Source organism: Pseudomonas sp. Pc102 (genome assembly GCF_018408275.1).
Lineage (GTDB): Bacteria > Pseudomonadota > Gammaproteobacteria > Pseudomonadales > Pseudomonadaceae > Metapseudomonas > Metapseudomonas tohonis.
On the sequence record NZ_AP021905.1, the window covers coordinates 1,121,545 to 1,177,022 of the forward strand.

A 55,478-nucleotide genomic window follows, 5' to 3' on the forward strand; every position below is an offset into this window, starting at 1 on the left:
GGCGAGCGCGACGAGTCTGTGATGCTCAACACCTGGTACCAGGGCCTGAGCGAGCTGCCGGAAGGTTTCGAGATGAGCAATGCCTTCTGGGAAGACGTGGTCGCGGTCAAGGCATCGGTGAACAAGGAGCTTGAGAACCTGCGCACCGCCAAGGCCATTGGCGGCAGCCTGCAGGCCGAGGTTACCGTCTTCGCCGAGGAGTCCCTGGCTGCCAAGCTGGCCAAGCTGGGCAACGAACTGCGCTTCGTGCTGATCACCTCCACCGCCGACGTGCAGCCGCTGGCCGCAGCGCCGGCCGATGCGGTGGAAACCGAGGTGCCGGGCCTGAAGCTGAAGATCCTCAAGTCCGTACACGCCAAGTGCGGCCGTTGCTGGCACCACCGCGCCGATGTCGGCGTGAACGCCGCGCATCCCGAGCTGTGCGGCCGCTGCGTCGAGAACATCGAAGGCGCCGGCGAGGTCCGCCACTATGCCTGAGGCCCGTTTTGGCCGTCTCGGCTGGTTGCTGCTGAGCGTGCTGGTGTTCCTGCTGGACCAGGCGTCCAAATGGGTGGTGTTGGAGTCGATCCCGTTCCGTGAGCGGATCACCGTCATCCCCGGCTGGTTCGACTGGATCCATGTGTACAACACCGGCGCCGCCTTCAGCTTCCTCGCCGACAGCTCCGGCTGGCAGCGCTGGTTCTTCGCCCTGATCGCCCTCGTGGTCAGCGGCGTGCTGGTGGTCTGGCTCAAGCGCCTGAAGGCCGACGAAACCTGGCTGGCCATCGCGCTGGCCATGGTGCTCGGCGGCGCGCTGGGCAATCTCTACGACCGCGTGGTGCTCGGCCACGTGGTCGATTTCATCCTGGTGCATTGGCAGGATCGCTGGTACTTCCCGGCGTTCAACCTGGCCGACAGTGCCATCACCCTGGGCGCCATCATGCTGGCGCTGGATATGTTCAAGTCGAAGAAGTCCGGAGAACCCGCTCATGACTGAGTCTCTCGCCAGCGTCTCGCGTATCGGCCCGGACACGGAAGTCACCCTGCATTTCGCCATCAGGCTGGAGAACGACGATGTCGTCGACAGCACCTTCGGCAAGCAACCGGCTACCTTCAAGGTCGGCGACGGCAACCTGCTGCCCGGTTTCGAGGGCGCCCTGTTCGGCCTCAAGGCCGGTGACAAGCGCGTGCTGCCGATCGACCCGGAGCAGGGCTTCGGTCAGCCCAATTCGCAGAACGTGCAGGTGATGCCGCGCAGCCAGTTCCAGGACATGGAGCTTTCCGAGGGGCTGCTGATCATCTTCAACGACGCCGCCAACACCGAACTGCCCGGCGTGGTCAAAGCCTTCGACGACAGCCACGTGACCATCGACTTCAACCACCCGCTGTCCGGCAAGTCGCTGCGCTTCGAGGTGGAGATCCTGGCGGTCAAGCCGGCCTGATTTCATCTCCCGCAGGGGAGGGCGGCCGCAAGGCCCAGAGGTAGACAGCATGCAAATCAAACTCGCCAACCCCCGCGGCTTCTGTGCCGGCGTCGATCGCGCCATCGAGATCGTCAACCGCGCACTGGAAGTCTTCGGCCCGCCGATCTACGTGCGTCACGAAGTCGTGCACAACAAGTTCGTGGTCGAGGACCTGCGCGCCCGCGGCGCCGTCTTCGTCGAGGAGCTGGACCAGGTGCCGGACAACGTCATCGTCATCTTCAGTGCCCACGGCGTTTCCCAGGCCGTGCGCCAGGAAGCCGACCGCCGTGGCCTGAAGGTCTTCGACGCCACCTGCCCGCTGGTGACCAAGGTGCACATGGAAGTCGCGCGCTATAGCCGCGACGGCCGCGAGTGCGTGCTCATCGGCCATGCCGGGCACCCGGAGGTGGAAGGCACCATGGGCCAGTACGACGCCAGCAATGGCGGCGCCATCTACCTGGTGGAGAACGAGGCCGACGTCGAGCGCCTGGTGGTACGCAACCCCGAGGCGCTGTCCTTCGTCACCCAGACCACCCTCTCCATGGACGACACCAGCCGCGTCATCGACGCCCTGCGCAGCAAGTTCCCCAGCATCGGTGGCCCGCGCAAGGACGACATCTGCTACGCCACCCAGAACCGCCAGGACGCGGTCAAGCAGCTCGCTGACGAGAGCGATGTGGTCCTGGTGGTCGGCAGCCCCAACAGCTCCAACTCCAACCGCCTGCGCGAACTCGCCGAACGCATCGGCACCCCGGCCTACCTCATCGACGGCGCCGAGGACATGCAGCAGGCATGGTTCGAAGGCGTCGCCCGCGTCGGCATCACCGCCGGCGCCTCGGCACCGGAAGTACTGGTGCAGGGAGTGATCGAGCAACTCCGCGCCTGGGGCGCTGAGGTTGCTATGGAGCTGGATGGCCGGCCGGAGAATGTGACGTTCTCGATGCCGAAGGAGTTGCGGTTGAAGGTGGTGTGATTGCTGCTGAAATGAGAAAGGGCCCGAATGGGCCCTTTTTGTTTCAGTTGGATGGGCAGCGGGCCCAGGCTGTGGATAACGAGCCGCCGCCACTGCGAGCGCCATTTGAACTGATGGTCAGTGTGTTGGAAGCACCACTCCATAGGCGGCCGGTGATCGCGCTGGCCTGGATGGTGTATCCGGTTGCCGACACCGCCGTAATGGATAAGTTGAATTGTTTAGTGGAGCCATCGATGGGGCTCTGGCTCGGGTAGATGGTTGGAGTGGTGCCACTCGCTGCCCCCACATAGGTACCCCGCTGGGCTCGGTAGCGTTCCATGGCGCTGGACAGGCCTACCAGTGCGCCTTTGGCGTCCTCGCACGCGGTGCGGCGAACATAGTTCTGATAAGAGGGGTAGGCAATTGCAGAAAGTACTGCAATTACCGCAACCACTATCATCAGTTCGATCAGTGTGAAGCCATTTTGCTTGTCCATGTGTTTTCCATAAATGCAGAGATGGCGCCTCTTGTGAGGCGCCATCTTTCGGATCAGTTGAAGGTCGTGTTGTCCATCCAGTAGGTCTTGCCCAGCGGTGCAGACGGTACCTCATCTGGCGGAAGAGATGGGTCCTTCAGTACGTGGCACTCGTTGCCTTGGCAGACCAATTGCGGGTCTCCGGAGATGCCACCGCTGTTGCTGGTCTGGAAGCGGTCGGCATAGGTCCCCGATCCATTGGCAGGGACGGAGGCCGGCGTGCCATCCAGCAGGCGTACCTTGTAAGACCTGTTGACGCCGACGGCGGCGCTACAAGCGGCTGCACTGGCGCTGGGTTCGTATGTGTTGAAGTACAGATAGCCGCCTGCTACCAGAGCTCGGGACAGAACCTTTTCCCCCAGCTCACGCAACGTGATGTACCAGCCACCATCGGTCCGAGCAAATGCCGACGCCGCGGCCGTTTTTTGAGCAGTTGTGCCTTGTTGCACAAGGTTGGCCGAGGCGTCATAGAGGTCCGATTCAGTCAGCGTTGTCTGCGGGTTCGGACTGAACAGCGCAGAAGTCCGGAAAGAATAGAACCTGTCAGTGATGAATGTATTCAAGGGGTGACCGCGATAACCACTGCCGATGTTCACGGTCAGTGAGCGGTTGCCATTTACGTTCAGCAGGGCTACGTCCGGCTCATGGTAGAAGCGTCTGGCATTGGCTGTGGTGTTTCCACCAACGCTGGCGAACACTCCGCTGCCATTGCTGCCTCCAGCAGTGACCAGGCTGTTACCTGTGCTGCCGTTGTTGATATAGAAGCGCCAGACTTGACCGCCCATGTCGCCAACGAAGAACTGGTCCGCCAACTGGTTGGGGTCTAGTACAAGGGCACCGTTACTCTCCTGGATATCAATCACACGGACAGCGCTGGGGATACTGTAGGTCATGTTGCTCAGTGTCAGTGATCCAGTGCCACTCTGTGTAGACGCACTGTTGCTAGCGGACCAAATCAGGGCACCGGTGCGGGCATTGACGATATAAATGGCATTGCCAACGTTATCGGCGGTTCTTACGTCTGTGCCTTGGTTCAGGTTGTCCTGCGCTGGATTGTAACCACCACCGAAGATCAGTACATCGGTAATCACGGTTCCGATCTTGATCTTGGTTTTCACGGGGGCTGACCAGGTCTGGCTGAGCTTTTCAAACCCGGCCGTGGTGCCACCCACTATCTGCCACATCAATTTCGGTGCGGTACGGTCAGTGATATCCAATGCATAGATGTTACGGCCACCGCGCCCCATCGTTGCATAGGCGTAGACAAACTCACCCGTGTTCAGGGTCCCCGATGTTGTGGTCGGTGGAGTTGCTTTGGGATCGCCATAGATCACGCCGTTACCATTGGCATCATTGACCCAGAGGGTGACCGTATTGTCCATGCCGTAGGCTTTGGGCTTGATCGAGGTGCTCTGGGTGTTGTCCTTCAACTGCTTGATATTGTCCAGCAACTCTTCAGGCATGAAACCGAACTGCTCTTCACCGGTATTGGTGTCGAACATTTGGATGAAGCCTTCATTGGTGCCGAGTATCGCGCTTTGGTCGTCGCGCGTGCAGACCCCGCTGGTATATTCAGCGCAGCCATAAGTTACCAGGCGAGGCGCCGAATGGATTGGGTCACCAAGTGCCTTTCGCTCTGTGGTTCCGTTGGTGTCCAAGCCACGGATGAAGTTGAAAACAGCGTCGCGCTCCGTAGTGCTGTTTACTCCAGAACCTAGCATTGCATTGGTGATGTTCGTGTTGCTGGATTTCAGGTGATATGCCGTGCCATTCAGTGCTACTGCGCTGCTAGGGGAGCTGCCGTAATAAGTGAACAGGTTGCGACGGCTTGGGGCGGGTAGTTGAAGTGCCGCCCCGCCTTTTGTTACATCGTCACCGTCGCGAACCGTATCCCAGAAACTACGTGCGTTACTTTTGAAGAAGCCAGTAAGTGGATCGATAGCCGCGGCGTCGTCCAGGTCGACAATCGCGGTCACATTATTGACTTCCCCAAGGCGATAGCGTTTGAGGTTGCCAGACCAGCGGTCATTGGCAGATGGTTTGAACAGAGCGAAGTAGAGCTCGTCCTTATTGTCTTGACGGTTGAAGCTGTTCACCGGAGCGGTGGCGTTTACGAAAGTAGTGTTGGTGGCCAGTGCACGTTGAACGATGTCGTTGAATGCCGAGGCGAGGTCGCCGGCGTTCTCCGCCTGATAGGCGCTGCCGCCCCCGACGGACGCGAGGTCGTTCAGGAAGCGAGTGGCTTGAGCGTTGTTACTGGTGTTGAAGCCGATAGTGTGCGTGACGACAGTATTCAGACCGTCGAAGTCGCTTTGGTCAGCGCTACCCATCCAGCGAACCAATGTACGTCCACATTTTTCATCGTTGTCATTGGAATCAGTGCTGCCCCCGCAAGAGGTTCCGGTCATGTTTGCAATATTGGTTTGGGAAGCAGTGGTGTATCCGTTCGCTTCGCCGTCAGTGAGCAAGACCATATAGGTGGCCTGACAGGAGCTAGTAATGGGGCTGGCGTAAGGGGCGCTATGCTTCGAACTTAGCTGGGTCAGATAACTACCCGCCTCACTCAGCGTTGGAACAAGTGGGGTGCCACCGCCGGCTGCAAGGCTCTGAACAAGGTCATTGGTGTAATTTCGAATCGTGTAGTCATTACTACCTTTGCCGCCGCTGCGAAGTTTCACACGGAGCTTGATAGCGTTGCCGGGACTGCTTTCATATGTCTTGAGGCTGAGGTTCGAACTGGAGTTCGGCGTCAGTACAAGAGAAAGGGAGTTGCCGTCCGCCCAGCTACCATTAGCAAAAATGGATTGGAGGTCGGCAGCCAGCGTACCTCCCGAGCAGACAACCGGAAACCCCGCAGTAAGTCCTGTAAGGTTGCAGGTTGTGCCGCCGCTTGTAAGTGACCTTTTTCCGATGTTGTTGGCGTCACTTGAGAATGCCGCTGAGTTACCTGAGTCCTCGAAACGCAATTTGAGAGAGGCGTCCTCGGTGCTATTAGGTGTAATGATCACCTGGGCGTCCAGGACTTGGGCGTTGCGCAGTGCAGGCACTTTCTGGAACCGAGCGGCAATATAGGTCTGCGCGTAACTGTTGCCATTAAGGGATTGGCTGCTTTCCGTCAGGTTCATGCGTTGTGGATTGCTGCTGTTTAGCCGGTACTGCCGGGCATCGTCCTTAGGATCCAGTAGTGAAAGATCCATTATCGGGTTCAAGCACCCACTGTCCCCGCCGGTATAGCTGACGTTGAGTACCGGCTGGAGGTTCTGGTTGGCGTCGACGGCCTGGGCAACACGATTGCCATTTCCGCTGGTCGGCGTGAAGAAGAACGCCATGGAGTTGTTGCCGCACCAACTGGTGTTGTTCACGACACGTTGTACAAGGGAGGTGACATCCGGGCCGGCAACATGAACAGAAGGTGACGCTGTGCGCCATTCGGAAGGTGACCAACTGATAGCCGGTGTCTTGCTGCGCCCGGTAAAGTCCTCGCTTGCGGTGAATGCACTCGCATCACCAGCGTCTTGGGCCGAAACATCAAAAACTACGCTGCGATCATCGGAGCCTGCGGGTACAAAGTCGATGCGGGCAGAGGTAATGCGTGCGCCTTGAGGGATGGAAACCGTTTGGAAGCGCAAGCCAGCAGTACGCGCGTTGTTTTCAGAGCCGCTGTAGGTGATTTCCAATCTTGGGCTGTTGGTGTCACCGTCGCCAAGATAGTAGGAGTAACTGGTGGATGTCGCTCCCCTTAGACGAATAGTTGCATCGCTGACAGGGTTGGTCGTTGGCGCGATGGCTTGCAATGCTTGGAACTGGCTGGTGATGTCCAAGGCTATTTCACCGCTTGCTGCCGTAGGCTGCAGGCTGGTGTTGTTAAGCGCTGCCACGCTGAAATCGCGAGCCGCGACGCTTTCGTTGTCGTTGTAAGCTCCGGGTGTCTTGCTGTTTTCCAGCTTGACGGAGAATCTCGGGATGGACGTGGAAGTTGTGGGCTTCAGATAGAGCCTTGCAGAGCTGATTGTGACCCCTTTGGGAACGTTCAGGTTGCGGAAAAGCAAGATGCTGTCGTTTCCGGAGGTACCGCTGCTGGAGTTGATGGAGAGCACGGCGCCTGCTGGGCAGTTGCTACGAGCTGTAATGATCTTGGCGGAGCAGGATATGTCGCTGCGCACGTAATAGGTCGAATTTTCGTTCGAGTACGAGGAGCTGCTGCCAAGGGACCTCACGGTACTGGTCAGTGAACTGCCGCTATTGTCTGTATTTTTTACGTAACCCATTACCAATGTTGGATCGACGATATTGGTAACCGTAGTGCCTGTGGTCTGGCGCGTAGCGTCATCTCCACTATCCGCTAGAGTGGGGCTGGCCAGCTTCACGTTCAGGGATTCGTTTATATTTCGTACCGGGGACAGTATTCGGCTGCCCCCGCTAGTGGTGTTTAGTGCCATCACACCCACGTTGATGCTGCCTGCATTGGAGATAATCGTGTTGAAGGCGCTCTTCAGTCCCGCCATCCGGGTGCCTTGCATGGAGCCCGAGTCATCGAGAATGAACAGAACGTTGGGGCGGATACCGGAATCGATTGCAGCACCACCGAAGAAAATCTCCGTATCGTCTGCCAGAGTGACGCTGCTATGCAGCACCATGGTTGAGAGTAATGAAGAGGCCAGGAGGGTATTCAGGGAACGTGGGTATTTCATGCTTGTCTCCGTATCCGGCTCAGTAGCGAACCAGATGGCCTTGAAGGTGCTTGGCACGGGCAGGGTTGTTGGCATCGACACAACCCGAATCGGGGCAGGACTTGCCAGTGCTTTCGATGTTGTAGCAGGCGTACTGGAAGGTGGTGTTGTTTTCCGAAGCATCCATCGAGTAAGAGGGAATCACGCTCCAGCAGTTGCCGGGGAGGCCGGCGCTTGCGGCGAAGCTAACCGTGCTTATGAGTGTGGCGCTGGTCCCGCTCGTTAATGTTCCACTGGTACTGATGCTATTAAGCGCAGGAGATGGGGTGGCTTCGTAGGTGGCGATCCACTGCCGTATCCCCGTCTCTGCTGCCTGGAAGGCAGTTGTCTGCTGCTGGCTGTTTGCTGCCATGCGTGTTTGCAGTGAGGACATGTTTGCAGCGGTAATTGCGATTACTGTGAGCAGCAGCAGCAGCACCAAGCTGATTAGCAAGGCCATGCCATTCTGTTTGTTATTCATCAGAGTCGATTCCTCAGCTCGTAGGTACCCGAGTAGGTGCGCTGTACTTCGTTGCGTGAGTCGCTGACTGACAAATTCACTCGAATGGATCGAACCTTCCCCAGCTCGGCAGAAGTGATGGCACTGCCGTTCTTCCAGGTGGTGGTGCCGCCCGAGACGATCCCGTACTGGATGCTGTTGATAGCAGCGTTATCCAGAATGGGATCGGGAGTTCCAGAGTTCACTGTCATGCAGATTCGAGGTGTTCCACCACTGGCGCAGTTCGTGTAGGCGACCTCGTTCAGATAGAGGGAGTTATCTGCGCAGTCTTTTTTAGTGGAGAACAATGTTCCGCTGGTAGCCGAAGCCGCATAACGGAACATCACACCGGTGCCGCTGGTGCCAGCAGTATCGATTGCTGCCGCTGGAAAGGTCAGGCTTCCGACAGTGGTGGTGTTATAGGCGGAACTGCAGCCTTGATAGCCTGCTCGGCGGGCATCTCCGCCGATGATCTCCAAAGCAAGACGGCCACTTTCTTGAGCCCTGGCTAACGCCGAACTGGTCTTGTCGGCAGAAGAGGTGCTACTGAAGAGTTGCACAACTCCCAATAGCAGCAGTGAGCTTATGAGCACGGCGATCATCAGCTCGACGATTGAGAAGCCCTTCTGGTTCATAGGTCTACTCTCATTGTGTAGCTGAGGCTTTCTGCCGAATTCTGCTGAGTGATTCCTCGATTCAATGCAGAAGACTCCTGCCAGGAAATGGTGATGGTGTATTGGTTATTGGTTCGTGAGATGACAGCCGTCGCGCCTGGAATACTGTTGGCGAGATCAGCACGCCATTGGCTGAGATCCAGTTGGGCTTGTTGGGACGCGATGCAGCCACTCGCGGCACATCCCGGATCCGAGGTGGCTGCTGCAGAGGCAGTCAAGACATAAGAGTTGGTAGTGGTGGCCTCTGTCCAGTTCGCACGCATGCGCTCCACGATATCGAAGCTCAGCAGGCTGGCCTGGCTGCGAAGATAAGCACCCTGGTTGGACTGAAGGCTGGTCATGGTCAGGCTAGCCATGCCCAGCAAGCCGATGGCGAGCACCAAAATGGCGATCAGCACTTCGATGAGAGTAAAGCCTCGGGACGAGTTGACCTTTTTCATGAGCAACCGCTCCCACTGCAGGCTTGGCCAAGGGTATTGACCTTGATCTGTTTACTGGAGGGACGAGTGTCGGAAACCGAAATGGTTGCAGAGGTGGCAGTGCCGTTGGCGTTGTAGGTGATCTCGTTACGAGAGCTGGTCACTGTTACACCGGTATTGCTGGAGGGAATAACTCGCAATACGGTAGTGCCTCGCACCATCAGAGTGCCGCTGCTCCAGTTCGTGGAAGCAGTGCAGGCCGTACCTCCCGCATTGGTAGGGCAAATCTTGATCGCGTCTCGCAGCGTTACGGCCTCGCTGCGAGCCATTTGCATGGCCCCAACGAGCGTATTGGTTGAACTGGTGAGTCGGTTATCCAGGATGAGGCTCCTGAAGCTCGGTAATCCGATCGAGACAAGGATGGCGAGTATGAGTAGCGCCACCAACAGTTCGATGAGGGTGAATCCTTTGCCTGAGTACATGGTGTAGTCCCGGAAAATCCCAAGACAAAGTTAACCCAGGCGGCCTGTCTCTCCAGTAATGTAGGGATGAGCGAGCTAATCGAGCGATGAAATGCAGTTCAGGTGCAGTGAGCATTCCTGCTTGGTGATTCAGATCTCGCTCGGCCTGAGAGGCTGATCACTATCGAGTGCACAGGGTGTTCATCGAAGCAAAGCAGCAAGGTGCCGTTCAGTGCTCGTGTCGTTCCGTTGGCGTTGAACTGTAGGTAGGGTTGGCGACGAAATGATTTCCAGTGCCAGGCATAGCCTTGGGGTATTTCATTCTTGAAGTCGGCGACTTGTTTGGGGGCCAATTGGCCCATGGCGTCGTGATCCGTGAAAACCATGATATGTGCTCTCCAGATACTTCCTGACTCGCACTGAACGACTCCCGAACAGACTGCGACGATGCGTCGCTCGTTAACGGCTTTGCTCCGTGCATAATGCAGCGCCCCCATCATCTGGTTGACCAATTGAACCCTCTCCTGATGCTCAATGAGTTTGAAATAGCTCGGCAAGGCAGCGGTAACCAGTATCGCCATGATTGCTAACACCATGATCAGTTCGACCAGTGACACTCCTCGGGGGCGTCTCATTGCGGTTCCTCGCAGACTGAATAGCGAGCTCGAACATAGGACAGGTTGATTCGATGCCAAATGACGTAGGAATACGGGTTACCGTCATCGGCGGGGGGGCTCTCGGTCTGTTGAGTGCTCTCGAGCTGGCTGTTTCTGGATGCTCGGTGCAGTTGATAGAGCGCTCCGCGACAGGAAGGGAGGCTTCCTGGGCTGGGGGGGGAATCGTTTCTCCGCTTTATCCGTGGCGCTATTCCCTTGCAGTCACGGCTCTTGCCCACTGGTCTCAGGACTTCTATCCGGCTCTATCTAGGCAGTTGCTGGAGCGGACCGGGACCGACCCTCAGGTCCATGTCACCGGTTTGTATTGGCTGGATCTGGAAGATCAAACCGAGGCGTTGGAATGGGCAGGGCGGCAACGTCGGCCACTGAGTCGCGTACCGCTGGACGAGGTCTATGTCCGTGTTCCGCCACTTAGAAGGGGCTATTCAACCGCCATCCACATGGCCGATGTCGCCAACGTCCGCAACCCGCGCCTCACCCGTGCGCTGCGCGAGGCCCTGCTTCAATTGCCCAATGTCACCCTCCGGGAAGATTGCGCCGTGGATGGTTTCATCCAGGAAGGCGGGCGTGTCGTCGGGGTTCGCACCTCGCAGGAAGAGGTCCGTGCGGATCGCGTGGTGCTCTGTGCCGGCGCCTGGAGCGGGGAGTTGCTCGCGACGCTGGGGCTCGACTTGCCCGTGGAGCCGGTGAAGGGACAGATGATCCTGTTCAAATGCGCCGAGGATTTCCTGCCGAGCATGGTGCTGGCCAAGGGGCGCTATGCGATCCCGCGGCGCGACGGCCACATCCTGGTGGGGAGTACCCTGGAGCATGAAGGCTTCGACAAGACGCCGACCGAGGCCGCACTGGAAAGCCTGAGGGCGTCGGCCATCGAGATGCTGCCGGCGCTGGCGGAGGCCGAGGTGGTCGGCCATTGGGCCGGATTGCGGCCGGGGTCTCCCGACGGCATTCCTTTCATCGGGCCTGTGCCCGGTTTCGATGGGCTCTGGCTGAACTGCGGTCATTACCGCAATGGGCTGGTGCTGGCGCCCGCGTCCTGCCGGCTGCTCACCGACCTGATGCTGGGGCGCGAGCCCATCGTCGATCCCGCGCCCTATGCCCCGGGAGCGCGCCTGAAGCCGCTGGCCTGACGCCGCCGGGGATCAGTCGATCCCCAGTTTCTTCAGCCGGTAGCGCATCGAGCGGAAGGTCAGGCCCAGGCGCTGGGCTGCGGCGGTGCGGTTCCAGCGAGTTTCTTCCAGGGCCTGCATGATGAGCTTGCGCTCGATCTCTTCCAGGTAATCCTCGAGGTTGCTGACCTGCGCAAGGTCGGCCTCGCCGCTTTCCGACGGGGAGGGCGCGTCGGCCAGGCGCAGGTCCTCGGGCTGGATCTGGTCGTTGTCGCAGAGCGTGTAGGCCCGCTCGAGCATGTTTTCCAGCTCGCGGACGTTGCCGGGGAAGCGATAGCTCTTGAGCTTTTCCATGGCGTCGCGGGTGATGCTGGCCGCGGCGCTGTCCGCAGCCAGGCGCTTGAGCATCACATCGGCCAGTTGCGGGATGTCCTCGCGGCGCTCGCGCAGCGGGGGGACGCTGAGTTCGATGACGTTCAGGCGGTAGTAGAGGTCCTGGCGGAAGCGTCCGGCCGCCACTTCGGCAGCCAGGTCCTTGTGGGTGGCGCTGAGAATGCGTACGTCCACCACCACTTCCTGCTGGCCACCTATGGTGCGAATGGCCTTTTCCTGGATGGCACGCAGCAGTTTCACCTGCATGGGCAGGGGCAGGTCTGCCACTTCGTCCAGGAACAGGGTGCCGCCATGGGCCGCCTGGAACAGGCCGATCTTGTCTTCGATGGCGCCGGTGAAGCTGCCCTTCTTGTGGCCGAAGAATTCGCTTTCCATCAGTTCCGAGGGGATGGCGCCGCAGTTGACCGGTACGAAGGGGTCTTCGTGGCGCGGGCCCTGCTCGTGGATCATGCGTGCCACCAGTTCCTTGCCGCTGCCGGACTCGCCGCTGATGTAGACGGGGGCCTGGCTGCGCGCGAGCTTCTGGATCTGGTTGCGCAGCGCCTTCATCGGCGGCGAGTCGCCGAGCAGGCGGTTGTCCATCGGCGTGTCGCCGCTGCCGCTGGTGCGCAGGCGCAGGGCCGCAGCGACCAGCTCGCGAAGCCGGCCGAGGTCCACAGGCTTGGTGAGGAAGTCGAAGGCGCCGGCCTTCAGTGCGTTGACGGCGGTGTCCAGGCTGCCGTAGGCGGTGATCATCGCCACCGGGACCTGCGGATGGCGCTGCTGGATGTGCTGCACGAGGTCGAGGCCGGTGCCGTCCGGCAGGCGCATGTCGGTCAGGCACAGGTCGAAGGGTTCGGCGGCGAGGAGTTCACGGGCTTCCTTGACGTTGCGGGCGCTGCGGGTATCCAGCTTCATCCGGCCGAGGGTGATCTCCAGCAGCTCGCGGATATCGGGCTCGTCGTCGACGATGAGTGCTCTCTGTCTGGTCATGGTCAGCTCAATTTGCGCGGGTGGGCAAAGGTAATGCGAAAACAGCTGCCGCCGGTTTCGCGTGGGCGGTAGTCGAGGCGGGCCTGGTTGCTCTCGCACAGCTCGCGCGAGATATACAGGCCGAGCCCGGTACCCTTGCTTTCAGTCGTGTAGAAGGGTTCGAAGATGTGCTGCACCTGCTCGGGCGGCACGCCGGCTCCATCATCCATGATCTCCAGGATGGGCAGGTCGCTTTCCGGATCACGGAATAGGCGAAGCCAGACCTGTCCGACCTTGTTCTTCTGAAAACTGTAGCGCAGACCGTTCTGTACCAGGTTGGTCAGTACCTGGGTCAGCTGGTGCGGGTCCATACGGGTCTGGATCGTGCCGCTGTTGGTCTCGATGTGCAGTGTCTGGCCGGGGCCGGAAGCATTGCGGAATTCGCTGGCGAAGCGGTGCAGCCAGTACTTCAGGTCGAGCAGCTGGGGCTCTGACTGGCGGCGGCGTGACAGCTGCAGGACGTTCTCGATCACCAGGTTCATGCGTCGCGACTGGTCCTGGATGATCTGCGCCAGCCGTCGGTCCGGGCCGGTCAGCTCTTCCGACTCCTGCAGAAGCTGCGCGGCATGGCTGATGGCGCCCAGGGGGTTGCGTATCTCATGGGCGATGCCGGCGGTCAGGCGGCCGAGGGAGGCGAGCTTGAGCTGTTGCGCCTGCTGGGCGATCTGCGAGATGTCTTCGAGGAAGATCAGGGTGTCGCGCTGCTCGCCCCGTTGCAGCGGTACGAAGCTGGGTTGCAGCACCGGGCCTTCGGGCATGGCCTGCAGGCTCTGCGGGCGCAGGGCGGGGTTGTCCATCCACTGCTGGAGGCGCTTGACCAGTTCCGGGCTCTGCGGGTCGATGATGCGCCCGGCGAGGTCATCGCGGCCCAGCAGGGTCTGGGCGCCCTGGTTGGCCAGGAGCACGCGGTGTTGCGCGTCGAGCACCAGGATGCCGGTGCGCATCCGTTGCAGGATCAGGGCGTTGAGTGCCTCGAGGTTGGCGACGTCGGCGGCGCGCTTTTCCGCCAGGGTCTCGCTCAGTTGCAGGCGTTTGCTGATGCCCTGGACGAAGAGTGCGGCCGCAAAACAGAGGGCGCCGAGCGCACCGGCCTGTACGTACTGGTTGGCGACTTCCGGGCGGCTGAGGCTGAGGTAGAAGGTCAGGTAGATCATGCCGATGGTGGCGACGGCGGCAATCAGCAGGCCGACCCGGCCCCGCAGCAGGATGTTGGCGATGGCCACCGCGACTATCACCAGGTTGCCGATGCCGCTGGGCGTACCGCCGGCCGCGTAGAACAGGCAGGACAACAGGATCACGTCCACGAGTGCCAGGCTGAACACCTGCAGCATGTGCTTCGGATGGCGGACCATCAAGGCGATCAGGATGTTCAGCAGCAGGTAGAACCAGGAGGCGTTGCGGAACAGTTGCGCGCGGGCGAGGTCGAGCAATTCGCTGTCCAGCTCGCTGGAGATCAGCCCGACCAGCGCGAGGCCGATGATCAGCCGGTAGAGGTTGTAGAGGCGGAAGATGCGCCGCGCCGGCTGCCCGCCCAGGACCGTCGACTCACCGCTCACCGCTGGTGGTGTCCTGTTCCAGGTGGGCGCGGCTGCAGTACCAGCGCTCGCCATTGGCCAGCGCATGGGCCTGCGGCACATGCACGCCGCACTGGCTGCATCGCACCATCGGGCTGGCAGCCTCCTCCGCGGGTTTCTGCGGGCGCGGGGCTGGTGGTGCCTTCATCCGGCGCCAGACCCAGACAGCGGCGAAGATCACAACAATCCAGAACAGCAGGCGGATCATCCCGGCGAGCTCACTTGTCATTGAAAGGAGCGCAGTTTAGCCAAGCCGGTGGTCCGCGCACAGCGGGGAGGCTGCGAGCTGTGCGTCAGGTCCCCTGGCATTGCCCGGAGCGGGAGGGGCGCTTTCGTCGGGACAAAAAAAGAGGCCCGCAGGCCTCTTCTTCGATCACGTTGGGCGTTCTCAGTCGAAAACGCCGAAGGTCATGTAGCTGAACCAGGAGCGGTCGCCGCTGCTGTTGGCTTCCGCTTCGTGCTGCTCTTCCTGCACTTCCTGCTGGTTCTCGGGCTTCAGCTCGTCCGGGATTTCTTCCTGGGCGTCTTCGTACTGCTTGATCACGTCCTGGTTGGCGCGGGTCTCGCCCGGGGGCAGCGGCGGCTCGCTCTCGATCAGGCCGAGGGTCGCCTTGGCCAGCCAGGAGCGGTTGTCGGCCTCTTCCTCGCGCGGCACGAACTGGCCATCGACCAGGTTCGGGTGGTCGGGGTAGTTGAGCTTCAGGGTTTCCAGGCTGGTCGCGGCCAGGTCGTTCAGGTTCAGGCGCTGGTAGGCCTCGACCATCACGGCCAGGCCGTCACCGACGGACGGGGTTTCCTGGAAGTTCTCCACCACGTAGCGACCACGGTTGGCGGCGGCGACGTAGGCCTGGCGGGTCAGGTAGTAGTGGGCGACATGGATTTCATAGGCGGCCAGCAGGTTGCGAAGGTAGATCATGCGCTGCTTGGCATCTGGCGCGTAGCGGCTGTGCGGGTAGCGGGTGGTCAGCTGGGCGAACTCGTTGTAGGAGTCGCGGGCCGCACCCGGGTCGCGCTTGGTCATGTCCAGCGGCAGGAAGCGGGCGAGCAGGCCACGGTCCTGGTCGAAGGAGGCCAGGCCCTTCAGGTAATAGGCGTAGTCGACGTTGGCGTGTTGCGGATGCAGGCGGATGAAACGTTCGGCGGCGGACTTGGCGGCCTCGGGCTCGACGTTCTTGTAGTAGGCGTAGATCAGTTCCAGCTGGGCTTGCTCGGCATAACGACCGAACGGATAGCGGGACTCGAGGGCCTTGAGCTTGGATACGGCGCTGGTATAGCTCTTGTTGTCCAGGTCGGCCTGAGCCTGCTGGTACAGCTCGGACTCGCTCAGGTTCTCGTCCACCACTTCTTTGGAGGAGCAGGCGGCGGTTAGGGCGAGAATGGCGATCAGCAGCAGGTGTTTCACTTGCATAGCGGCTTGCGTCCCTGTGACGGCTGGCTGTCTTGGGCGGAGCCGTCCTGTTATGATGGGCGCCCTGGGCTCCCCCAGGACAAAGACGCCGTATTTAACCACAAGCGCGTGGCCGAAACCAAAGGCTGCGCCCCCGCCGTTTTCGAGCATGTCCCCAATCATCAAGCAGGCTATTCAACTCAGCGCCGAGGTGCCGTCCGAACTGGGCGGGCAACGCCTTGATCAGGTCGCTGCCCAACTCTTCGACGAGCATTCGCGTTCGCGCCTGTCCGCCTGGATCAAGGACGGGCTGCTCACGGTCGACGGCCAGGTGCTGCGCCCGCGCGACACCGTCCATGGCGGTTCCCTGCTGGAGCTCAATGCCGAGCAGGAATCCCAGGGCGAGTGGGTGGCCCAGGACATCGCGCTGAACATCGTCTTCGAAGACGACCAACTGCTGGTGCTGGACAAGCCTGCCGGGCTGGTTGTCCACCCCGCCGCGGGGCATGCCGATGGCACCTTGCTGAATGCCCTGCTGCACCATGTCCCGGACCTGGCCAACGTGCCGCGTGCCGGCATCGTGCACCGCCTGGACAAGGACACCACCGGCCTGATGGTCGTGGCCAAGACCCTGGAAGCGCACACCAAGCTGGTGGCGCAGCTCCAGGCCCGCACTGTCAGCCGCATCTACGAGGCCATCGTGGTCGGCGTGATCACCGCCGGCGGCAAGGTCGACGCCCCCATCGGTCGCAGCTCGCAGCAGCGCCAGCGCATGGGCGTGGTGGCCGGCGGCAAGCCTGCGGTCAGCCACTATCGCGTGCTGGAGCGGTTCCGCTCGCACACCCATGCCCGGGTCAAGCTGGAGACCGGCCGCACGCACCAGATCCGCGTGCACATGTCCTACGTGAACTTCCCGCTGGTGGGCGACCCTGTCTACGGGGGGCGCTTCCGCATCCCGCCCGCAGCCAGCCCCACGCTGGTCCAGACCCTCAAGGACTTCCCCCGCCAGGCCCTGCATGCCCGCTTCCTCGAACTGGATCATCCGGTGACCGGCGCGCGCATGAAGTGGGAATCGCCGCTGCCCGACGACATGGTCTGGCTGCTGACCCTGTTGCGCCAGGACCACGAGTCCTTCACCTGATGGATGACTGGCTGACGCCCGACTGGCCCGCCCCCGCGCGGGTCCGTGCCCGCGTCACCACTCGTGCCGGCGGGTGCAGCCAGGCACCCTTCGACAGTTTCAATCTCGGCGATCACGTCGACGACGATCCCGCCGCTGTGGCGCACAACCGCGCCCGACTGGTCAGCGCCCTCGGCTGCCACCCCGCCTGGCTCAGCCAGGTGCACGGCGTGCGCGTGGTCGAGGCCGACCCTTCGCGTGTCGAGGTGGCCGACGCCAGCTGGAGCTCGACGCCCGGCATCGCGAGCCTGGTGATGACCGCCGATTGCCTGCCCGCCCTGTTCTGCGACCGCGCCGGCACCCGTGTCGCCGCCGCCCATGCCGGCTGGCGCGGGCTGGCCAACGGCGTGCTCGAAGCGACCCTCGATGCCCTCGACCGCCCGGCGGAGCAGGTACTGGTCTGGCTTGGCCCGGCCATCGGCGTCGACGCCTTCGAGGTCGGCCCGGAAGTACGCGACACCTTCGTCGCCCAGCATCCAAAGGCCGCAGCCGCTTTCCGCCCCAGCCACAATGAAGGCCGGCTGATCGCCGACATCTATGCCCTGGCGCGCATCCGCCTTGCCGCGCGCGGTGTGACCGCCGTCTACGGTGGTGGCCTGTGCACCGTCAGCGACCCGCGTTTCTTCTCCTACCGCCGCGCCTCCCGCACCGGCCGTTTCGCCAGCCTCGTCTGGCTCGCCGACTGATCCCCACCGGCGTTTCTACCCGCCGCCGGCTGTCGCGGACTGACCCGAGTCAAGGTCCGCTGGCTTGAATCGCCCAGAATCGTCCTTATCTAGACTGCATCTCGGCGGGCTTCTCGTATTCGGGGCCTTCATCGCTCCAGCCCGCTCCTTAAAGGAAGGACTGCCCTCATGCGAATCGACCGTTTGACCAGCAAGCTGCAACTGGCGCTCTCCGACGCCCAGTCACAGGCCGTGGGCCACGACCACCCGGCCATCGAACCTTTTCACCTGATACTCGCCCTGCTCGACCAGCAGGGGGGCTCCATCAAGCCCCTGCTCATGCAGGTGGGCTTCGACATCGCTGCCCTGCGAAGCGCCCTGACCAAGGAGCTGGACGGGTTGCCGAAGATTCAGAACCCCACCGGCGACGTGAACCTGTCCCAGGACCTGGCGCGCCTGCTCAACCAGGCCGACCGCCTGTCCCAGCAGAAGGGCGACCAGTTCATCTCCAGCGAGCTGGTGCTGCTCGCCGCCATGGACGAGAACACCCGGCTCGGCAAGCTGTTGCTTAGCCAGGGCGTGACCCGCAAGGCGCTGGAGAACGCCATCGCCAACCTGCGCGGCGGCCAGGCGGTCAACGACCCCAATGTCGAGGAATCCCGCCAGGCGCTGGACAAGTACACCGTCGACCTGACCAAGCGCGCCGAGGACGGCAAGCTCGATCCGGTGATCGGCCGTGACGACGAGATCCGTCGCACCATCCAGGTCCTGCAGCGCCGCACCAAGAACAACCCCGTGCTGATCGGCGAGCCCGGCGTCGGCAAGACCGCCATCGCCGAGGGCCTGGCCCAGCGCATCGTCAACGGCGAAGTGCCCGATGGTCTCAAGGACAAGCGCCTGCTGTCCCTGGACATGGGCGCGCTGATCGCCGGCGCCAAGTTCCGCGGCGAGTTCGAGGAGCGCCTCAAGGCAGTGCTCAACGAGCTGTCCAAGCAGGAAGGCCGCATCATCCTGTTCATCGACGAGCTGCACACCATGGTCGGCGCCGGCAAGGCCGAGGGCGCGATGGACGCCGGCAACATGCTCAAGCCCGCGCTGTCCCGTGGTGAACTGCACTGCGTCGGTGCCACCACCCTGGACGAATACCGCCAGTACATCGAGAAGGACGCGGCCCTCGAGCGCCGCTTCCAGAAGGTCCTGGTGGACGAGCCCAGCGAGGAAGACACCATCGCCATCCTCCGTGGCCTCAAGGAGCGCTACGAGGTGCACCACGGCGTGACAATCACCGACGGCGCCATCGTCGCCGCCGCCAAGCTGTCGCACCGCTACATCACCGACCGCCAGCTCCCGGACAAGGCCATCGACCTGATCGACGAGGCCGCCAGCCGCATCCGCATGGAGATCGACTCCAAGCCCGAAGCGCTGGACCGCCTGGAGCGCCGCCTGATCCAGCTGAAGATCGAGCAGGAGGCCCTGAAGAAGGAGGACGACGACGCCGCCCTCAAGCGCCTCGAAAAGCTCAAGGACGATATCGCCCGCCTGGAGCGCGAGTACGCCGACCTGGAGGAGATCTGGAAGTCCGAGAAGGCCGAGGTGCAGGGCTCGGCGCAGATCCAGCAGAAGATCGAACAGGCCCGTCTGGACATGGAGGCCGCCCGTCGCAAGGGGGACCTGCAGCGCATGGCCGAATTGCAGTACGGCATCATCCCCGACCTCGAGCGCAGCCTGCAGATGGTCGACCAGCACGGCAAGACCGAGAACCAGTTGCTGCGCAACAAGGTCACCGACGAGGAGATCGCCGAGGTCGTCTCCAAGTGGACCGGCATCCCCGTGTCGAAGATGCTCGAAGGCGAGCGCGAGAAGCTGCTGAAGATGGAATCCGTGCTGCACCAGCGCCTGATCGGCCAGGACGAGGCGGTCGTCGCCGTATCCAATGCCGTGCGCCGCTCGCGTGCGGGGCTGTCCGATCCGAACCGGCCCAGCGGCTCCTTCCTCTTCCTCGGCCCGACCGGCGTCGGCAAGACCGAGCTGTGCAAGGCCCTGGCCGAGTTCCTCTTCGACACCGAGGAAGCGCTGGTGCGCATCGACATGTCCGAGTTCATGGAGAAGCACTCCGTGGCCCGGCTTATCGGCGCGCCGCCCGGCTACGTCGGCTATGAGGAGGGCGGCTACCTGACCGAGGCCGTGCGTCGCAAGCCCTATTCGGTGGTGCTGCTGGACGAAGTGGAGAAGGCCCATCCGGACGTCTTCAACATCCTCCTGCAAGTACTGGAAGACGGTCGCCTCACCGACAGCCACGGACGTACCGTGGACTTCCGCAATACCGTGGTGGTGATGACCTCCAACCTCGGCTCCGCGCAGATCCAGGAACTGGTGGGGGATCGCGAGGCCCAGCGCGCGGCGGTGATGGATGCGGTGAGCAACCACTTCCGTCCCGAGTTCATCAACCGCATCGACGAGGTGGTGGTGTTCGAGCCGCTCGCCCGTGAGCAGATCGCCGGCATCGCCGAGATCCAGCTGCAGCGCCTGCGCAAGCGCCTGGCCGAGCGGGAGCTGAACCTGGAACTGTCCAGCGAGGCGATGGACAAGCTGATCGCCGTCGGCTACGACCCGGTCTATGGTGCCCGCCCGCTCAAGCGCGCCATCCAGCGCTGGATCGAGAACCCCCTGGCGCAGCTGATCCTGGCCGGCAGGTTCGCCCCGGGCATCGCCATCAACGCCAAGGTGGAGGGCGAGGAGATCGTCTTCGACTGACCCCGGAGCCGGTAAGGAAAAGCCCCGCATCGCGGGGCTTTTTCATGGGAGCGGATATCAGATGTGCCGCAGCAGAATCTCCAGGGCGGCCGCCTGGTCTTCAGCCAGGTCGATGATGTGGAAGCCGGCCCAGCTGTGCTGTCCATCGGCACCGGGGCGGCTCCACAGGCAGTCGGCGCCCAGGCGCACCTCGGTGACCCCTTCCACCGGCGTGACCGAGACGATGCGGCATTCCCATACCGAGTCGCTGGCCAGCGGCGATTCGCAGAACAGCATGAAACCGTCCGCGGAAAGGTCCACCACCCGGCCCAGGCGGTTGCCGGTATGCAGGTCATAGACCTCCAACTGGAGCTCCGTGGCGTGGCGGCTGTGATGTCGGCGGTCTTCCATGGGGACTCCTTAGCTCGGCTCGGCACTGCGGCCGGTGAAGCGCTGCAGGACGCGGTAGATGGCGCCCAGCGCACGGTCCACCAGCGGTGCGTTGTGTTCCGGGGCGATGATGCGGGCCAGCCCCTCTTCCATCTCGCTGGCCAGCAGCGTGATGGGCTTGATGGCGACTCGCTGGCCGCTGTGGTCGACGAACATGTAGTTGCGCGTGGTCGGGCTGTACCAGGAGAGCTTGAGCTTGCGCCCCTGGCCCTCCTCGACGAATTCGAACCAGGTGTTGAACTCCAGGCTCTCCAGCTCCTTGACCAGCGCCTGCGCGCGCGTCGAAAGACCCGACGGGCGAGCCGGGGCCAGCAGGCCTGCGTCCTCGCCGAGCATCTCGCTGAGCGGGCTCTTGGGCAGGTCCGGGTTGATCTGGGCCGCAAGTTGCGGCTGCTGGCCCTGCACGGCGTGCTGGCACGCCACCAGGTCCTGCAGCAGGCGGCGGATGCCGTCCTCGTGGTAGCCACCGAGCAGCTCCAGGCCCTTGCGCAGGTCCTCCAGCAGCGCCACGCGCAGGCCCTGCAGGCGGTCGCGGCCCTTGGCATCCAGCGGCGTGCCGCTCCAGGCCAGTTGCTCGGCCACTTCCCGCGAACGCTGCCATTCCGCGCCACGGTCGCCGTGGCGCAGGAGGACGAAGACCAGCACGTCGCTCCAGGTCTGTTCGAGGAAGTTGCGGATGATGCTCGGCGGCTCGCGCCCGGCCAGCACCCGGGCGATGGCGTCGACCGCCTGCTGGCGCGCGCTGAGCAGCTTGTCGCGACCCTTGGCCGCTTCCACCGCGCGGCGCTCGCGCAGCTCCACCTTGTGGCGCAGGGTGGCGACGTATTCGTTGAACTCCTCCAGCAGGCTGTCGAACAGCTGCAGGTCGCCGATGAAGCCGTGGATGATCCGCTCGACCACCCACTGCATCTTCGCCAGCAGCCCGCGCTCCTCGCCTTCGCCGCCATAGAGCACGCCGGCCTGGGCCATGGTGTTGAGCAGGCGTCGGGCGGGGTGGTGGTGCTGGGTGAACAGCGCCTTGTCCTGCAGCGCCACCTTCAGGTAGGGCGTGTGCAGGTGGGAAAGGGCGGTCTTGCAGCTGTCCGGCAGGTTGTCGTCGTCGAGGATGAAGTCGAAGAGCATGCCCACCAGGTCGATGACATCCGCTTCCTGGTCCGAGAGCTTCTGCTGCCCCGGGAGGCTGCTGTGGGTTTCCAGTTGCTGTTGCAGGTCGGCCTTCAGCCCGTCGACCCGCTGCGGCTGCTGCAGGCGCGAGGCGAGTTCGTGGGCCGATTGCTGCTGCAGGCGGTTGAGCGCTTCCAGCAATTCCGCCGCGCTGTAGGTGCGCGTGGCACCCCGTGGCGCGTAGCTGGCGATGCTGGGGGTGCCGCCGAGCAGCGGCGTATCGAGGTTGCGCTGGCGGTGCTCCTCCAGCAGTACGGCCAGGCCACTGAACAGGGCGCCCGGGTCCAGGGGCGGCGGTGCACCGAGGTCGGCCGGCGGGGGTGGCAGCGGCGCTGTCGGTGCGCTCTGGCTGCTGCGGGTGCCCGCGCTCTGGCCGTCCACGGGTGCGCTGCGGGTGACGCCCTGGGCGCGTTGGGCGCTGTACTTGAGATTGGGCAGCACGCCCGCTTCTATGAGGCGCTTGTTGAGCGCGTCATAAAGCGTGTCCAGGCTCTGCATCACATGCTGGTCGAAGAGCATGTAGAGGATGGTCTTGATCCGCAGCGGGAAAGGCGTGGGCTCCAGGGCATCGCGAAACGCCTGGGCGATCGCCTGCGGGCCGAAGGGGTTGCTGTCCTCGCCGAGCTTCTTGCCGTTGTTGAGCAGGCCCAGGCGCTGGTCGAGGGCGAACAGCGACTGCGCGCAGCGGGCCTTGACCCGGCTGACCATGTTGGTGACCAGCAGGCTTTCTTCGTAGACCTCGTTCTGCACCAGCTCCAGGTGCTCGGCGTCCAGCTCGGCAGCTGCCTCGGGCTTGAAGGTGCCGTCGAGGAACTCGGCGAACCGCTGGGCGATCCGCTGGTGGTAGGCGCGTTCGATCTGCGGACGCTGCTTGCGCACGTCGCGCATGCTGTCGAAGAACAGCGTCTGGACCTGGTTGTTCTCGGCCTTCTCGGCACATTCGAACAGGGTGTCGTCGACCTGGGCGAAAACGCCGGTCAGGTGTTCCGCCAGGCGATTCATCACCAGCTTGCGGCAGCTCTGCACCAGTTCGCCGAAACGCGGCTGGATGCCACGGCTGGCGAGAGTGGCTGGAGGGCGGGGTGGAGGAGGGGTGTCCTGGGTGCTCATGGACTGTCCTGCCGGGGCCGTTCGGCCGGCGGGTCCTGTAAGTGATCTGGGAAAGGCAGATATAGCAGCCGGCCCGGCAACTGCAAAGCATTGTATAAATTCGCTTTTCAGGGGTTGACAGCTCGTTCTGGAAACGTAAAATGGCGCGCCTCAGATGCAGCGAACCACGGTTTGCAGCGGATGAGATTGGAAAGCTTGAAGTTCCGCGATAGCTCAGTCGGTAGAGCAAATGACTGTTAATCATTGGGTCCCTGGTTCGAGTCCAGGTCGCGGAGCCAACTTCCAAACGGGGTATAGCGCAGTCCGGTAGCGCGCCTGCTTTGGGAGCAGGATGTCGGGAGTTCGAATCTCTCTACCCCGACCACTCCTTACATATGGGTCGTTAGCTCAGTCGGTAGAGCAGTTGGCTTTTAACCAATTGGTCGTAGGTTCGAATCCTACACGACCCACCATATTCAGGAATGCGCGGTAGCCGGCAGGCCACCCGCTTCCACGAGAAGCCCACCCATCGCGGTGGGCTTTTTCGTTTCCGCCCCCCCCATTTCTACCTGTGCGCACTGGCTCCAGACCTCATGGGTCCCGAGGTCGTGCGCCTCGCTCGCTACTGCGGCGTGATGTCGCAGTTCCGTGCATTCTTTTTGGGTCTGGCGTTCGACCCCACGGGACTGGCTGCCCGCCCGTCCCGCACTCCGTTTCCCGGTTTTCCGCCCGTCCAGGCCGGGTCTGCGGACGGACCTCCTGCGTCTGCCTGCGCCCCATCCCCCTCCGCGAATACCCCATCGCCCACATGGTCTTTCCTCGCCACTGCCCCTGGGAAAGACTCCGCTCCACGCAAAAGCAGGCGGTTACGAACCGTTCGTCCCCGCCGGCTTTCCGCACGGTTACCCAGACGCACTACCGCGCCGGGTGCACGAGAAGGGCTCCAGCGGGAGAGGACCTCCCGACCCTGGTTGTGCGATGCAGGTGCCTTGCGTCGCGGGTTTCTGGATGCCTCTACATGACCAACCTGAATGGAATGGCTCGCAGCCTGGAGAGAACATGAGCAACGCAAGCGCAGGGGTGAAAGGCAAGGAGGTCCCGGTGATCCGCGAGGACGCCGCCGACCAGGCCTTCGAGACCCCCGAAACGGTATCCAAGCGAACGTCGGTGCGTCTCGCCAACATCAGAAGCAACGGCGAGAACAAGCGCACCGCCAACGACAGCCAACTGGTCTGGTTCGACAGCGCCCAACTGGCCAAGCGCCGCCCCGACGACGGCATCTTCGTCCGTGTCATCAACTCCCTCTACACCGGCATCGTCCTATACATGGACAACCTAGCCGAGCTGCTCCCCGCCGTCCCCTCGCGCATGCATGCAGTTCTGCGCCTGCGCAACGCGGCCGAGATCAAGGCCTTCCGCGAAAGCCCGCAGTTCGAGGACTTCAAGAAGGGCGCCGCCGCCCGCAACCGCTCCGTCGCCTACAACGACGCCGACGTCCTGGCCGACCTGGGCCGCGGCGGCCTGCTCACCTGCTTCACCAGCTACGTCGACGACCGCGACAGCCTGCTGGCCTCCATCGACCAGGGGTTGCGCTTCAACTACCTGTGGATCCTCTTCCGCGACCCGACCAACATCCCCCTGGAGCTGGTCATCGCCTCGCTGCAATCCACCTCCACCGTGCTGATGAAGGAGATCAAGGCGCCGACCGACGTCGACGACGCCATCGTCTCCTACGGGGTGATGGAATACGGCGCCGAAGGGGTGATCTTCTCCCCGCGCGATCACGGCGTGATGAGCGAGTTCCTCGCCCGCATGTCCCAGGCGCAGAGCTACGCCAACCTCGACATCCAGGTCGGCACCGTGATCGAAAGCCGCCCGGTGGGCATGGGCTACCGCGCCTGCATCGACGCCTCCACCCTGTTCGAGCCCGACGAGGGCATGCTGGTCGGCAGCACCTCCCAGGGCGGCGTGCTGTGCTGCCCCGAGGTCTACTTCCTGCCCTACATGGAGCTGCGCCCGTTCCGCGTCAACGCCGGCGCCGTGCACTCCTACGTGTTCAACACCGACAACCGCACCGACTACATGAGCGAGCTGAAGGCCGGCTCGCCGATCATGATCGTCAACTCCAAGGGCCGCGTGCGCCGCGCCGCCGTGGGCCGGATGAAGATCGAGCAGCGCCCGCTGCGCCTGATCGAGGTCGAGTTCCCCGGCAAGGAGCGGGTCAACGTCCTCATGCAGGACGACTGGCACGTGCGCATCTTCTCCGACTCCGCCAAGCCGCTGAACATCTCCGAGCTCAAGCCCGGCGACAAGGTCCTCGGCTACGTCACCGAGCCCGGCCGCCACGTCGGCATCAAGATCAACGAATCGATCATCGAGAAATAGGGGCGCGCCATGAGCTACGTCAGCAGAGTACTGAGGGAGCGGCGCCTGCTGTTCCCGTCCTCGCGGCGCGGATTGATCGTGCCCATCGACCACGGCCTGACCCTCGGGCCCATCGCCGGCATGACCCAGACCGCCGATTTCGAGAAATGGATCGCCAGCGACCACATCAGCGCGGTCATCGGCCACAAGGGCCTGATCGAGCGGCTGATCCTGCGCGACATGCTGCACCCCTCCACCGGGGTGATCCTGCACCTCAACGGCATGGCCAGCATCGCCCCCGAGCCCGACACCAAGATCATGGTGTCGAGCATCGACACGGCGCTGGAACTCGGCGCCGACGCGGTGTCGATCCAGATCAACTTCACCGAGGACAACTTCCAGCACAACGTCGCCCTGCTCGGCGCCATGACCGACGCTGCCCACGGCGCCGGCTTCCCCATCCTCACCATGCTCTACGACAAGGCGCGGGGCCTTTCCGCCGCGGATCGGCAGAAGCGCCTCAGCCACCTGGTGCGGGTGGTGGCCGAGCTCGGATCGGACGCGGTGAAACTGGCCATGCCCGAATCCGCCAGCGACTGCACCGAACTGGTGGAGACCCACTGCCGCGACATCCGCATCTTCTTCGCCGGTGGCGAGCGCACCGAAGACGAACGCCTGCTGGGGCTGACCCGCTCCATCCTCGCCAGCGGCGCCGCCGGCCTGTGCGTCGGGCGCAACGTCTTCCAGCACCCGCGCCCCCTCGAACTGCTGAGGCGCCTGGCGGACTGCATCAAGGGCGAGACGGAATACCTCAGTCGCGCCGTGTGAACGGAACTCAACTCCACGCGACCGCCACAAGCGGTCAACCCAGGGTGACAGGTCAATGGATTACCTCGACGACAACGCGGCGCCCACCGGTGCCCGCAACGAATACGTGCTCTCGCCGCTGTGGAAGGACCTCTTCCCCGAAGGGCTGCTGAGCCGGCTCAACGCCAACCCCTTCCTCGTGGCCTGCCGCAACGGCGCGGTCAGCCTCGACCAGTTGCGCCACTTCCTCATCCAGCACCACTACTACTCGCAGTACTTCACCCGCTACCTCTGCGCGCTGATGGGCAGCATCGCCGACCAGGGCGAGTTCAAGTCGCTGTCCTGCAACCTCACCGAGGAGCTGTCCGGTGGCGACAGCGTCGACATCTCCCACGCCGAGCTGTACCGCCGCTCCATGGACCTGATGTCGGCCCCGCCGCGCAGCCGCCCCCTGCTGCCCGGCACCCGCCAGCTCATCGACGGCATGTTCCGCCACTGCCGCAGCAGCGACCCGATCGACGGCCTGGCTGCCCTGTGCCTCGGTGCCGAAGCCATAGTCCCGCTGATCTACGGCCCGGTGCTCGACGCCCTGCGCAGCCACAACGCCCCGCGTGAGGCCGAGCACTTCTTCGTGCTGCACATCGAGGAGGACGAGGACCACGCCATCGTCATGCGCGAGATCATCGACCGCATGCTCGTCGAGCGCCCCTACCTGCGCGCCCGTGTCGTCGCCATCGGCGAGGAGATGGTGCACCTGCGCATGGCCATGCTCACCGAACTGGCCCAAGGCCCCAGCGCCCAGCCCCTCGGCGCCGCCAGCACCCTGATGAGCGCCGAGGCCCTGCAGACGCTGCGCGCCGATGCCTCCCTCGGCAGCGGCAACTTCCTCGACCGCTGCCTGGCACTGAGCACCACGCCCGACGAGCCCTTCCTGTTCCTCGACAAGCCGCTGACCCTGCTGCGCGGCACACCGATCAGCGCCCTCGCGCTCAACGACCTGCAGCACCACCGCATGGCCCTGGCCGCCTGGTACCTGGAGCAGGGCGTGAAGCCCGGCGACGTCGTCGCGGTCACGGTCGAGGATGGCCTCTCCCCGCTGCTGCACTACCTGGCGCTGACCAGCCTGGGCGCGGCGATCTCGCTGATGAACCCGGCGATGCCGGCTGAGTTCGGCATCGCCTACATGGACGAGAACGGCTTCGAGCGCCTCGTGACCGACACCGCCACCCTGGTCGCCAGCGACTTCGCCCGCCAGTGGCGCGACGCCGGCCGCCCGGTGCTCGACGTCACCCGCGCAGCCCTCGATGCGGCGCCGCGCATGCCCGCCTGGTGGCCGCTGGAGCCGGAGGACTCCACCCTGGTGATGCTCAGCCACACCTCTGGCACCACCGGCCTGCCCAAGGCGGTGCGCTTCGAACACCGGCAGTTCTTCATGGGCAAGCGCGCCCGCATCGGACGCTTCGCCGAGGGCCCGGACGAGCGCTTCCTCAGCGCCCTGCCACAATCCCACTCGGCGGCCATCAGCCACCTGGAAACCGCCATCCTCCACGGCATTCCCACCTTCGTCCTCGGCACCCAGCAGGGCCAGGCGCTGCGCGACGCCATCCAGCGTTTCGCACCCACCACGGTCGCCGCGTTCCCGCGCAGCTACGTGCTGCTGGTCGAGGGCGGCATCGCCCATGACGAGTTCCCCACCGTGCGCCGCTGGTTCGCCATGGGCGATGCCTCGCACCAGAGCCACATCCGCCGGATCCTCGAAGGCGCGCCGCAGTCGCGCTTCATCGACGCCTTCGGCAGCTCAGAACTGGGCATGGCGCTGTTCCGCAGCGAATCGAGCCTCGGTGCCATCGCCGCCCAGCGCTGCATTGGCCGCCCGGTGGACATCGCCGTGGCCAAGGTGCTCGACCCGCTCAGCGGCGACGAGGTGCAGCCGGGCGAGGTCGGCCTGCTCGCCGTGCGCTCGCCCACCGTCACCTCCGGCTACTGGAAGCAGCCGCAGAAGACCGTCGACGCCTGGCGCGGTGGCTACTTCCTCACCGGCGATATCGCGTTCTGCAAGGACGGCGAGTTCTACCAGATCGACCGCGCGGTGGATGTCATCGACTCGCCCGCCGGTGCCCTGCACACCCTCCAGCTGGAAGAAGCGGCGCAGCAGGTGGACGGCGTATGCGACGTCACCGTGGTCGGTGTCGACCCGGCCCGCAGCGGTGGCGTCGGCCTGCTCGCCCTGGTCCTGCCGGAGCGCGGCGCGACCGACGCATCGGCCATCGCCGCCCGGGTGCTGCGCACCCTGCACGAGGCCGCAGCGTCGCGTGGCGCACTGGTGGCGGAAGGCTTCATCGCCGTCGCCGTGGTCAGCGACCTGGCGTTCCTGCCCGTCGGCGCCACCGGCAAGGTGCTCAAGCGCCACCTGCGCAGCGTCGCCCAGGCCCTGCTGGCCGGGGAAGGCGGGCAGCAGGTGCAGCACCTGCTGCGCCCCGCCCATCGCCAGCTCGCCACCGCCGGACACGGGCTCTGAGCTGCAGGCCGGCCACCACACAAGGAATCCCAGCATGACCCAAGCAACCTACGAGACCGGCGCACTGGCGTCGGTCCGCCAGCGCCTCGCCGCCGCCGAAGCCGACGGGCAGACGGAGTACGAATGCATGGGCCGCAGTTTCGCGGTGCATGACGGCGTATTCCCGCCGACCCACTTCCAGTCCACCGGCATCTTCACCCGCCACCTGCCCTACCCCCGGGGCGGGCGCCTGCTGGAGATCGGCTGCGGCGCCGGCGTCACCGCCGTCACCGCCGCCCTTGAAGGCTGCCGCGAAGTGGTGGCCAGCGACATCAGCGAGGCGGCCGTGCGCAACACCCGTGCCAATGCCGCGCGCCATGGCGTGACCGGGAAGATGTCGATCCGCCAGGGCGACCTGTTCGAGGTACTGGAGCCGGGCGAGCGTTTCGACGTCATCTTCTGGAACTCCAACTTCGTCTTCGTCGAGGCCGAACACGTCTTCGACAAGGCCATCATGCTCGCCTTCTGCGACCCGGGTTACGCCGCCCACAAGCGCTTCCTCGACGAGGCCCCCGAGCATCTGGCCGACGGCGGCATGCTGCTCATGGGCTTCAGCAGCCAGGGCGATGGCGGTGCACTGGAGGCGATGCTCGCCGAGCACGGCTACGGCTCGCGCCGGGTCGCCTCGGTGACCGGCCAGGGCGCGGGCGCACCGCGCTACGACATCCTCCAGCTCCTGCCGGGTGCGCACGCACCCGCAGGCGCCTGACCGGCAGCGACGGAGCCTCATCGTGAGCACAGGCCAGAAGACCCAGCACGCCGCCGTGGCCATCGTCGGCGGCGGCCCCGTGGGGATGATGCTCGCGCTGTTCCTGGACCACCACGGCGTGCCCGTGGTGCTGTTCAACAGCGAGCGCAACACCCGCTGGCACCCCAAGGGCAACACCCATAACTCGCGCACCATGGAGCACTACCGGCGCCTGGGCCTGGCGGAGGCCATCCGCCGCCTCGGCCTGCCCGAGGACCACCCGCGCGATGTCGCCTACTTCACCCGCCTCAACGCCTGGGAGCTGGCGCGCCTGGACATGCCCTCCGAGCGCGAGCGCATGGCGGCGGCCCGCGCCGCCGAGGACACCGACCAGGTGCCCGAGCCGCTGCTGCGGGCCAACCAGATGTACGTCGAGCGCTTCCTCCTCGAACACATCCGCACCCGGCCCAACATCCAGCTGCGTTTCGGCTGGCGGGTCAGCGGCTTCGAGCAGGACGCCGACGGCGTGCGCCTGATGGCCGTGGAGAGCGCCAGCGGCGAAGCCCTGGAGCACTGGCGCGCCGACTACCTGGTGGGGTGCGACGGCGGGCAGAGTTTCGTCCGCCGCACCCTCGGCATCGGCTACCTGGGGCCGGACGGCTCCAGCGGCGGCTTCCTCAGCGGGCGCATGTTCTCCAGCCACGTGCGTGTACCTGCGCTGCACCGCGACATCCTCCCCGACCGCAAGGCCTGGATGTACAACGTGGTGGCGCCCGACGCGCGCATGCTGCTGATCAGCCTGGATGGCGAGGACGAGTTCCTGCTCATGACCCAGGCACGCTCCCACGACGAGATGCCCCAGGACGACCGGGTGATCGCCGCCATCCGCCAGGGCGTCGGTGCCGAGGTCGAGGTCGAGGTGCTGGCCCATGCCGTGTGGCATGGCGGCCTGGCCCTGGTGGCCGAGCGCTTCTCCGACCGCCGCGTGTTCCTCGCCGGCGATGCCACGCACCTGTTCTCGCCCACCGGCGGCTTCGGCATGAACACCGGCATCGACGGCGCCGCCAACCTCGCCTGGAAGCTGGCCGCCGCCGTCCAGGGCTGGGCCGGGGAAGGGCTGCTGGCGTCCTACGAGCTGGAGCGGCGCCCGGTCACCCTGCGCAACACCGAAGCCGCGCGCCAGCTCACCCAGCGCGTGGGCAAGGTGGAGGTGCCCGCCGCCGTCGAGGCCCGGGGCACCGAGGGCGACCGGGCGCGCGCGCAGCTCGGCGTGTCGCTGCGCGGTTTCCGGGGGCAGTTCACCTCCATCGGCGTCGAGCTGGGCGCGCGCTACGACGGCTCGCCCATCGTCTGGCAGCAGGGCCAGCCGCCGGCGGACGACCCCCTGCACTACCGGCCCAGCACCGTGCCCGGCGGGCGCCTGCCGCACCTGTGGCTGCCCGCCGGCGACGGCACGCGGCGTTCAGTCTTCGACCTGCTCGGGGCGGGGTTCACCCTGCTCCGGGTCGGGCCCGATGCACCCTCGGTGGAGCGCCTGCGCGAGGCCGCCGCGGCCCGGGGCATCCCGTTGACGGTGGTGGAGCTGCCGGCCAGCGCGCGTGACTGCTACCGGGTCGCCTTGTTGCTGGTGCGCCCTGACCAGCACATCGGCTGGCGTGGCGACGACGTGCCGGAAGACGCCGGCGCGGTACTGGAAAGGCTGGTGGGGCACGGCTGCGCCGTGCACCCGAAGGAAGGCCAGGCGCTGGTTGGCGTCCTGGGTGCGGTTGGCTAGATCAACGACCGGGTCGACGACCCGCAAGGAGGATGTATGAGTTCACTGGAAGCCGGCTTCGAAGTCGGCGCGGTGCTGGAGCAGGACCTGCAATCCGACTACGCCGAGGACGCCGCGGAGAACGCAGCGGCCTTCGCCCTGATCGAGGACGACCCCGATCCGCAGGTGGTCAACGGTGAGCCGGAGGGTGCCTCGATCCGCTTCGTCAAGACCGGCGAGACCACCCGTGGCCGCTACCTGATGGCCAAGGTGGAGATCCCCCCGGCTCGGGCCCGCCGCTGCACGTGCACACCCGCACGGACGAGTGGTTCTACGCCCCCGACGGCGGCGTGGTGATGCTCATGGGCACGCGCACCTACACCGACATGGACAACCCGCCGGACGTCTCCGGGCGCGACACCATCCGCATGATCCCCATGAAGAAGGGCGCCATGGTCTTCGGCCGGCGCAACCACATCCACGGCTTCCTCAACATCTCCGACAAGACCGTGATGATGTGGCTGGTGTGGACCCCCGACACCCCCGAAGTGACCTTGAAGGACTACTTCGAATCCATCGCCCGGCCGATCCTCCCGGGCGTCCGAGGCGCACGCAACAACCCGATCGTGCAGCTCAAGGCGGTCAGCGAGGCGCGCGACTACGGAATGATGTTCAGCACCGATTTCTGGCAATACGCCGAGAAGGTGGAGGAGGGCGAGGCGCCCTTCGGCAAGAACCTGGACGGCCTGATCAGGCTGTTCGAATCCGCCAAGCAGGCGTGAAGACGCGACAACCCAACAAGGAACGAGGTGACACATGAGTATTCTGGCGAACAAGACCGCGATCGTGACCGGGGCCAGCTCCGGCATCGGCTTCGAGGCCGCGAAGCTCTTCGCGAAGGAGGGCGCCAAGGTGGTGGCCGTGGCACGCCGGGGCGAGGCCCTGGAGCGGCTGGTGGACGAGATCACCGCCGCCGGCGGCGTGGCCGTGGCCCTGGCCGGCGACGTCAAGGACGAGCGCTGCGTGCGTGAAGCCGTGGCCCTGGCGGTGAGCCGCTTCGGCGGCCTCGACATCGCCTTCAACAACGCCGGCTCCATGGGCGCGCTGGGTGCGGTGACCGATATCAGCGTCGAGGGCTGGCACGACACGATCGACACCAACCTGACCAGCGCCTTCCTCTGCGCGCGCCACCAGATCCCCGAGCTGCTCAAGCGCCCCGGCGGCTCGCTGATCTTCACCTCCTCCTTCGTCGGCCACAGCGTCGGCTTCCCCGGCATGGCCGCCTATGCGGCGAGCAAGGCCGGCCTGGTCGGGCTGACCCGCACCCTGGCGGCCGAATACGGCGCCCAGGGCCTGCGCGTCAACGTGCTGCTGCCGGGCGGCACCGACACCGAGATGGGCCGCGCCGCCGCCTCCACCGCGGAGCAGAAGGCCTTCGTCGAGAGCATCCACGCGCTCAAGCGCATGGCGCGCCCGGAGGAGATCGCCCAGTCGGCGCTGTACCTGGCCTCCGATGCCTCGAGCTTCGTCACCGGTACGACCCTGTTCGTGGAAGGCGGCGTGACCATCACCCGCACGTGAATCGGCGGGGGCCTCGCGCCCCCGCTCCAGGAAGCCGACCCGTTCAGGAACGAACATGAAGAACCGCAACCCTTTCCCGTCGCTCGATCCGCTCGTTGAAGGCGCAGCCGGCTTCGGCGCCTCCGGCCGACGCGATTTCCTCTCCCGCCTGCTGGCCCTGGGGGCTGGCGCCGGTGCCGCGAGCCTGGGCCTGCTGCCCGCCGCCACGCTGGCCGGCGAGCCGGGTGGCCGCCCGTCCCACCGCCAGGACTACGACTACGTGATCGTCGGTGCCGGCTCCTCCGGTTGCCTGCTGGCCGACCGCCTGTCCGCCACCGGCGCCTCGGTGCTGCTGATCGAGGCCGGCAGCCACCGCATCGACCAGCCGAAGATCCGCGAAGTGGCGCTGTGGCTGCAGAACATCGGCAGCGACACCGACTGGGCCCGGCAGAGCACGCCGCAGGCGCAGCTCGACAGCCGCCAGCAGGCGCTGGCCGCCGGCAAGGTGGTGGGTGGCTCCGGCAGCATCAACGCGATGATCTGGCTGCGCGGCGACCCTCGCGACCTGGCCCAGTGGCAGCGCCACGTCGGCGGCCCCTGGAGCGTCGAGGCGCTGCACCGCGCCTACGACGACATGGCGCGCCCGGTCGGCAGCCCCGGCCAGGGCCCCTCGCGCATCCGCGTCGGCCGCTACGCCGACCCGCACCCGCTCACCGCCGCCTACCTCGGCGCCAGTGCCGACACCGGCCTGCGCACCATCGAGCTGAACGCCGGCCGCCCGCTCAACGGCGCCGGGGTCACCGAGGTCAACGCCACCGCCGACGGCTACCGCGTCGGCCCGGCCCAGGCCTTCCTGGTGCCGGCCCTGGCGCGGCGCAACCTCAGCGTGCTGTCCGACGCGCTGATCACCAACCTGATCATCCAGGGCAACCGCTGCCAGGGTGTGCGCGTGCTGGTGGACAACGCCCTGGTGCAGATCCGTGCCAGCCGCGAGACCATCCTCTGCGCCGGCACCTGCGAGTCGCCCAAGCTGCTGATGCTCTCCGGCATCGGCCCGCTGGACGAGCTGCGCGCCCAGGGCATCCCGGTGCGCCAGCACCTGCCGGCGGTGGGGCGCAACCTGCAGGACCACCTGCTGCTGAGCCTGCAGTACCGCTCCCGGGTGTTCGTGCCGCCGCAGCTGTCCAACGGCGTGTCGACCATGTCGTACTACAGCAATGGCCCGGCGCACCTCGCCCCGGACGTTCAGGTGGCCGGCATGCAGTACCCCTTCGGCCCGCTGCAGGCGCCGGCCGGCGGCTCCTACACCCTGATCCCCTTCCTCGCCAAGCCGCGCAGCCGTGGCTGCGCGCGCCTGGCCGGCACGGACCCGCGCCAGAGCATGCTGCTGGACCCGGGCTACCTCGGCGAGCGCATCGACCGCGACAACATGGTCTTCGCCCTCGAGCGCGGCCTGGCCCTGGGCGCGAGCCGGGCGCTGGCCGGGTTCAACGGCGGCCTCTACCCGGCGGACCCACTGCGCACCTACGCCGAGAAGCTCGCCTTCATCGCCCGCAACGCCGGCCCCGGCCTGCACTACACCGGCACCTGCTCCGCCGGCCGCGACCCGGCCAGCAGCGTGGTGGATTCGCGCTTCAGGGTCTGGGGCGTGGACGGGCTGCGGGTGGTGGACGCCTCGGTGATCCCCGAGATGCCGGCGGTGAACATCCACGCCTCGGTGCTCAGCGTCGCCCAGCTCGCCGCGCGGGTGCTGGTGGAGGAGCGCCGCTCGCACCATCACCCCGCAATGGCCTGAGCCGCTGCCCGCGCCTGACCGGTGCGGGCCTTTTCCCAACGAATCCGAGGCACCGCCATGAAGACCCTGCTGGCCGAGAAGGCCGAGTTGATCGACCAGAGCGTCGACGCCATGAAGACCCACCTGGTGGCGACGGAGCGGCCATTGCGCGAGAAGGTCGCGCTGACCTGCCGCATCCTCTTCACCCACGGGCATGATTCCGGCCTCGCCGGGCAGATCACCGCGCGCACCGAGACCCCGGGCCGCTACCTGACCCAGCGCCTGGGGCTGGGCTTCGACGAGATCACCCCGGCCAACCTGCTGGAGGTGGACGAGGACCTGGTGGTGATGGCCGGCGACGGCATGGCCAACCCGGCCAATCGCTTCCATTCCTGGATCTACCGCGCGCGAGCCGACGTCAACTGCATCGTCCACACCCACCCCATGCACGCCAGCGCGCTGTCGCTGCTGGAACGCCCGCTGAAGGTGGCGCACATGGACAGCTGCATGCTCTACGACGAGGTGTCCTTCCTCGCGCGCTGGCCGGGCGTGCCGGTGGGCAACGAGGAGGGCGAGCTGATCGCCTCGGTGCTGGAGCACCGGCGTGCCGCGCTGCTCGCCCACCATGGCCTGGTGATCGCCGCGCGCAGCGTCGAGGAAGCCTGCGTGCTCGCCGTGCAGGTGGAGCGCACGGCGCGCATGCAGCTGCTGGCCGAGGCGGCGGGGGAGATCCGCGACATCGACCCGGCGCTGGCCCGCGAGGCCCACGACTGGATCCTCCAGCCCACGCGCAGCCGCGCCACCTTCGACTATTTCGCCCGCCGCGCCCTGCGCGAGCTGCCGTTCTGACCCATCACCCTTTCCTGCGAGGTATCGCCATGCAGCACTCCCTGCTTTCCAAGAACGCCCTGGTCACCGGCGCCTCCCGTGGCATCGGCAAGGCCACGGCCCTGGCCCTCGGCGCCGCCGGCGCCTATGTGCTGGTGCACTGCAACCGTGGCCTCGACGAGGCCCACGGCGTGGTCACCGAGATCCGCGACCGGGGTGGCCGCGCCGACGTGCTGGTGGCCGACCTCGCCAGCGCCGAAGGGCCGCGCATCCTCGCCGCCGAAGTGGGCGAGCGCGTGCGTCGCCTGGATGTGCTGGTGGCCAGCGCCGGCATCGCCCAGACGGCGAAGCTGGAGGACACGCGCATCGAGGACTTCGATCGCCTGTTCGCGGTCAACGTGCGTGCGCCGTTCTTCCTGGTCCAGCAACTGCTGCCGTTGCTGGGCGAGGGCAGCAGCCTGGTAATGATCTCGTCCCTGGGCGCGCGTTCGGCGGTCGGCGATATCCCCGCCTACGCCGCCACCAAGGGCGCGCTGGACACCCTGGTGCTGCACTTCGCCCAGGCGCTCGGCGGGCGTGGCATCCGCGTCAACGGCCTGGCCCCGGGGGTGGTGGACACCGAGATGTCCAGCTTCGTGCGCAGCGACGAGGGGCGCGACTTCGTGCTCGGCATCCAGGCGCTGCAGCGCGTGGCGCAGCCGGAGGACATCGCCGATGCGGCGCTGTTCCTGGCCTCCGACGCCTCGCGCTGGATCACCGGGGACATCCTCAGCGTCGACGGCGGCACCAAGCTGTAACCACGGGCCGCCAGGGGTAGACACCATGAACATGAAGACCGAACTGCCTGCCGGCGCGCCTGCGGCCCACGCCGGTGCGTCGAGGAACCTCGAACTCGACCGGCTGCGTGCCATCGCCGTGCTGCTGACCTTCTACGTCCACCTGTACCAGGTGTTCTACCCCTGGACCTTCACCATGCATTACCCCAAGCCCGAGTCGGTGCTCGACCTGTTCGGCAACGCCTGGGCGGGGGTCGATCTGTTCTTCGTGATCTCCGGCTACATCATTTCGCGCACCCTGCTGGAGCAACTGGACGGGTTGCGCAGCGGCGTGCAGCGGGCGGCCTGCATCAAGGCCTTCTACGTGCGCCGGGTGTTTCGCATCCTGCCGGTGGCCTGGGTGGTGGTGGCGCTGGTGATGGCCTGCAGCCTGTTCCTCAACCAGGGGCAGTACTTCGCCTCGCCGGTGTACAACGCCCAGGCGGCGCTGGGCATCTTCACCTACACCTTCAACTTCTGGCTGCCGGACAACAAGATCGCCGAAGGCGTGCCGCTGGCGCCCTACTGGAGCCTGTCGGTGGAGGAGCAGTTCTACCTGTTCTACCCACTGTTCCTGCTGGTGCTCAAGAGCACCCGGGCGCGGGTGATGGCACTGGTGGGCGGGCTGCTGCTGGTGAGCCTGGTGCTGCGGCCTTTCAGCCTCTCCGACCCGATGAAGGTGTTCTTCTTCACCCAGACCCGCTGCGACGGCCTGCTCTATGGCTGCCTGCTGTACCTGGCCACCACCCAGAGCTGGTTCGAGGCGATCCGCGTGCGCGCCGGCCAGTACCGCTACGCCGGGGCTTGGGTGGTGGTGCTGCTGGCGCTGGTGCTGGGCAGCGTCACCGCCATCGGTTTCGGCAACACGCTGGCGATCCCGGTGGTCTGCGCCTTGTCGCTGGTGCTGGTGTTCATGGCGGCCTGCGAGGGCAACCTGATCGTCTTCCCCCAGCCGCTGCAGTGGGCGCTGGACTACCTCGGCAAGCGCTCCTACACGCTGTACCTGGTGCACATCCCGATGTTCTACCTGACCCTGGAGCTGATGTTCCGCTACACCCGCAGCGAGGGCATCGCCATCACCGATGCGCTGTGGCCGCAGTACACGGTGCTGATGCTGGTGCTGGTGTTCGGCGCCACCGAACTGATCCACCGCACGGTGGAGAAGCCGATGATCGCCTTCGGCAAGCGCATCGCCGGGCGCGCGCGCGTGCCAGCCGAGGCCGCCCCGCAAGCCCTGGCGCCCACGCCGGCCCCTTAGGTGCCGGTGCGGCGTCGGGTTGGGTAGCGTGGATGACGCTTCCTCCATCCACCGTGCGGGGGCGGGTTTCGATGCAACGCTTCGGGCATGACGGCGTGGCCCTGTTCGACCCCGCCTGGTGGAGGTGAAAAGCGACCTCCACCCTACACAGCGGTCACCTCCACGCGGGGCTCGGAGGACCTTTGTAGGGGCGACTACGGTCACCCAGCGGCGCGCAGCGCTGCCGTTCCTGTGGGAGCGAGTTCATTCGCGATCAAGCTTCACCTGAACATCCAGTTCCCCCGCCTTCCACATCCTGTACCGCTCCGGCATGCACACGGCGCAGGGCCGGTAGCCGGCGGCGAGCGCCGTGGCCTCGTCGAGGAAGAACACCCGCTGCGCCTGGTAGCCGCCACGGGCGAGGGCCTGCAGGGCGCTGCGGCAGTCGAGGCGGCCGTAGAGCTTGTTGCGGCGGTGGCCGCCGAGGGTGCCGGGTCGGTCGCTGGGGCAGGGGCGGCCGTCGGCGCCGAGCAGGGTCCAGGTCTTCGCCGGCATGGCTCAGCGCCCGGCCGGGAAGCCCAGCTCCAGGCTCAGGCGCTGGCCGCTGCGCACACGGCTGGTGCCGTGCTTGAGGCCGGCGCCGTAGCGTTGGCCGAGGCTGTTGCGCACCGGGCGGCGACCGTCGCTGAACAGCACGGCATCGCCCTGGCGCAGGGGCAGCACGGTGGCGCGCGATTGCATGCGCGGGCGCTGCTCGGTGACGACGAATTCGCCGCCGGTGAAGTCGCTCCGGGGGCAGGCCAGGAGAATGGCCAGGCGCAGGGGCAGGGCAGCGGTGCCGTCGCCTTGTCGCAACGCCAGGTACTCGCCCGTGCCGAGATGGCAGAGCCGTGCATCGATGGCGCCGGCCGGCCCGGTCGGGTAGCGCCCGGGCTCGTCCAGTTCCTCGCTCCAGCGATTGGCCAGTCGGGCCAGCGTGGAGTAGAGCCCGTCGCCGAGTTCGCCGAGTTCGCCGGGCAGGGCCCCGGCCGTGGCGAGCCACTCGCCGCAGCCGGGTTCGAGGGGGGCGAGGCGGGTGCCCATGCCCTTCGCCTGCCGGCGCCACTGCTGCACCGTGCCCGCATCCAGCAGGCCGGGCAGCAGGGCGTAGCCGTCTTCATCCAGGCAGCGGATCAGCGACGGCCAGTCCAGGCTCATGGCTGCGCCACGGCCTGCTTGGCACGGGGCGGCACGCTGGGGGCGGCTGTCGGCTTGGCTTCGCGTTGCAACAGCTCGCGCTTGCGCTCGATGCCCCAGCGGTAGCCGGAGAGGTCGCCGTTGCGTCGCACCACGCGGTGGCAGGGGATGGCAACGGCGATGTGGTTGGCACCGCAGGCCTGGGCCACCGCGCGTACCGCCTTGGGCGCACCGATGCGTTCGGCGATGTCGGTGTAGCTGACGGTGGTGCCTGGCGGGATGTCCCGCAGGGCCTGCCACACCCGTTCCTGGAAGGCGGTGCCGCGGACGTCCAGGGGCAGGTTGAGGCCGAGCGAAGGCGCTTCGATGAAGCCGACGACCTGGGCCACCAGGCGCTCGAAGTCCGCGTCGCCGCCGACCAGCTGGGCCTTGGGGAACTGGTCCTGCAGGTCGCGTACCAGGGCGTCGGGGTCGTCGCCCAGGAGGATGGCGCAGACCCCGCGCTGGCTCTGCGCGACGAGGATGGCGCCCAGCGAGCACTGGGCCACGGCGAAGTGGATCGAGGCGCCGGCGCCGCCATCGCGGTATTCGCTGGCGCGCATGCCGAGCAACTGGTCGGAGGTTTCGTAGAAGCGGCTGTTGGAGTTGAAGCCGGCGCCGTAGATGGCGTCGGTCACCGAGGTGCCGACATCGCTGAGCTCGCGGCGCAGGCGGCGGGCGCGGTAGGCCGAGACGTAGGCCTTCGGGGTCAGCCCGGTCTCGGTCTTGAACACCCGGTGGAAGTGCGAGGGGCTCATGCCCGAGCGCGCCGCCAACTGGTTGAGGTTGAGCGGCGAGTCGGCGCCCTCGATGGTGCGGCAGGCCTCGGCGATCAGCGCGGCGCGGCGGGCGGCGGTGCTGGTGCGGTCACCCGCCAGGCTGCGGCTGGCGCGATAGCCGGCGGCTTCGGCGGCGGCCGGGGTGTCGAAGAACTCGACGTTCTTGCGGTTGGGCAGACGGGTCGAGGAGCTGGGGCGGCAGTAGACGCCGGTGGTCTTCACCGCGTAGACGAACTGGTCGTCGGCGGCGCTGTCGCGGGCCCTGACGGCTGCCCAGCGTTGATCGTCCGTGATGTAGAGAGCGGTTTCTTGCAGGTTCCTGCTCATGGTGGTTATCCAGAAAGACCGTTGACTATTGCAGGTTAAAACCGAACCCGAACGCAAGAACTCCGGTTCTTGCGTTCGAATTCTCCGTGGCGCCGCCTGGGCGTTCCGATGCGGGCGCAGGGGCACCGGGATCAGGAAGGATGGACGCCTTCCGCCTCCCGTGCCGGGCGTTGCGTCAGAACAGCGCGGCGGTTCGCGGCTCGGCCACGACGGGGCGCAGGGCCTTCTCGTGCTCCAGCAGCCAGCGCTTGCGCTCCAGGCCCCAGGCGTAGCCGCGCAGCTCGCCGTTGGCGGCGATCACGCGGTGGCAGGGGATGACGATGGCGATGGGGTTGGCGGCGTTGGCCACGCCGATGTCGATGGCGGCACGTGGGTCCTCCAGGCCCAGGTCGCGGGCCAGTTGGCCATAGCTGCGGGTGGCGCCGGCGGGAATCTGCCGCAGCGCCGCCCAGACCTGGAGCTGGAAGGGCGTGCCGTTGGGCTCCACGACCAGTTCGTCGAGCGCATCGCAATCGCCTTCGAAATAGCGGCGCAGGGCAGTGGCTATCGCCTTGGGCGCCGGGATCTCGGGGAGGTCCTTGGCGCTCGGGCGATCCTTCAAGGAGCGCGTGAGCTGGCGCTTGTAGTCGCCGAAGCCCAGGGCGCGGATGCGTTGCTGTTCGTCGGTCACCAGCAGCAGTTCGCGCAGGGGCGAACTCAGGCGGCTCATCATCAATGTCATGGCAATCTCCTTATCGCAGTCGAGTGACGCTGTGGGGACGGAGCAGGAAGATTTCCCCGCTGTCCAGGTGCAGCTCGGTTCGGCCCGAATCATCCGTGTGCCAGCGGGCCTGCCTGGCATCCACCAGTGCCTGGAAGGCACTGATCACCCGCAGGCGCGCGGCCGGGTCGTCCTCGCTCGGGCCGGTGGCTGCCGTGCCGGGCTTGAGGAGGGCGGCAGGGCCGATGTCCTGTAGGCGAATGGGCATGTTCAGCCCGCCTGCCGGGAGGCGGGGAGGAGGGGTGCGTTCATCCGCTGCCCTCAACTGGCGTCATGGAAGATCAGCCCCAGGGTGCGGCGCTCGCCGCTCCTGATCAGGCTGACGCCGTGGCGCATCGCCGCGCGTCGGAAACCGCCGCGCTTGCCGGGCACCGGGCGCAGGTCCACCGGGAAGAGCACGGCATCGCCCTTGCCCAGTGGCACGACGTCCGCCCGCTGCTGGCCGGCGATGTTCTCGGTGAGGACGAACTCGCCGCCGCTGAAGTCTTGCTCGGGTGCCGACAGCAGGATCGCCAGCTGCAGCGGGAAGACGTGCTCGCCATAGAGGTCCTGGTGCAGGCGGTTGTAGCAGCCCGGGCCGTACTGCAGCAGCAGGGGCGTGGGGCGGCACTGGCCGGCCCGGTGGCAGCGGGCGAGGAAGGCGTCGAGGCGCTCGGGGTAGCGTGCGTCGAGGCCCAGGTGCTGGTTCCAGCGATTGGCGATGGCCGCCAGCGGCGGGTAGAGGCGGTGGCGCAGGCGCCCGAGCAGCGCGGGCAACGGGTAGGCGAAGTACTTGTACTCGCCGCGGCCGAAGCCCTGGCGCTCCATGACGATGCGCGAGCGGAATCCTGTGTCCTGGCTGTAGAGCGAGGCGAGTCGGGCGCAGGCGGCATCGTCCAGCAGGTGCGGTATCAGGGCGCTGCCATTGGCGTCCAGCTCGGCCTCGAGGGCCGGCCAGTCGAGCTGTCCGATGCGCTCCAGCGTTGGATCGGGCACGGCCCGTTCGAGGGTGGCGGGCGGGTTCATGGCGTGGAGAAGTCCCCGGCGCTGAAGGACAGGCCCACGCGCGCCAGGCGCGAGACGGGGGCGATCGGGTGGATTTCGGAGAACAGGCAGGTTTCCGCTTCTTCCTGCTGGTTGCACACCTGCTCGATGCGCTCGAGAAAGCGCGAGAGGTGCGGTGATGGCTCGCTGTCCGGGCGCAGCAGGTAGGTGGTCAGCACCGAGTCGGGCACGGACAGGGCGCGGGTGACGATCTCGCTGCCGGGCAGGTAGCTCTGCTCGGTGCCGCAGATCAGGGCGACGCCGTAGCCGGCCGAGACCAGGGCCTGCATGGTCTCGCGGGAGATGTACTGCTCGACGATGTTCAGCGAGGCTTCTTCGGATTCGCTCAGGTTGGCCTTGAGCATGCGGCTGATCTGCTGGTGCTGGCCCTCGTGCACCTCGGGGTGGCTGAGGATCAGCGGGTGGCGCGCCAGTTCCTTGAGCGGGATCTTGCGATGCGACAGCAGCGGGTGGCGGGCGGGCAGGGCGGCGACCAGCGGATCGCTCCAGATCGGCCGGATGCAGAGGCCGTCGACGGCGTTGTCGGTTCGCGCGAAGCCGACGTCGTAGCTGTGGTCGAGCATGCCCTTGACCTGCTGGGCGTGGCTCACTTCGAACAGGCGAATCTCCGTCTCCGGCTCTTCCTGCCGGCAGCGCGCCAGCAGGTCGGCGAGCTTCTGCGGGGCGATGCCGTCGGAGACCGCGACCCGCAGCGTGCCGCGAAAGCCCATGGCGACGCCGCGCATGTCCATCCGCGCCTGCTCCAGGGCGGCGAAGATGCGCTTGGTGTTCTCCAGGAAGACGGTGCCCGCCCAGGTCAGCTGCACGCCCCGCGGGTTGCGCTCGAAGAGCAGGGTGTTGAGGTCCGACTCGAGTTCCTTGATGGCCCGGGACAGGGGCGATTGCTCGATGTGCAGGCGCGCGGCGGCGCGGGTGAAATTCAGCTCCTCGGCCACCGCGAGGAAATAGCGAAGATGACGTAGTTCCATATGTGACTCTCTCCTGTCTGTCATCGACCCTGGTTCCGGGCCGTGCCCGGGTTGCTGCGTTCCTCCAGCCCTTACTGCGTAGTGGTCCTGGTGCGCGAGTGGCCCGGGTAGCGCCGATCCGATGGCGCAAACGCCCTGGCCAGACGCGTTGCGGGGCTCAATATCGGCGTGAAGAGAACGTCCCGCACTCCGTTTCTTGCGGTCGAATCTGCAGGATGGGAGAGGGCGACGGACGGCTGTGGCGCACAGCGGTGCGCGAGGGGGACGAGCGGCGGGGAGGCCGGCATCGCGGGGATGCCGGCCAGTGGATCAGTGGAGCTTGAGGCGGGGGTCGGTGCTGCGGCCGATGCGGTCGCTGAGCATCAGCAGCAGGGTGCGGAAACTGCCGTAGAGCGCCATCTGGTGCATGCGGTAGAGCGAGATGTAGAACATGCGCGCCAGCCAGCCTTCGAGCTTGACGCTGCCCATCAGGTTGCCCATGAGGTTGCCGACGGCGCTGAAGCTGGAGAGCGAGATCAGCGAGCCGTAGTCCTTGTAGCGGTACTCGGGCAGCTCCTGCTGGCCGGCGATGCGCAGCTTCAGTGACTTCACCAGCAGGGAGGCCTGCTGGTGGGCGGCCTGGGCACGGGGCGGGACGTTGCGGTCGCTGTCGTCGCCCAGGGGGCAGGCGGCGCAGTCGCCGAAGGCGAAGATGTTCTCGTCGCGGGTGGTCTGCAGGCTGGGCTTGACCACGAGCTGGTTGATGCGGTTGCTCTCCAGGCCATCGAGCTCCTTGAGGAACGCGGGCGCGCGGATGCCGGCGGCCCAGACCTTGAGGCTGGCGGGGATCTCCTCGCCCTGGGCGGTGCGCAGGCCTTCGGCGGTGACTTCGCTGACCGCGGCGCCGGTCATCACGGTGACGCCCAGTCGCTCCAGGGTCTTGTGCACCGGCGCGCTGATGCGCTCGGGCAGCGCCGGCAGCACGCGCGGGCCGGCCTCGATCAGGGTGATGCGCATGTTCTCCGGCTGGATGCTGTCCAGGCCGTAGGCGGCCAGCTCGCGGGCGGCGTGGTGCAGCTCGGCGGCCAGCTCGACGCCCGTGGCGCCGGCGCCGACGATGGCGACGCTGATCTGGTCGCTGTTGCCTTCACGGGCGTGGGCGCGCAGGTAGTGGCTGAGCAATTGGCGGTGGAAGCGCTCGGCCTGCTCGCGGGTGTCGAGGAAGATGCAGTGACGCGACGCGCCTTCGGTGCCGAAGTCGTTGGTGGTGCTGCCGACGGCGATCACCAGGGTGTCGTAGGCCACTTCACGGGCGGGTACCAGTTCGCGGCCGTCCTCGTCGAGGGTGGCCGCCAGCTGGATGGCCTTGCGCTCGCGGTCCAGCCCACTCATGCGGCCGAGCTGGAACTCGAAGTGGTTCCACTTGCCCTGGGCGACGTAGTTCAGCTCGTTCTCCGTGGAGTTCAAGGAGCCGGCGGCCACTTCGTGCAGCAGGGGTTTCCAGATGTGCGTCAGGTTGGCGTCGGCCAGGATGACCTTGGCCTGGCCTTTTCTGCCCAGGGTTCTACCCAGACGGGTGGCGAGCTCCAGGCCGCCGGCGCCGCCGCCGACGATCACGATACGATGGGACATGGGGATATCTCACAAGGCTATAGGAATTCTTATGTGTCGCGCCGGGCGAGCGCAGGAGGCGGCTCATAGCACCAGTCGCGCGAGTAGGCGGCTCAGCAGGCCCAGGCCGATCACCATCACCAGCAGGATCGCCAGCAGGCGCCAGGGCTTGAACGGCTCGCGTTCCACCTGGTGCTGGGGGAGATTCAGGTACTGGTCGACCTTCTGCTGGTCTTCGGGTGTCAGGCGGCTGGTCATGGGAAGCCTCGACGGGGGAATGGGCTCATTCTAGCTGCGTGTTTCGACAGGGCTCAATCGACGGCGCGAATAATTCGACTGCTGCGTCACAGGCCGATCCCGGCATCGAATATCACTGTTCGACCCAGGTTGGCGCGCAGAAACTCCGGGGCATCCGGATGGGCGAAGAGCACGCGGGCATAAGTGGAGCCGACGATGGAGAGCGAGCGCCAGCCCTGGCGGAGGAATTCCGTGGGCGGCGGGAAGGGGCTGTTGAAATCGGGCACCGAGCGCTTGAGGTTGACGAAGGCGACCAGGTCGAGTTCGCCCGGGTCGAGGCCGCGCTCGGTGTAGTTGTGGGCCTTCTTGCGCAGCGTCGGGGCGAGTCGGCCCTGCAGCTCGGCGGTGGCGATGCGCTTGGGCCGGGCTTCGCGGCGCACCAGTTGGGCGAGGGAGAAGGCGCTGCGCCGGCGCTCCAGCTCGGCACGCCATTCATCGTTCAGCCGACGGCCCTCGTCGAGGACGAAGAACACCTCGAAGGCGGCGTCGCGGAACAGCACGTCCGGCGGCTCGCTGCCGGTGCCGAAGTCCTCCAGCCGATGGGGCACGTTGAGGGCCTGCAGCAGGCGCTGGCAGACCCAGCGCTCGCGTTCCCACTTGCGGGCGTTGGAGAGGAAGTCGTTGGCCTGTTCCGCCTGGCGGGTCAGCAGGCGCAGGTAGTCGGATTCGTCCATGAGCGGAGCTTAGCCTCGCCGCGCCTCGCTGTGGTAGCCCGACGCGGCATACGGGCACGGGCCGTGCGGCGGGCCTTGGTATAGACTCGGGAGCCTGTTCTGGAGCCTGCCATGCAACCGCGCACCGTCATCCCCGCCGACCATTCCCGACTGCTGGCCCTCTGGAGCCGGACGCCGGGTATCCGCCTGCGTCCGGAGGACGAGTACGCGCCGTTCTGTGGCTATCTCGCGCGAAACCCGGGGCTCAGCCTGCTGGTGGAGGCCGGCGACGAGGTGGTCGCCTGCCTGATGGCGGGGCACGATGGCCGCCGCGGCTACCTGCAGCACCTGGTGGTCGAGGAGGCCTTTCGCGGGCGCGGGCTGGCGCGGCGGATGCTCGAGGAGGTGCTGGCGCGGCTGGCCGAGCAGGGCATCGGCAAGTCCCATGTCTTCGTCTTGCGCGATGCGCCGCAGGCGCTGGCCTTCTGGCAGGCGCAGGAAGGCTGGGGCGAGCGTGGGGATATCCAGGTTTTTTCCACAAGGGGAGCGAGTGAATGAAAGCGGTTTTCGTGGTGGTGCTGATGGCGTGGATGGGGCTTGCCCAGGCGCAGGAAGAGGGTTCACGGCTCGCGCCCTGGACGCTGCTGGACCAGTACGACCAGCCTTACACCCTCGACGACGGGCTGCGGCTGTTGCTGGTGGCCCGCGACATGGACGGCGCGAAGCTGGTCAAGGCGGCGTTGGAGGGGCAGCCCAAGGGCTACCTGGAGGCACGCAAGGCGGTGTTCCTCGCCGATGTGAGCCGCATGCCGGCGGTGATCGCCAAGCTCTTCGCGGTGCCGGCGATGCGTGACTACAACTACCGGGTGATGCTGGACCGTGAGTCCCGCGTGGCGCCCCGTTATCCGGCCGAGGCGGGCAGCGTGCTGCTGTTGCGCCTGGAAGGTGGCGTAGTGCGTGAAACCCTGACCTTCACCGATGCCGCGGCGCTGCGTGCCGTTCTCGAGTCCTCCGCAGAGTGATCGCGTCCCAGCTGCTCTCCACCACCAGCCTCGGCCTGGGCTGGGCGATCTACCTGCCGGCCATCGCCTGGGCGGTCTGGCGGGCTCCGTGGGTCGAGCTGTTCAGCGATACGCGGCGGCAGCACCTGCTGTTCGGCACGGTGCTGGCGTTGTTCCTGCTGTGGATGGTGCGGCGGGATTTCGATTCGGGCGTGTCCTACCACTTCATCGGCATGACGGCGGTTACGCTGCTGCTGGACTGGCCGCTGGCGGTGCTGGGCGGCGTTGTGGCGCAGCTCGCCTTGCTGGCGCTGGGGCGCCAGGACTTCGCCGCGCTCGGCATCAACGGTGCGCTGCTGGTGCTGCTGCCGGTGCTGGTGACCGAGTGCTGCGCCATCTGGGTGGAGCGCTTCCAGCCGCGCAACCTGTTCGTCTACATCTTCTGCTGCGGCTTCTTCCCTGCCGCGCTGGCGGCGCTGCTGTGCACGCTGCTCGGGCTGGGCATCCTCTGGCTGGACGGCATCTTCCCGATGCCTCCCTGGCTGGAGGACTTCGTCGGCTACCTCTGGCTGGTGATGTTCCCCGAGGCCTTCATCAACGGCACGGCGGTGACGGCGCTGGTGGTGTTCTATCCGGACTGGCTGGAGACCTTCAACCGCTCGCGCTACCTGCAGGCGCCCTGGAAGGACGACGAGCCGAAGTGATGGCCGGGAATTCACCAGGGGCATGACGCCTGGCGGCTTGATCCCGATCAATTATCCACAGCCTCCCGCACACCGATCATGGCGCCTTCACAGACGATGAGCGGGAGATGGCCATGCACAAATGGGCGCGCGAGATGCTGGATCGGGAGCTGGCGGTGGCCGGCGCGGCGGGGATGGACGAGGCGTTGGCGCTGCGAGCACTGCTCAGCGAGGTGGTGGAGCGCAGCAAGGCGGTGCGGCCGATCGAGGATCTGGCCCAGGAGCTGTGTTTCCTGGCCGACAACCTCGATGACGACCGCGACTACGCCTTCATGCGCCCGTGAGGCTCAGTGACCGCGCTCGGGCAGGTCGCTGGAGAAGAGATCGTCTTCCTGGATGTCGCCGGGGATCGCATGTTCCTCGGCGGCCCAGGCGCCCAGGTCGATCAGCTTGCAGCGTTCGGAGCAGAAGGGGCGGCTGGGGCTCTGCGGGCCCCACTCGACGGGGGCGCCACAGGTGGGGCATTCGACGGTCATGGGTTGGCTCATGCTTGGCCTCCGCGCAGGGTCAGGTAGAAGGCGTGCAGGCGTTCGACTTCACGCTGCAGCCATTTCAGGTCACGGTCGTTGACCAGGACGTCATCCGCCGCTTCCAGGCGTTTTTCGCGGCTGGCCTGGGCCTTGAGGATGGCGCCGACCTGTTCTTCGGACACTTGGTCCCGGGCCATGGTGCGTTGGATCTGCACCGCTTCCGGTGCGTCGACCACCAGCACGCGCTGGGTCATGCGGTGCTGGCCGGACTCGATCAGCAGCGGCGAGACGAGGATGGCGTAGGGTGACTGGGCGCTGGCGAGGTCGCGGACGATCTCCTCGCCTATCAGTGGGTGCAACAGGTTTTCCAGCCAGCGGCGTTCTTCCGGGTGTTCGAAGATGCGCTGGCGCAGCGCTGCGCGGTCGAGCTGGCCATCGGCCTGGAGAACGTCGCTACCGAAGTGCTCGGCGATCTGCGCTAGGGCGGGTCGGCCAGGCTCGACCACCCAACGCGCCGCATGGTCGGCGTCCACCAGGTGCACGCCGAGGTTGCCGAAATGGGAGGCGACGGCACTCTTGCCGCTGCCGATGCCGCCCGTAAGGCCAAGGATCCAGGGTTTGTTCATCAGAAACCGGCGAAGTGGAGATAGGTCCCGGTTATTTGAACACCCCAGAGCAATGCAATCCAGCCGGCAATGGCCAGGTAGGGGCCGAAGGGGATGGGTGTGCTGCTGTCCGCGTCGCGCAGCTTGAGGATGATGATCCCCAATATGGCGCCCACCAAGGACGACAGCAGGATGGTCAGCGGCAGCACCTGCCAGCCACCCCAGGCGCCGATCATCGCCAGCAGCTTGAAGTCGCCGTAGCCCATGCCTTCCTTGCCGGTCACCAGCTTGAACACCCAGTACACCGACCACAGGCTGAGATAGCCGCCCACCGCGCCCCAGAGCGCATCGCTGGGCGTGGCGAACATGCCCTGGTTGTTGAGGATCAGCCCGAGCCATAGCAGCGGCAGCACCAGGGAGTCCGGCAGCAGCTGGTGGTCGACGTCGATCATGCTCATCGCCAGCAGGCCCCAGGTCAGCACCAGGAAAGCCCCGGCCTGCCAGGTGAAGCCGAAATGCCAGGCGACATAGGCCGACAACAGGCCGCACGCCAGCTCTACTAGCGGGTAGCGTTTCTTGATCGGCGCCTTGCACGAGGAGCACTTGCCACCCAGGGCCAGCCAGCTGACCACCGGGATGTTCTCCCAGGCCTGGATCTCATGCTGGCAATGCGGGCAGCGCGAGTTCGGCAGGATCAGGTTGAAGGTCTCGCCCTGGGGCTCCGCCGGAAGCTCCAACGCCTCCCGTGCCTGCGCCTTCCAGTCACGGAACATCATCACCGGCAGGCGGTAGATCACGACGTTGAGGAAACTGCCGACGAGAAGGCCGAGGAGGAAGATGCAGAAAACAAAGGCCGGCAAGTTGCCGGCCATAAATTCAACGAGGGACATGTATCAGACCACGGAACCGAGCTGGAAGATGGGCAGGTACATGGCGATGATCAGGCCGCCGATCAGTACCCCTAGAACCGCCATGATCATCGGTTCCATCAGGGCTGTCAGGCCATCAACGGCGTTGTCGACCTCTTCTTCGTAGAAGGAGGCAACCTTGTCGAGCATGGTGTCCAGTGCACCGGATTCCTCACCGATGGCTGTCATCTGGATGGCCATGGTCGGGAATACGCCAGTAGTACGCATCGAAAAGTTCAGTTGCATACCGGTGGAAACGTCTTGTTTGATCTTATTCACTGCGCGTTTGAATACTACGTTACCGGTTGCTCCTGAAACGGAGTCCAGGGCGTCGACAAGCGGTACACCCGCAGCGAAGGTGGTTGCGAGGGTTCGTGCATAACGGGCTACGGCGGATTTATAGAGGATGTCGCCTACTACCGGAATCTTCAAGACGGCTTTGTCTATCCAGTCACGGAATGCTTCTGACCTCTGGTGGGCTTGCTTGAGTCCATAGATTGCACAGAAAAGCACTATTACAACGATAAACCACCATTCCTGCAGTACTTCGGACATCCAGATGACCATCAAGGTGAATGCGGGTAGCTGTGCGCCGAAGTTTTCAAAGATCGACTGGAACTGCGGCACCACCTTGATCAGCAGGATGGCGGAAACGATGACTGCGATAAGTACAACGGCAATGGGATAGTTCATCGCCTTCTTTATCTTGGCTTTCAGGGCCTCGGTTTTTTCCTTGTAGGTTGCTACACGGTCTAGCAATGTCTCGAGTGCGCCTGCTTGCTCACCCGAGTCCACCAGGTTGCAGTACAGGTCATCAAAGTACTCGGGGCGCTTTCTTAGAGAAGTGGCAAAGCTGTTACCAGCCGCGACGTCCTGTTTGACATCATCGACTAGCTTGCGCATGTTCGGGTTATCAAAGCCCTCGCCGATGATGTCGAAGCTCTGTAGCAGGGGCACACCCGCTTTCATCATCGTCGCCATCTGGCGCGTGAAAAGCGCGATGTCGAGAGGCTTGATCTTCTTGCCGCCACTGAAGAGCGATACTGGCTTTTTACGGACTTTGGTGGGGTTGATGCCCTGCTTGCGAAGCTGGGCCTTGACCAAGGCAGGGTTGGTGCCAGAAATTTCGCCGGTGACCTTGGTGCCTTTTCGATCGGTGCCTTCCCATTTGAAAAGACTTGTTTTTAACGCTTTTTCCGCCATGGATTAGTCCTTGGTCACGCGGTTGACTTCCTCGAGACTCGTCACGCCTTGCATGGCCTTAAGCAGGCCCGAGGTGCGCAGATCGTTGAACCCATCTTTGCGCATCTGCGCAGCAATATCGATGGAGTTGCCTTCTTCCATGATAATCCGCTGCAGGGCAGGCGTGATTTTAACTACTTCATAAATACCTACCCTGCCTTTGTAGCCGCCCTTGCAGCTTTCACAGCCTACAGGCCCGAAAATCTTGAAGGAGCCAACCTGGTTTTCTGGGAAGCCTTCCTTGATCAGGGTGTCTCGAGGTACATCGACTTCCTTCTTGCAGGCGCTGCACAACTTGCGTGCCAGTCGTTGCGCGATGATCAGATTGACTGAGGTCGCAATGTTGAATGCGGGTACGCCCATGTTTCGCAGGCGGGTCAGGGTTTCGGCAGCGCTGTTGGTGTGAAGTGTGGACATCACCATATGGCCGGTTTGTGCAGCCTTGATGGCAATCTCGGCTGTTTCAAGGTCGCGGATCTCGCCAACCATGATCACATCGGGGTCCTGCCGAAGAAAGGCGCGCAGTGCTTGCGCGAAGTCCATACCTTGACGGGGATTAACGTTGACCTGGTTGATGCCCTCCAGGTTGATCTCTACCGGGTCTTCAGCCGTGGAGATATTGATATCCACTGTGTTGAGGATATTGAGACCGGTGTAGAGGGATACGGTCTTTCCCGAACCTGTAGGTCCCGTTACCAGGATCATGCCCTGTGGCTGCTTCAGGGCTGTCATGTAGAGATCTTTCTGGAAGTCCTCGTAGCCCAGCGCATCAATACCCATCTGTGCGCTGGATGGGTCGAGAATACGCATCACGATCTTCTCGCCCCAGAGGGTTGGCAGCGTGTTGACACGGAAATCAATGGATTTCGACTTCGAGATCTTCATCTTGATACGCCCGTCCTGGGGTTTGCGGCGCTCGGATATGTCGAGTGCCGCCATGACCTTCAGGCGAGCTGAGATGCGGCTGGCCAGTTGAATCGGAGGGCGGGCTACTTCATGCAACATGCCGTCTGTGCGCAAGCGTACCCGGTAGGACTTCTCGTAGGGCTCGAAATGCAGGTCGGACGAGCCACCCTTGATGGCATCCAGCAGCATCTTGTTGACGAAACGCACAACGGGTGCGTCATCGGCGTCCTGACCTGTAGCAGCATCCTGCTTGCTGTCATCTACGGCCTCGACGTCCAGCCCTTCAAGATCCACATCACCCAGATCATCGAAGGTGGTGGTAGCGCTGTCGAAGAACTTGTCGATGGCATCGCCAAGCTTGTCATCTTCGACCAGAATCGCCTCGGTGGTGAGCCCCGTGCTGAACTGGATATCGGTAGTGGCCTGGTGGTTGGTCGGGTCCGATACCGCAATGAATAGCTTGTTGCCTCGACGCCAGAGCGGAAGTGCCCTGTGCTGGCGAATCAGCTTCTCGGTGACCAGTTCCTTGGGCTGCCCCTCCTTGTCGACGCTATTGAGGTCGAGAAAGGCGATGCCGAACTGCTCGGCTGCCAGCTCGGCAAGGTCCCGGCTTTTCAGCAGCTTGTTCTGCGCGAGGTAGGTCACCAGAGAAATCTTGTTTCGCTGCGCCTGTACGAATGCTTGCTGGGCAGCGCGCTCATCCATCAGGTTGGCCGCAACCAATTGACGTGCGAGGCCGGTAAGAGTGGGAGTATCCGTCATGTCTGCTTCTGCCGGGTAAATAAGGGGCCTTATAACTGAACTCAGGGTAGCTGCCAAATGCTGTTCCATGTGGTGACATTTTTTGTCATTACTGGCTCTGCAATGTTATCTGTCGTCCATTGCACTAGCTGCTTAGGAGCCAATCTCGCTGGAATAGAGAGTTGGCACGTAAGCTGCTTTAGCTCATGCAGGTCACTCGACCTTCAATCAATACTGGAGATTCTCTATGAAGGCTCAAAAAGGTTTCACCCTGATCGAACTGATGATCGTTGTTGCGATCATCGGCATTCTGGCTGCTATTGCTCTGCCGGCCTATCAGAACTATGTCAAGCGCGCTGCGTACTCTGAGGTCGTATCGGGTCTGGAGCCTTACAAAGTTGGTGTTACCGAATGCTATCAGACTGAAGGGGCCCTCAGCTCTTGCGGTACCGCTGGTTCTTACGGCATACCGGTGGCTCTGAGCGGTCGTGCTTCTGGTGCTCTGCGTGCGATTTCGGTAGGCGCTAACGGTGTGCTTACGGCTACTCCGAATGATTATAAAGGTATTGTTCAAGCTCAGACCTGCGTGCTGACTCCCACCGAGGGTACTAACAGCATTCTTGCTTGGTCTTACAGTGGTCGTTGTGTAGTCGACGGTCTGGTGAAACAGTAATAGCTGTTTGATCTGATGAGAAAATGCCCCGGAAACGGGGCATTTTTTTGGGGGGAGTAATGTGCGTAGCAAGTATTTGGGTTTTTTCTTTGTTTTCTCTATTGTATTGCTTATCGTTTTTCCTTTCTTAAAAAATCCCTATCTGTTTGATGACAGTATTCTCTTCCTTACGGATGGGGTGGGGTTGCCCGCCGTCGGTCGTGACCCGCTGGCGCCTCGTTGGTGGATTTACAAAAGCTTTGTGTGGTATTTGCAGCGCGACGGACAGCTTCTGTGGTTGAGGCTGGGTAATATCTTGCTGCATTTTGCGGTCGTGATTGCATTTTTTTCCTTCGCTCGCCAGCTGATTGTCGATGCCCTGAGCATCCCCCGTGAGCGCGCCTCTCTCGCAGTATTTCTATCCTCGGTTCTACTCACGGTACATCCGCTAGCTATCTACACCCAGTCATACCTTGTTCAGCGAACCGTCATTTGTGCGGCGCTCTTCGCAATGCTCAGTCTGTTTCTATTTTGGCAGGGGTTGAATGGTCGCCGTTGGGGGCTTTGGGGGGCTCTGCTTTGCTTCGTGCTTTCGATTTATTCCAAAGAGCATGTAGTGATGCTGCCGGTGGTATCTCTTGCTCTGCTCGTGCTTTATGTCCGCAGCGGTATGCAGATCAAGATCGGCAAAGTGGAGCTATTCGCTGCACTGGCTTTGCAGTTTCTGGTCTCGCTCTGGGTGGTGTTGAGTTTCAAATGGCTCTTGGCTTCGTCTTATGAAATAGGGGCTGGCGAGGTCATGGCCGGAGAGCTTGAGGTTAGTGCTTCGCTGCTCTATCCGGTAAGCGTACTGAACCAGGCGTTACTGTTTTTCAAGTATTTAGGATTGTGGATCCTACCCAATCCCTTATGGGTTGCGATTGATATGAGGGAAAATTTTCCTGCCACGGTCACTGATCCGAGACTGTGGCTGGGAGGGGCTTTGTTCGTAGCTTATTGCTTGACTGGGCTGACCCTTCTCTGGAGGGGGCGCCTGAAGGGATTAGTGGGGTTGGGGCTTTTAATGCCCGCTCTTCTTTTCTTCACGGAGTTTTCTACCGTTAGGCTCCAGGAAATGTTTGTCATCTACAGGAGTTACTTGTGGGTGCCAAGCCTGTTTTTAGTCTTGGCGGCTGGCCTCACTCGAATGCAGGTGCGCCCTTCTGTCATTCTAATCGCAATCGTAAGCATCGTTTATCTCGGGCTGGCTTATGATCGGTTGACCGTCATGTCTAGTCCGGTGTTGGCCTGGAACGAAGCCAAAGAGCTTATGGAGCGAAGTGAGGCTCGCCCTTCAGCTTTGGGGGCCTATCGCATTTATTACAACCTGGGCTCGGCATTGGGAGAGCGGGGCCTAAAGGAAGAGGCGATGAAAAATTATGATCAGGCTCTTGCCAGAAAGCCCGGGTATGTTTTGGCTCGCTTGAATCGTGGGATTATCTTGCTTGAAAGAAAAGAATGGCAGCGTGCCTATACGGATTTCGACGTGGCTGTTCAGTCAATGCCTAATTTTATAAAGCCATATATAGGGAGGGCGCGTGCACTGCAAGGGATGGGGCGAGCGGCAGAGGCGCAAGTTGATCTTGAGCGCGCTTGCAATATGGGGGCTAAGAATATATGCCAGGAACTAAATACAGGCGAAGCAGGCAATGATTGAGGCTGTTCCGAGTGCGGGGAAGTTATCGGGCGTCGTTCTGGCTTCCTTTCTTCTTGCCTGCGTTCCCTACATATTGCCCTGGCACTATTATCCCGATGGTGACTTCCTAACGCAGTGCTCTGCTGTTATTTGTGTCTTGGGTGTGGTGATGTTGGGCTTTTTACATGTCCAGCATATTAAAGTAGGGTTGCCAGACATTTGCCTCATTGCTTTCTCTCTGGCGCTGCTGATCATTGGTAGGTGCGATGGTTTGATTGCTCTTTTAGTGGTGTTCTTAGGTGGCGTGTTCTTGATGGTTCTAAGGTCCCTTGATGCCGTGGGGCGTACTAGGGCATTTGATGCGCTTTTGTATGGGTTGTGTTTAGGGGGTGGGGTCACTCTGTTGGCATCTTTTGCTCAAGCCTTCAATCTCGAAAGCATGCTGCATGGGTTTGTGTTTGATGATAATAATCCTCAAGTAGTTAATGTTGTCGCTAATATCGCTCAGCGAAATTTGATGAGTCAGTACTTGCTGGCCGGTTTTCTGGCGGTTGGTTTTCTTTTGGCTAGATTCTTTCCGAAGTGGACTTGGGGGTTAGTCGTTCTGGCAGTGCCTGTCGGATATATACTGGCGCTTGCCGGCTCTCGCACAGCCTTGTTGTCAATTGTATGGGTGTTTGTTGCTTGTGGTGTGGCGATATTGCTTGCAACGAAGAACGAGTTGGCTCGGCAGGCAAAGGGTTTGCTGGTGAGTTGTGCCGTTTTGCTAATCATCCAGCCGCTGGTTAGTTTTGTTATGCCTGGCACTGAAACGTCCATTGACCGAATTGCGGCTGGCTCAAGTGTTCGTTTTTCCGAGTGGGCTAAGGCATGGGAAATGATCAAGGCTCACTTCCCAGGTGGCGTGGGTTGGTCAGAGTACTCCGCTAATAGTTTCTTGCAGCAACTGCGGACAGGAGATATTTCGTCAGCTGATAATAATTGGACCCATGCCCACAACCTAGTGCTGAACCTGTTGGTGGAGTTGGGGTTGGCCGCTGTCGTTCCGCTCTTGGCTCTGGGTTGCCTGTTGTGGGAACTCTGGCGAGCGGAGCGGAGCCTGCAGTGGTTCTTTGTCGTGCTGATGTCGGGCATGACACTTATACACAGCATGCTGGAGTATCCGTTGTGGTACGCGTGGGGTTTCTACCTATTTATCGCGGTGGCGGGGCTCGGTATTAACGGAGCCCTGTTTACATTGCAGCCCAGCCGGGCGATGAGAGTGTTCGTTAGTGCATTGGCGTTAGCGGGAGTTGGCTACATACTCCTGTCGATTCATGGGTATTTTCGACTTGTGGAGGCAGCAGGCCCAACGGAGAACCAGCAACTTAACCTGGAGCGCTTGGAAAACATCATT

The 55,478-nt window shown here is 64.2% G+C and carries 55 protein-coding genes and 3 tRNA genes (2 of these 58 only partly in view); 30 read left to right on the forward strand and 28 right to left on the reverse strand.

Annotated features, from left to right (window positions below; translation table 11 throughout):
• The 4 genes in view from ileS to ispH are tightly spaced (at most 49 nt apart) and all read left to right on the forward strand, a layout consistent with a single transcriptional unit that may run on beyond the window.
• Positions 1-477, forward strand: partial view of an isoleucine--tRNA ligase gene (gene ileS, locus PHLH3_RS05315; protein ID WP_213628471.1) — the final stretch only. Its footprint begins 2,358 nt before the window's first position; 477 of the gene's 2,835 nt are visible here — the last part of the coding sequence; the start codon falls outside the window, past its left edge; it ends in the stop codon at positions 475-477.
• Entirely contained in the window at positions 470-976 is a 507-nt protein-coding gene (gene lspA, locus PHLH3_RS05320; protein WP_111259745.1) for a signal peptidase II, read from the forward strand. The genes ileS and lspA overlap by 8 nt, the downstream gene beginning before the upstream one ends.
• Positions 969-1,421 (forward strand): peptidylprolyl isomerase, encoded by a 453-nt coding sequence (locus PHLH3_RS05325; protein ID WP_173173384.1) that lies wholly within the window; start codon positions 969-971, stop codon positions 1,419-1,421. The genes lspA and PHLH3_RS05325 overlap by 8 nt, the downstream gene beginning before the upstream one ends.
• A 49-nt stretch (positions 1,422-1,470) precedes the next feature.
• On the forward strand, positions 1,471-2,415 hold the full coding sequence (ispH, locus tag PHLH3_RS05330) for a 4-hydroxy-3-methylbut-2-enyl diphosphate reductase (RefSeq protein WP_213628472.1): 945 nt from the start codon (positions 1,471-1,473) through the stop codon (positions 2,413-2,415).
• Positions 2,416-2,458: 43 nt separating this feature from the next.
• Here the strand turns inward: ispH and PHLH3_RS05335 are convergent, their stop codons facing one another.
• The 7 genes from PHLH3_RS05335 to PHLH3_RS05365 all read right to left on the reverse strand — a co-directional run bounded on the left by PHLH3_RS05335 (position 2,459) and on the right by PHLH3_RS05365 (position 10,326).
• Entirely contained in the window at positions 2,459-2,890 is a 432-nt protein-coding gene (locus tag PHLH3_RS05335; protein ID WP_213628473.1) for a type IV pilin protein, read from the reverse strand.
• A 53-nt stretch (positions 2,891-2,943) separates the two neighbouring features.
• A complete protein-coding gene (locus tag PHLH3_RS05340) occupies positions 2,944-7,620 on the reverse strand; it encodes a pilus assembly protein PilY (RefSeq protein ID WP_213628474.1) in 4,677 nt (1,558 codons plus the stop codon).
• Between the two features lie 19 nt (positions 7,621-7,639).
• The gene (locus PHLH3_RS05345; protein ID WP_213628475.1) at positions 7,640-8,119 is read right to left on the reverse strand and encodes a PilX N-terminal domain-containing pilus assembly protein; all 480 of its coding nucleotides are present in this window, start codon (positions 8,117-8,119) and stop codon (positions 7,640-7,642) included.
• Positions 8,119-8,772: a prepilin-type N-terminal cleavage/methylation domain-containing protein gene (locus tag PHLH3_RS05350; RefSeq protein WP_213628476.1), complete on the reverse strand. Its 654-nt coding sequence runs from the start codon at positions 8,770-8,772 to the stop codon at positions 8,119-8,121. Before PHLH3_RS05350 ends, PHLH3_RS05345 begins: the two co-directional genes overlap by 1 nt.
• The gene (gene pilV, locus PHLH3_RS05355) at positions 8,769-9,251 is read right to left on the reverse strand and encodes a type IV pilus modification protein PilV (RefSeq protein WP_213628477.1); all 483 of its coding nucleotides are present in this window, start codon (positions 9,249-9,251) and stop codon (positions 8,769-8,771) included. Before pilV ends, PHLH3_RS05350 begins: the two co-directional genes overlap by 4 nt.
• Complete coding sequence (locus PHLH3_RS05360) at positions 9,248-9,712, reverse strand: GspH/FimT family pseudopilin (RefSeq protein ID WP_213630413.1); 465 nt, start codon at positions 9,710-9,712, stop codon at positions 9,248-9,250. Before PHLH3_RS05360 ends, pilV begins: the two co-directional genes overlap by 4 nt.
• 98 nt (positions 9,713-9,810) lie before the next feature.
• Positions 9,811-10,326, reverse strand: a complete 516-nt coding sequence (locus tag PHLH3_RS05365; protein ID WP_213630415.1) for a GspH/FimT family pseudopilin — start codon at positions 10,324-10,326, stop codon at positions 9,811-9,813.
• A gap of 53 nt (positions 10,327-10,379) precedes the next feature.
• Here PHLH3_RS05365 and thiO point away from each other — a divergent pair, with 53 nt between their 5' ends.
• A complete protein-coding gene (thiO, locus tag PHLH3_RS05370) occupies positions 10,380-11,498 on the forward strand; it encodes a glycine oxidase ThiO (protein ID WP_213628478.1) in 1,119 nt (372 codons plus the stop codon).
• 12 nt (positions 11,499-11,510) lie between these two features.
• Here thiO and PHLH3_RS05375 read toward each other — a convergent pair whose 3' ends face one another.
• The 4 genes from PHLH3_RS05375 to PHLH3_RS05390 form a co-directional block, all read right to left on the reverse strand.
• On the reverse strand, positions 11,511-12,842 hold the full coding sequence (locus PHLH3_RS05375) for a sigma-54 dependent transcriptional regulator (RefSeq protein ID WP_213628479.1): 1,332 nt from the start codon (positions 12,840-12,842) through the stop codon (positions 11,511-11,513).
• 2 nt (positions 12,843-12,844) lie between these two features.
• Positions 12,845-14,437: an ATP-binding protein gene (locus PHLH3_RS05380; RefSeq protein ID WP_244862983.1), complete on the reverse strand. Its 1,593-nt coding sequence runs from the start codon at positions 14,435-14,437 to the stop codon at positions 12,845-12,847.
• Positions 14,427-14,663, reverse strand: a complete 237-nt coding sequence (locus PHLH3_RS05385; RefSeq protein WP_213628481.1) for a PP0621 family protein — start codon at positions 14,661-14,663, stop codon at positions 14,427-14,429. The genes PHLH3_RS05380 and PHLH3_RS05385 overlap by 11 nt, the downstream gene beginning before the upstream one ends.
• Before the next feature lie 180 nt (positions 14,664-14,843).
• Positions 14,844-15,863 carry an outer membrane protein assembly factor BamD gene (locus PHLH3_RS05390; protein WP_173173376.1) on the reverse strand — a complete coding sequence of 340 codons (1,020 nt, stop codon included), beginning with the start codon at positions 15,861-15,863 and terminating at the stop codon, positions 14,844-14,846.
• Between the two features lie 160 nt (positions 15,864-16,023).
• On the opposite strand from PHLH3_RS05390, the gene rluD reads away from it, so the two are divergent.
• The 3 genes from rluD (at position 16,024) to clpB (ending at position 20,441) form a co-directional block, all read left to right on the forward strand.
• On the forward strand, positions 16,024-16,983 hold the full coding sequence (gene rluD / locus PHLH3_RS05395) for a 23S rRNA pseudouridine(1911/1915/1917) synthase RluD (protein ID WP_213630417.1): 960 nt from the start codon (positions 16,024-16,026) through the stop codon (positions 16,981-16,983).
• Entirely contained in the window at positions 16,983-17,708 is a 726-nt protein-coding gene (gene pgeF, locus PHLH3_RS05400; RefSeq protein WP_213628482.1) for a peptidoglycan editing factor PgeF, read from the forward strand. The genes rluD and pgeF overlap by 1 nt, the downstream gene beginning before the upstream one ends.
• A gap of 168 nt (positions 17,709-17,876) precedes the next feature.
• Positions 17,877-20,441 carry an ATP-dependent chaperone ClpB gene (gene clpB, locus PHLH3_RS05405; protein WP_213628483.1) on the forward strand — a complete coding sequence of 855 codons (2,565 nt, stop codon included), beginning with the start codon at positions 17,877-17,879 and terminating at the stop codon, positions 20,439-20,441.
• Between the two features lie 57 nt (positions 20,442-20,498).
• On the opposite strand, the gene PHLH3_RS05410 is transcribed toward clpB, so the two are convergent.
• Both PHLH3_RS05410 and PHLH3_RS05415 read right to left on the reverse strand, forming a co-directional pair.
• Positions 20,499-20,831, reverse strand: coding sequence for a PilZ domain-containing protein (locus tag PHLH3_RS05410; protein ID WP_213628484.1), 333 nt, complete (start codon positions 20,829-20,831; stop codon positions 20,499-20,501).
• Positions 20,832-20,840: 9 nt separating this feature from the next.
• Positions 20,841-23,144 carry a DUF1631 domain-containing protein gene (locus tag PHLH3_RS05415; protein WP_213628485.1) on the reverse strand — a complete coding sequence of 768 codons (2,304 nt, stop codon included), beginning with the start codon at positions 23,142-23,144 and terminating at the stop codon, positions 20,841-20,843.
• Positions 23,145-23,346: 202 nt separating this feature from the next.
• Between PHLH3_RS05415 and PHLH3_RS05420 the strand changes: the two genes are divergently transcribed.
• The 15 genes from PHLH3_RS05420 to PHLH3_RS05490 all read left to right on the forward strand — a co-directional run bounded on the left by PHLH3_RS05420 (position 23,347) and on the right by PHLH3_RS05490 (position 37,527).
• A tRNA-Asn gene (locus PHLH3_RS05420) sits at positions 23,347-23,422 on the forward strand.
• A gap of 9 nt (positions 23,423-23,431) precedes the next feature.
• A tRNA-Pro gene (locus PHLH3_RS05425) sits at positions 23,432-23,508 on the forward strand.
• A gap of 12 nt (positions 23,509-23,520) precedes the next feature.
• Positions 23,521-23,596: transfer RNA gene (locus PHLH3_RS05430), tRNA-Lys, on the forward strand.
• Between the two features lie 586 nt (positions 23,597-24,182).
• Complete coding sequence (locus tag PHLH3_RS05435) at positions 24,183-25,508, forward strand: 3-dehydroquinate synthase II (RefSeq protein WP_213628486.1); 1,326 nt, start codon at positions 24,183-24,185, stop codon at positions 25,506-25,508.
• Positions 25,509-25,517: 9 nt separating this feature from the next.
• Positions 25,518-26,315, forward strand: coding sequence for a hypothetical protein (locus PHLH3_RS05440; protein WP_213628487.1), 798 nt, complete (start codon positions 25,518-25,520; stop codon positions 26,313-26,315).
• A gap of 55 nt (positions 26,316-26,370) precedes the next feature.
• Entirely contained in the window at positions 26,371-28,812 is a 2,442-nt protein-coding gene (locus PHLH3_RS05445; protein WP_213628488.1) for an AMP-binding protein, read from the forward strand.
• Positions 28,813-28,846: 34 nt separating this feature from the next.
• On the forward strand, positions 28,847-29,560 hold the full coding sequence (locus tag PHLH3_RS05450; RefSeq protein WP_173173346.1) for a class I SAM-dependent methyltransferase: 714 nt from the start codon (positions 28,847-28,849) through the stop codon (positions 29,558-29,560).
• Positions 29,561-29,582: 22 nt separating this feature from the next.
• Positions 29,583-31,313, forward strand: a complete 1,731-nt coding sequence (locus tag PHLH3_RS05455) for an FAD-dependent monooxygenase (protein ID WP_213628489.1) — start codon at positions 29,583-29,585, stop codon at positions 31,311-31,313.
• 36 nt (positions 31,314-31,349) lie between these two features.
• Positions 31,350-31,649 (forward strand): hypothetical protein, encoded by a 300-nt coding sequence (locus tag PHLH3_RS05460; RefSeq protein WP_213628490.1) that lies wholly within the window; start codon positions 31,350-31,352, stop codon positions 31,647-31,649.
• Positions 31,598-32,074 carry a hypothetical protein gene (locus PHLH3_RS05465; RefSeq protein ID WP_213628491.1) on the forward strand — a complete coding sequence of 159 codons (477 nt, stop codon included), beginning with the start codon at positions 31,598-31,600 and terminating at the stop codon, positions 32,072-32,074. Before PHLH3_RS05460 ends, PHLH3_RS05465 begins: the two co-directional genes overlap by 52 nt.
• Before the next feature lie 34 nt (positions 32,075-32,108).
• Entirely contained in the window at positions 32,109-32,873 is a 765-nt protein-coding gene (locus PHLH3_RS05470; RefSeq protein WP_173173342.1) for an SDR family oxidoreductase, read from the forward strand.
• A 55-nt stretch (positions 32,874-32,928) separates the two neighbouring features.
• Positions 32,929-34,647, forward strand: coding sequence for a GMC family oxidoreductase (locus tag PHLH3_RS05475; RefSeq protein ID WP_213628492.1), 1,719 nt, complete (start codon positions 32,929-32,931; stop codon positions 34,645-34,647).
• 57 nt (positions 34,648-34,704) lie between these two features.
• Positions 34,705-35,475: an aldolase gene (locus PHLH3_RS05480; RefSeq protein WP_173173338.1), complete on the forward strand. Its 771-nt coding sequence runs from the start codon at positions 34,705-34,707 to the stop codon at positions 35,473-35,475.
• 29 nt (positions 35,476-35,504) lie between these two features.
• Positions 35,505-36,251: an SDR family oxidoreductase gene (locus PHLH3_RS05485; protein WP_213628493.1), complete on the forward strand. Its 747-nt coding sequence runs from the start codon at positions 35,505-35,507 to the stop codon at positions 36,249-36,251.
• 25 nt (positions 36,252-36,276) lie between these two features.
• Positions 36,277-37,527, forward strand: coding sequence for an acyltransferase (locus PHLH3_RS05490; protein ID WP_213628494.1), 1,251 nt, complete (start codon positions 36,277-36,279; stop codon positions 37,525-37,527).
• 243 nt (positions 37,528-37,770) lie between these two features.
• Here PHLH3_RS05490 and PHLH3_RS05495 read toward each other — a convergent pair whose 3' ends face one another.
• From PHLH3_RS05495 to PHLH3_RS05540, 10 genes are all read right to left on the reverse strand, one after another.
• Entirely contained in the window at positions 37,771-38,061 is a 291-nt protein-coding gene (locus PHLH3_RS05495; protein ID WP_213628495.1) for an Ada metal-binding domain-containing protein, read from the reverse strand.
• 3 nt (positions 38,062-38,064) lie between these two features.
• Positions 38,065-38,703 carry a 2OG-Fe(II) oxygenase gene (locus PHLH3_RS05500; protein WP_213628496.1) on the reverse strand — a complete coding sequence of 213 codons (639 nt, stop codon included), beginning with the start codon at positions 38,701-38,703 and terminating at the stop codon, positions 38,065-38,067.
• Positions 38,700-39,827: a bifunctional DNA-binding transcriptional regulator/O6-methylguanine-DNA methyltransferase Ada gene (gene ada / locus PHLH3_RS05505; RefSeq protein ID WP_213628497.1), complete on the reverse strand. Its 1,128-nt coding sequence runs from the start codon at positions 39,825-39,827 to the stop codon at positions 38,700-38,702. Before ada ends, PHLH3_RS05500 begins: the two co-directional genes overlap by 4 nt.
• A gap of 175 nt (positions 39,828-40,002) precedes the next feature.
• Positions 40,003-40,548, reverse strand: a complete 546-nt coding sequence (locus PHLH3_RS05510) for a methylated-DNA--[protein]-cysteine S-methyltransferase (protein WP_173173328.1) — start codon at positions 40,546-40,548, stop codon at positions 40,003-40,005.
• 10 nt (positions 40,549-40,558) lie between these two features.
• Positions 40,559-40,795: a hypothetical protein gene (locus tag PHLH3_RS05515; RefSeq protein ID WP_213628498.1), complete on the reverse strand. Its 237-nt coding sequence runs from the start codon at positions 40,793-40,795 to the stop codon at positions 40,559-40,561.
• Positions 40,796-40,848: 53 nt separating this feature from the next.
• Complete coding sequence (locus PHLH3_RS05520; RefSeq protein ID WP_213628499.1) at positions 40,849-41,592, reverse strand: 2OG-Fe(II) oxygenase; 744 nt, start codon at positions 41,590-41,592, stop codon at positions 40,849-40,851.
• Positions 41,589-42,599 (reverse strand): LysR family transcriptional regulator, encoded by a 1,011-nt coding sequence (locus PHLH3_RS05525; protein WP_213628500.1) that lies wholly within the window; start codon positions 42,597-42,599, stop codon positions 41,589-41,591. Before PHLH3_RS05525 ends, PHLH3_RS05520 begins: the two co-directional genes overlap by 4 nt.
• A gap of 309 nt (positions 42,600-42,908) precedes the next feature.
• Complete coding sequence (locus tag PHLH3_RS05530) at positions 42,909-44,210, reverse strand: NAD(P)/FAD-dependent oxidoreductase (protein ID WP_213628501.1); 1,302 nt, start codon at positions 44,208-44,210, stop codon at positions 42,909-42,911.
• Between the two features lie 63 nt (positions 44,211-44,273).
• Positions 44,274-44,447 carry a DUF3094 domain-containing protein gene (locus tag PHLH3_RS05535; protein ID WP_173173318.1) on the reverse strand — a complete coding sequence of 58 codons (174 nt, stop codon included), beginning with the start codon at positions 44,445-44,447 and terminating at the stop codon, positions 44,274-44,276.
• A gap of 86 nt (positions 44,448-44,533) precedes the next feature.
• Positions 44,534-45,160: a DUF1780 domain-containing protein gene (locus PHLH3_RS05540; RefSeq protein ID WP_173173316.1), complete on the reverse strand. Its 627-nt coding sequence runs from the start codon at positions 45,158-45,160 to the stop codon at positions 44,534-44,536.
• A 111-nt stretch (positions 45,161-45,271) separates the two neighbouring features.
• On the opposite strand from PHLH3_RS05540, the gene PHLH3_RS05545 reads away from it, so the two are divergent.
• From PHLH3_RS05545 to PHLH3_RS05560, 4 genes are all read left to right on the forward strand, one after another.
• Positions 45,272-45,697, forward strand: a complete 426-nt coding sequence (locus PHLH3_RS05545) for a GNAT family N-acetyltransferase (protein WP_213628502.1) — start codon at positions 45,272-45,274, stop codon at positions 45,695-45,697.
• Positions 45,694-46,161, forward strand: a complete 468-nt coding sequence (locus PHLH3_RS05550) for an FAD/FMN-containing dehydrogenase (protein ID WP_111263619.1) — start codon at positions 45,694-45,696, stop codon at positions 46,159-46,161. Before PHLH3_RS05545 ends, PHLH3_RS05550 begins: the two co-directional genes overlap by 4 nt.
• Entirely contained in the window at positions 46,158-46,844 is a 687-nt protein-coding gene (locus tag PHLH3_RS05555; RefSeq protein ID WP_213628503.1) for an energy-coupling factor ABC transporter permease, read from the forward strand. The genes PHLH3_RS05550 and PHLH3_RS05555 overlap by 4 nt, the downstream gene beginning before the upstream one ends.
• Before the next feature lie 107 nt (positions 46,845-46,951).
• Positions 46,952-47,167 carry a hypothetical protein gene (locus PHLH3_RS05560; RefSeq protein ID WP_213628504.1) on the forward strand — a complete coding sequence of 72 codons (216 nt, stop codon included), beginning with the start codon at positions 46,952-46,954 and terminating at the stop codon, positions 47,165-47,167.
• 3 nt (positions 47,168-47,170) lie between these two features.
• Here the strand turns inward: PHLH3_RS05560 and yacG are convergent, their stop codons facing one another.
• From yacG to pilB, 5 genes are read right to left on the reverse strand one after another with little or no spacing between them, the layout of a single operon-like run.
• A complete protein-coding gene (yacG, locus tag PHLH3_RS05565) occupies positions 47,171-47,371 on the reverse strand; it encodes a DNA gyrase inhibitor YacG (protein WP_111263622.1) in 201 nt (66 codons plus the stop codon).
• Positions 47,368-47,979, reverse strand: coding sequence for a dephospho-CoA kinase (coaE, locus tag PHLH3_RS05570; protein ID WP_213628505.1), 612 nt, complete (start codon positions 47,977-47,979; stop codon positions 47,368-47,370). Before coaE ends, yacG begins: the two co-directional genes overlap by 4 nt.
• A complete protein-coding gene (locus PHLH3_RS05575; protein WP_213628506.1) occupies positions 47,979-48,848 on the reverse strand; it encodes an A24 family peptidase in 870 nt (289 codons plus the stop codon). The genes coaE and PHLH3_RS05575 overlap by 1 nt, the downstream gene beginning before the upstream one ends.
• Positions 48,849-48,851: 3 nt before the next feature.
• Positions 48,852-50,069 (reverse strand): type II secretion system F family protein, encoded by a 1,218-nt coding sequence (locus tag PHLH3_RS05580; protein ID WP_213628507.1) that lies wholly within the window; start codon positions 50,067-50,069, stop codon positions 48,852-48,854.
• A gap of 3 nt (positions 50,070-50,072) precedes the next feature.
• Positions 50,073-51,776 carry a type IV-A pilus assembly ATPase PilB gene (gene pilB, locus PHLH3_RS05585; protein ID WP_213628508.1) on the reverse strand — a complete coding sequence of 568 codons (1,704 nt, stop codon included), beginning with the start codon at positions 51,774-51,776 and terminating at the stop codon, positions 50,073-50,075.
• A gap of 226 nt (positions 51,777-52,002) precedes the next feature.
• Between pilB and PHLH3_RS05590 the strand changes: the two genes are divergently transcribed.
• From PHLH3_RS05590 to PHLH3_RS05600, 3 genes are all read left to right on the forward strand, one after another.
• The gene (locus PHLH3_RS05590; RefSeq protein WP_213628509.1) at positions 52,003-52,428 is read left to right on the forward strand and encodes a prepilin-type N-terminal cleavage/methylation domain-containing protein; all 426 of its coding nucleotides are present in this window, start codon (positions 52,003-52,005) and stop codon (positions 52,426-52,428) included.
• Between the two features lie 61 nt (positions 52,429-52,489).
• A complete protein-coding gene (locus tag PHLH3_RS05595; protein ID WP_213628510.1) occupies positions 52,490-54,103 on the forward strand; it encodes a tetratricopeptide repeat protein in 1,614 nt (537 codons plus the stop codon).
• On the forward strand, positions 54,096-55,478 hold the 5' portion of the coding sequence (locus PHLH3_RS05600) for a Wzy polymerase domain-containing protein (protein ID WP_213628511.1). It continues 378 nt past the right edge of the window; 1,383 of the gene's 1,761 nt are visible here — the first part of the coding sequence; it begins with the start codon at positions 54,096-54,098; the stop codon falls past the right edge of the window. Before PHLH3_RS05595 ends, PHLH3_RS05600 begins: the two co-directional genes overlap by 8 nt.

Coding starts and splice junctions, on each gene's coding strand:
- lspA (WP_111259745.1), top strand. CDS start 470: ATGCCTGAGGCCCGTTTTGGCCGTCTCGGCTGGTTGCTGCTGAGCGTG.
- PHLH3_RS05325 (WP_173173384.1), top strand. CDS start 969: ATGACTGAGTCTCTCGCCAGCGTCTCGCGTATCGGCCCGGACACGGAA.
- ispH (WP_213628472.1), top strand. CDS start 1,471: ATGCAAATCAAACTCGCCAACCCCCGCGGCTTCTGTGCCGGCGTCGAT.
- PHLH3_RS05335 (WP_213628473.1), bottom strand. CDS start 2,890: ATGGACAAGCAAAATGGCTTCACACTGATCGAACTGATGATAGTGGTT.
- PHLH3_RS05340 (WP_213628474.1), bottom strand. CDS start 7,620: ATGAAATACCCACGTTCCCTGAATACCCTCCTGGCCTCTTCATTACTC.
- PHLH3_RS05345 (WP_213628475.1), bottom strand. CDS start 8,119: ATGAATAACAAACAGAATGGCATGGCCTTGCTAATCAGCTTGGTGCTG.
- PHLH3_RS05350 (WP_213628476.1), bottom strand. CDS start 8,772: ATGAACCAGAAGGGCTTCTCAATCGTCGAGCTGATGATCGCCGTGCTC.
- pilV (WP_213628477.1), bottom strand. CDS start 9,251: ATGAAAAAGGTCAACTCGTCCCGAGGCTTTACTCTCATCGAAGTGCTG.
- PHLH3_RS05360 (WP_213630413.1), bottom strand. CDS start 9,712: ATGTACTCAGGCAAAGGATTCACCCTCATCGAACTGTTGGTGGCGCTA.
- PHLH3_RS05365 (WP_213630415.1), bottom strand. CDS start 10,326: ATGAGACGCCCCCGAGGAGTGTCACTGGTCGAACTGATCATGGTGTTA.
- thiO (WP_213628478.1), top strand. CDS start 10,380: ATGCCAAATGACGTAGGAATACGGGTTACCGTCATCGGCGGGGGGGCT.
- PHLH3_RS05375 (WP_213628479.1), bottom strand. CDS start 12,842: ATGACCAGACAGAGAGCACTCATCGTCGACGACGAGCCCGATATCCGC.
- PHLH3_RS05385 (WP_213628481.1), bottom strand. CDS start 14,663: ATGATCCGCCTGCTGTTCTGGATTGTTGTGATCTTCGCCGCTGTCTGG.
- PHLH3_RS05390 (WP_173173376.1), bottom strand. CDS start 15,863: ATGCAAGTGAAACACCTGCTGCTGATCGCCATTCTCGCCCTAACCGCC.
- pgeF (WP_213628482.1), top strand. CDS start 16,983: ATGGATGACTGGCTGACGCCCGACTGGCCCGCCCCCGCGCGGGTCCGT.
- clpB (WP_213628483.1), top strand. CDS start 17,877: ATGCGAATCGACCGTTTGACCAGCAAGCTGCAACTGGCGCTCTCCGAC.
- PHLH3_RS05410 (WP_213628484.1), bottom strand. CDS start 20,831: ATGGAAGACCGCCGACATCACAGCCGCCACGCCACGGAGCTCCAGTTG.
- PHLH3_RS05415 (WP_213628485.1), bottom strand. CDS start 23,144: ATGAGCACCCAGGACACCCCTCCTCCACCCCGCCCTCCAGCCACTCTC.
- PHLH3_RS05435 (WP_213628486.1), top strand. CDS start 24,183: ATGAGCAACGCAAGCGCAGGGGTGAAAGGCAAGGAGGTCCCGGTGATC.
- PHLH3_RS05440 (WP_213628487.1), top strand. CDS start 25,518: ATGAGCTACGTCAGCAGAGTACTGAGGGAGCGGCGCCTGCTGTTCCCG.
- PHLH3_RS05445 (WP_213628488.1), top strand. CDS start 26,371: ATGGATTACCTCGACGACAACGCGGCGCCCACCGGTGCCCGCAACGAA.
- PHLH3_RS05450 (WP_173173346.1), top strand. CDS start 28,847: ATGACCCAAGCAACCTACGAGACCGGCGCACTGGCGTCGGTCCGCCAG.
- PHLH3_RS05460 (WP_213628490.1), top strand. CDS start 31,350: ATGAGTTCACTGGAAGCCGGCTTCGAAGTCGGCGCGGTGCTGGAGCAG.
- PHLH3_RS05470 (WP_173173342.1), top strand. CDS start 32,109: ATGAGTATTCTGGCGAACAAGACCGCGATCGTGACCGGGGCCAGCTCC.
- PHLH3_RS05475 (WP_213628492.1), top strand. CDS start 32,929: ATGAAGAACCGCAACCCTTTCCCGTCGCTCGATCCGCTCGTTGAAGGC.
- PHLH3_RS05480 (WP_173173338.1), top strand. CDS start 34,705: ATGAAGACCCTGCTGGCCGAGAAGGCCGAGTTGATCGACCAGAGCGTC.
- PHLH3_RS05485 (WP_213628493.1), top strand. CDS start 35,505: ATGCAGCACTCCCTGCTTTCCAAGAACGCCCTGGTCACCGGCGCCTCC.
- PHLH3_RS05490 (WP_213628494.1), top strand. CDS start 36,277: ATGAACATGAAGACCGAACTGCCTGCCGGCGCGCCTGCGGCCCACGCC.
- PHLH3_RS05495 (WP_213628495.1), bottom strand. CDS start 38,061: ATGCCGGCGAAGACCTGGACCCTGCTCGGCGCCGACGGCCGCCCCTGC.
- PHLH3_RS05500 (WP_213628496.1), bottom strand. CDS start 38,703: ATGAGCCTGGACTGGCCGTCGCTGATCCGCTGCCTGGATGAAGACGGC.
- ada (WP_213628497.1), bottom strand. CDS start 39,827: ATGAGCAGGAACCTGCAAGAAACCGCTCTCTACATCACGGACGATCAA.
- PHLH3_RS05510 (WP_173173328.1), bottom strand. CDS start 40,548: ATGACATTGATGATGAGCCGCCTGAGTTCGCCCCTGCGCGAACTGCTG.
- PHLH3_RS05515 (WP_213628498.1), bottom strand. CDS start 40,795: ATGCCCATTCGCCTACAGGACATCGGCCCTGCCGCCCTCCTCAAGCCC.
- PHLH3_RS05520 (WP_213628499.1), bottom strand. CDS start 41,592: ATGAACCCGCCCGCCACCCTCGAACGGGCCGTGCCCGATCCAACGCTG.
- PHLH3_RS05525 (WP_213628500.1), bottom strand. CDS start 42,599: ATGGAACTACGTCATCTTCGCTATTTCCTCGCGGTGGCCGAGGAGCTG.
- PHLH3_RS05530 (WP_213628501.1), bottom strand. CDS start 44,210: ATGTCCCATCGTATCGTGATCGTCGGCGGCGGCGCCGGCGGCCTGGAG.
- PHLH3_RS05535 (WP_173173318.1), bottom strand. CDS start 44,447: ATGACCAGCCGCCTGACACCCGAAGACCAGCAGAAGGTCGACCAGTAC.
- PHLH3_RS05540 (WP_173173316.1), bottom strand. CDS start 45,160: ATGGACGAATCCGACTACCTGCGCCTGCTGACCCGCCAGGCGGAACAG.
- PHLH3_RS05545 (WP_213628502.1), top strand. CDS start 45,272: ATGCAACCGCGCACCGTCATCCCCGCCGACCATTCCCGACTGCTGGCC.
- PHLH3_RS05550 (WP_111263619.1), top strand. CDS start 45,694: ATGAAAGCGGTTTTCGTGGTGGTGCTGATGGCGTGGATGGGGCTTGCC.
- PHLH3_RS05560 (WP_213628504.1), top strand. CDS start 46,952: ATGGCCATGCACAAATGGGCGCGCGAGATGCTGGATCGGGAGCTGGCG.
- yacG (WP_111263622.1), bottom strand. CDS start 47,371: ATGAGCCAACCCATGACCGTCGAATGCCCCACCTGTGGCGCCCCCGTC.
- coaE (WP_213628505.1), bottom strand. CDS start 47,979: ATGAACAAACCCTGGATCCTTGGCCTTACGGGCGGCATCGGCAGCGGC.
- PHLH3_RS05575 (WP_213628506.1), bottom strand. CDS start 48,848: ATGTCCCTCGTTGAATTTATGGCCGGCAACTTGCCGGCCTTTGTTTTC.
- PHLH3_RS05580 (WP_213628507.1), bottom strand. CDS start 50,069: ATGGCGGAAAAAGCGTTAAAAACAAGTCTTTTCAAATGGGAAGGCACC.
- pilB (WP_213628508.1), bottom strand. CDS start 51,776: ATGACGGATACTCCCACTCTTACCGGCCTCGCACGTCAATTGGTTGCG.
- PHLH3_RS05590 (WP_213628509.1), top strand. CDS start 52,003: ATGAAGGCTCAAAAAGGTTTCACCCTGATCGAACTGATGATCGTTGTT.